Origin of the sequence: Streptomyces sp. NPDC021562 (assembly GCF_040640875.1) — a bacterium.
In the GTDB taxonomy this organism is placed as follows: Bacteria; Actinomycetota; Actinomycetes; order Streptomycetales; family Streptomycetaceae; genus Streptomyces.
The window spans coordinates 229,488-285,222 of the sequence record NZ_JBFACN010000011.1; the positions used below are offsets into that span (position 1 = coordinate 229,488).

General features: G+C 72.5%; 53 protein-coding genes and 1 pseudogene (1 of these 54 running past the window's edge). 23 read left to right on the forward strand and 31 right to left on the reverse strand.

Annotated features, from left to right (window positions below):
* Positions 1-127 precede the first annotated feature (127 nt).
* Positions 128-1,138, forward strand: coding sequence for a Gfo/Idh/MocA family oxidoreductase (locus AB0G52_RS19310; protein ID WP_132891441.1), 1,011 nt, complete (start codon positions 128-130; stop codon positions 1,136-1,138).
* A gap of 10 nt (positions 1,139-1,148) precedes the next feature.
* On the opposite strand, the gene AB0G52_RS19315 is transcribed toward AB0G52_RS19310, so the two are convergent.
* The 7 genes from AB0G52_RS19315 to allB all read right to left on the reverse strand — a co-directional run bounded on the left by AB0G52_RS19315 (position 1,149) and on the right by allB (position 8,482).
* Positions 1,149-2,333, reverse strand: a complete 1,185-nt coding sequence (locus tag AB0G52_RS19315; protein ID WP_207921848.1) for a cytochrome P450 — start codon at positions 2,331-2,333, stop codon at positions 1,149-1,151.
* Positions 2,334-2,426: 93 nt separating this feature from the next.
* Entirely contained in the window at positions 2,427-3,089 is a 663-nt protein-coding gene (locus AB0G52_RS19320) for a response regulator transcription factor (RefSeq protein WP_132891442.1), read from the reverse strand.
* A gap of 39 nt (positions 3,090-3,128) precedes the next feature.
* Positions 3,129-4,391: a histidine kinase gene (locus AB0G52_RS19325; RefSeq protein WP_361337458.1), complete on the reverse strand. Its 1,263-nt coding sequence runs from the start codon at positions 4,389-4,391 to the stop codon at positions 3,129-3,131.
* Between the two features lie 192 nt (positions 4,392-4,583).
* Positions 4,584-4,979, reverse strand: a complete 396-nt coding sequence (locus AB0G52_RS19330; protein ID WP_132891444.1) for a ribonuclease domain-containing protein — start codon at positions 4,977-4,979, stop codon at positions 4,584-4,586.
* Between the two features lie 114 nt (positions 4,980-5,093).
* Entirely contained in the window at positions 5,094-5,906 is an 813-nt protein-coding gene (locus AB0G52_RS19335) for an AIM24 family protein (RefSeq protein WP_361337460.1), read from the reverse strand.
* Between the two features lie 44 nt (positions 5,907-5,950).
* Entirely contained in the window at positions 5,951-7,063 is a 1,113-nt protein-coding gene (alc, locus tag AB0G52_RS19340; RefSeq protein ID WP_361337462.1) for an allantoicase, read from the reverse strand.
* A 78-nt stretch (positions 7,064-7,141) separates the two neighbouring features.
* On the reverse strand, positions 7,142-8,482 hold the full coding sequence (allB, locus tag AB0G52_RS19345; RefSeq protein WP_361337464.1) for an allantoinase AllB: 1,341 nt from the start codon (positions 8,480-8,482) through the stop codon (positions 7,142-7,144).
* A gap of 276 nt (positions 8,483-8,758) precedes the next feature.
* On the opposite strand from allB, the gene AB0G52_RS19350 reads away from it, so the two are divergent.
* Entirely contained in the window at positions 8,759-9,550 is a 792-nt protein-coding gene (locus tag AB0G52_RS19350) for an IclR family transcriptional regulator (RefSeq protein WP_132891448.1), read from the forward strand.
* 63 nt (positions 9,551-9,613) lie between these two features.
* On the opposite strand, the gene AB0G52_RS19355 is transcribed toward AB0G52_RS19350, so the two are convergent.
* Entirely contained in the window at positions 9,614-9,928 is a 315-nt protein-coding gene (locus AB0G52_RS19355) for a DUF5955 family protein (protein WP_132891449.1), read from the reverse strand.
* 153 nt (positions 9,929-10,081) lie between these two features.
* Between AB0G52_RS19355 and AB0G52_RS19360 the strand changes: the two genes are divergently transcribed.
* Together AB0G52_RS19360 and aceB are read left to right on the forward strand one after the other, a co-directional pair.
* Entirely contained in the window at positions 10,082-10,681 is a 600-nt protein-coding gene (locus AB0G52_RS19360; protein ID WP_361337467.1) for a nucleotidyltransferase family protein, read from the forward strand.
* A 184-nt stretch (positions 10,682-10,865) separates the two neighbouring features.
* The gene (aceB, locus tag AB0G52_RS19365) at positions 10,866-12,488 is read left to right on the forward strand and encodes a malate synthase A (RefSeq protein WP_132891451.1); all 1,623 of its coding nucleotides are present in this window, start codon (positions 10,866-10,868) and stop codon (positions 12,486-12,488) included.
* Positions 12,489-12,502: 14 nt separating this feature from the next.
* Here aceB and AB0G52_RS19370 read toward each other — a convergent pair whose 3' ends face one another.
* The 3 genes from AB0G52_RS19370 to AB0G52_RS19380 all read right to left on the reverse strand — a co-directional run bounded on the left by AB0G52_RS19370 (position 12,503) and on the right by AB0G52_RS19380 (position 14,429).
* Entirely contained in the window at positions 12,503-12,784 is a 282-nt protein-coding gene (locus AB0G52_RS19370) for a SelT/SelW/SelH family protein (RefSeq protein ID WP_132891452.1), read from the reverse strand.
* Positions 12,781-13,686 (reverse strand): HipA family kinase, encoded by a 906-nt coding sequence (locus AB0G52_RS19375; RefSeq protein ID WP_132891453.1) that lies wholly within the window; start codon positions 13,684-13,686, stop codon positions 12,781-12,783. The genes AB0G52_RS19370 and AB0G52_RS19375 overlap by 4 nt, the downstream gene beginning before the upstream one ends.
* Positions 13,687-13,820: 134 nt before the next feature.
* A complete protein-coding gene (locus AB0G52_RS19380; protein ID WP_132891454.1) occupies positions 13,821-14,429 on the reverse strand; it encodes a TetR/AcrR family transcriptional regulator in 609 nt (202 codons plus the stop codon).
* A 112-nt stretch (positions 14,430-14,541) separates the two neighbouring features.
* Between AB0G52_RS19380 and AB0G52_RS19385 the strand changes: the two genes are divergently transcribed.
* Positions 14,542-15,309: an SDR family oxidoreductase gene (locus tag AB0G52_RS19385; protein ID WP_361337470.1), complete on the forward strand. Its 768-nt coding sequence runs from the start codon at positions 14,542-14,544 to the stop codon at positions 15,307-15,309.
* A gap of 57 nt (positions 15,310-15,366) precedes the next feature.
* On the opposite strand, the gene AB0G52_RS19390 is transcribed toward AB0G52_RS19385, so the two are convergent.
* Positions 15,367-16,881: an IucA/IucC family protein gene (locus tag AB0G52_RS19390; protein ID WP_361337472.1), complete on the reverse strand. Its 1,515-nt coding sequence runs from the start codon at positions 16,879-16,881 to the stop codon at positions 15,367-15,369.
* Between the two features lie 94 nt (positions 16,882-16,975).
* On the opposite strand from AB0G52_RS19390, the gene AB0G52_RS19395 reads away from it, so the two are divergent.
* From AB0G52_RS19395 to AB0G52_RS19405, 3 genes are all read left to right on the forward strand, one after another.
* Positions 16,976-18,478 (forward strand): IucA/IucC family siderophore biosynthesis protein, encoded by a 1,503-nt coding sequence (locus AB0G52_RS19395; RefSeq protein WP_361337474.1) that lies wholly within the window; start codon positions 16,976-16,978, stop codon positions 18,476-18,478.
* 103 nt (positions 18,479-18,581) lie between these two features.
* Positions 18,582-19,844 (forward strand): VWA domain-containing protein, encoded by a 1,263-nt coding sequence (locus tag AB0G52_RS19400; protein WP_132891458.1) that lies wholly within the window; start codon positions 18,582-18,584, stop codon positions 19,842-19,844.
* On the forward strand, positions 19,844-20,644 hold the full coding sequence (locus tag AB0G52_RS19405) for a hypothetical protein (RefSeq protein ID WP_361337477.1): 801 nt from the start codon (positions 19,844-19,846) through the stop codon (positions 20,642-20,644). The genes AB0G52_RS19400 and AB0G52_RS19405 overlap by 1 nt, the downstream gene beginning before the upstream one ends.
* A gap of 56 nt (positions 20,645-20,700) precedes the next feature.
* Here the strand turns inward: AB0G52_RS19405 and AB0G52_RS19410 are convergent, their stop codons facing one another.
* Complete coding sequence (locus AB0G52_RS19410; protein WP_132891460.1) at positions 20,701-21,327, reverse strand: transcriptional regulator; 627 nt, start codon at positions 21,325-21,327, stop codon at positions 20,701-20,703.
* 81 nt (positions 21,328-21,408) lie between these two features.
* Between AB0G52_RS19410 and AB0G52_RS19415 the strand changes: the two genes are divergently transcribed.
* From AB0G52_RS19415 to AB0G52_RS19430, 4 genes are all read left to right on the forward strand, one after another.
* Entirely contained in the window at positions 21,409-22,617 is a 1,209-nt protein-coding gene (locus tag AB0G52_RS19415) for a pyridoxal phosphate-dependent aminotransferase (protein ID WP_132891461.1), read from the forward strand.
* A 126-nt stretch (positions 22,618-22,743) separates the two neighbouring features.
* On the forward strand, positions 22,744-23,343 hold the full coding sequence (locus AB0G52_RS19420; protein WP_361337479.1) for a histidine phosphatase family protein: 600 nt from the start codon (positions 22,744-22,746) through the stop codon (positions 23,341-23,343).
* An 87-nt stretch (positions 23,344-23,430) separates the two neighbouring features.
* Positions 23,431-24,054, forward strand: coding sequence for a hypothetical protein (locus AB0G52_RS19425; protein WP_361337481.1), 624 nt, complete (start codon positions 23,431-23,433; stop codon positions 24,052-24,054).
* Positions 24,055-24,108: 54 nt separating this feature from the next.
* Positions 24,109-24,531 carry an acyl-CoA thioesterase gene (locus AB0G52_RS19430; RefSeq protein ID WP_132891464.1) on the forward strand — a complete coding sequence of 141 codons (423 nt, stop codon included), beginning with the start codon at positions 24,109-24,111 and terminating at the stop codon, positions 24,529-24,531.
* A 24-nt stretch (positions 24,532-24,555) separates the two neighbouring features.
* Here the strand turns inward: AB0G52_RS19430 and AB0G52_RS19435 are convergent, their stop codons facing one another.
* Positions 24,556-24,957: a helix-turn-helix domain-containing protein gene (locus AB0G52_RS19435; protein ID WP_207921849.1), complete on the reverse strand. Its 402-nt coding sequence runs from the start codon at positions 24,955-24,957 to the stop codon at positions 24,556-24,558.
* Positions 24,958-25,114: 157 nt separating this feature from the next.
* Here AB0G52_RS19435 and AB0G52_RS19440 point away from each other — a divergent pair.
* Positions 25,115-26,385, forward strand: a pseudogene (locus AB0G52_RS19440) (MFS transporter).
* Between the two features lie 3 nt (positions 26,386-26,388).
* Here AB0G52_RS19440 and AB0G52_RS19445 read toward each other — a convergent pair.
* Entirely contained in the window at positions 26,389-27,252 is an 864-nt protein-coding gene (locus AB0G52_RS19445; protein ID WP_361337483.1) for an NAD(P)H-binding protein, read from the reverse strand.
* Positions 27,253-27,345: 93 nt separating this feature from the next.
* On the opposite strand from AB0G52_RS19445, the gene AB0G52_RS19450 reads away from it, so the two are divergent.
* A complete protein-coding gene (locus AB0G52_RS19450; RefSeq protein WP_132891466.1) occupies positions 27,346-28,161 on the forward strand; it encodes a helix-turn-helix domain-containing protein in 816 nt (271 codons plus the stop codon).
* Here the strand turns inward: AB0G52_RS19450 and AB0G52_RS19455 are convergent.
* The 8 genes from AB0G52_RS19455 to polX all read right to left on the reverse strand — a co-directional run bounded on the left by AB0G52_RS19455 (position 28,136) and on the right by polX (position 35,483).
* On the reverse strand, positions 28,136-29,479 hold the full coding sequence (locus AB0G52_RS19455) for a nucleobase:cation symporter-2 family protein (RefSeq protein ID WP_361337537.1): 1,344 nt from the start codon (positions 29,477-29,479) through the stop codon (positions 28,136-28,138). The two genes, AB0G52_RS19450 and AB0G52_RS19455, sit on opposite strands and share 26 nt — an antisense overlap.
* A 273-nt stretch (positions 29,480-29,752) precedes the next feature.
* Entirely contained in the window at positions 29,753-31,132 is a 1,380-nt protein-coding gene (locus AB0G52_RS19460) for an 8-oxoguanine deaminase (protein ID WP_132891467.1), read from the reverse strand.
* Between the two features lie 12 nt (positions 31,133-31,144).
* A complete protein-coding gene (gene pucL / locus AB0G52_RS19465) occupies positions 31,145-32,038 on the reverse strand; it encodes a factor-independent urate hydroxylase (protein WP_132891468.1) in 894 nt (297 codons plus the stop codon).
* 7 nt (positions 32,039-32,045) lie between these two features.
* A complete protein-coding gene (gene uraH, locus AB0G52_RS19470) occupies positions 32,046-32,456 on the reverse strand; it encodes a hydroxyisourate hydrolase (protein WP_361337486.1) in 411 nt (136 codons plus the stop codon).
* A 4-nt stretch (positions 32,457-32,460) separates the two neighbouring features.
* Positions 32,461-32,973, reverse strand: coding sequence for a 2-oxo-4-hydroxy-4-carboxy-5-ureidoimidazoline decarboxylase (uraD, locus tag AB0G52_RS19475; RefSeq protein WP_361337488.1), 513 nt, complete (start codon positions 32,971-32,973; stop codon positions 32,461-32,463).
* 103 nt (positions 32,974-33,076) lie between these two features.
* The gene (locus AB0G52_RS19480; RefSeq protein WP_132891471.1) at positions 33,077-33,445 is read right to left on the reverse strand and encodes a helix-turn-helix domain-containing protein; all 369 of its coding nucleotides are present in this window, start codon (positions 33,443-33,445) and stop codon (positions 33,077-33,079) included.
* A complete protein-coding gene (locus AB0G52_RS19485; RefSeq protein ID WP_132891472.1) occupies positions 33,442-33,696 on the reverse strand; it encodes a hypothetical protein in 255 nt (84 codons plus the stop codon). The genes AB0G52_RS19480 and AB0G52_RS19485 overlap by 4 nt, the downstream gene beginning before the upstream one ends.
* Before the next feature lie 47 nt (positions 33,697-33,743).
* Positions 33,744-35,483, reverse strand: coding sequence for a DNA polymerase/3'-5' exonuclease PolX (gene polX / locus AB0G52_RS19490; RefSeq protein ID WP_361337491.1), 1,740 nt, complete (start codon positions 35,481-35,483; stop codon positions 33,744-33,746).
* Positions 35,484-35,615: 132 nt separating this feature from the next.
* Here polX and AB0G52_RS19495 point away from each other — a divergent pair, with 132 nt between their 5' ends.
* The 3 genes from AB0G52_RS19495 to AB0G52_RS19505 all read left to right on the forward strand — a co-directional run bounded on the left by AB0G52_RS19495 (position 35,616) and on the right by AB0G52_RS19505 (position 38,032).
* A complete protein-coding gene (locus AB0G52_RS19495) occupies positions 35,616-36,464 on the forward strand; it encodes a TIM barrel protein (protein WP_132891474.1) in 849 nt (282 codons plus the stop codon).
* Positions 36,465-36,503: 39 nt separating this feature from the next.
* Positions 36,504-37,397 carry a 2-hydroxy-3-oxopropionate reductase gene (locus tag AB0G52_RS19500; protein ID WP_132891475.1) on the forward strand — a complete coding sequence of 298 codons (894 nt, stop codon included), beginning with the start codon at positions 36,504-36,506 and terminating at the stop codon, positions 37,395-37,397.
* 392 nt (positions 37,398-37,789) lie between these two features.
* Positions 37,790-38,032, forward strand: a complete 243-nt coding sequence (locus AB0G52_RS19505) for a hypothetical protein (protein ID WP_132891476.1) — start codon at positions 37,790-37,792, stop codon at positions 38,030-38,032.
* Between the two features lie 165 nt (positions 38,033-38,197).
* Here AB0G52_RS19505 and gcl read toward each other — a convergent pair whose 3' ends face one another.
* Positions 38,198-39,982, reverse strand: coding sequence for a glyoxylate carboligase (gcl, locus tag AB0G52_RS19510; protein WP_361337494.1), 1,785 nt, complete (start codon positions 39,980-39,982; stop codon positions 38,198-38,200).
* Positions 39,983-40,181: 199 nt separating this feature from the next.
* On the opposite strand from gcl, the gene AB0G52_RS19515 reads away from it, so the two are divergent.
* A complete protein-coding gene (locus AB0G52_RS19515) occupies positions 40,182-40,853 on the forward strand; it encodes a hypothetical protein (protein WP_132891478.1) in 672 nt (223 codons plus the stop codon).
* A 66-nt stretch (positions 40,854-40,919) separates the two neighbouring features.
* Here the strand turns inward: AB0G52_RS19515 and AB0G52_RS19520 are convergent, their stop codons facing one another.
* Positions 40,920-42,536 (reverse strand): AMP-binding protein, encoded by a 1,617-nt coding sequence (locus AB0G52_RS19520; RefSeq protein ID WP_361337497.1) that lies wholly within the window; start codon positions 42,534-42,536, stop codon positions 40,920-40,922.
* A complete protein-coding gene (locus AB0G52_RS19525) occupies positions 42,533-44,206 on the reverse strand; it encodes an AMP-binding protein (RefSeq protein WP_361337498.1) in 1,674 nt (557 codons plus the stop codon). Before AB0G52_RS19525 ends, AB0G52_RS19520 begins: the two co-directional genes overlap by 4 nt.
* Before the next feature lie 128 nt (positions 44,207-44,334).
* On the opposite strand from AB0G52_RS19525, the gene AB0G52_RS19530 reads away from it, so the two are divergent.
* The 3 genes from AB0G52_RS19530 (at position 44,335) to AB0G52_RS19540 (ending at position 49,128) form a co-directional block, all read left to right on the forward strand.
* Positions 44,335-45,168, forward strand: coding sequence for a LuxR C-terminal-related transcriptional regulator (locus tag AB0G52_RS19530; protein ID WP_132891481.1), 834 nt, complete (start codon positions 44,335-44,337; stop codon positions 45,166-45,168).
* Between the two features lie 156 nt (positions 45,169-45,324).
* The gene (locus tag AB0G52_RS19535; protein ID WP_132891482.1) at positions 45,325-48,132 is read left to right on the forward strand and encodes a helix-turn-helix transcriptional regulator; all 2,808 of its coding nucleotides are present in this window, start codon (positions 45,325-45,327) and stop codon (positions 48,130-48,132) included.
* A gap of 204 nt (positions 48,133-48,336) precedes the next feature.
* A complete protein-coding gene (locus AB0G52_RS19540; RefSeq protein ID WP_361337500.1) occupies positions 48,337-49,128 on the forward strand; it encodes a serine protease in 792 nt (263 codons plus the stop codon).
* Positions 49,129-49,206: 78 nt separating this feature from the next.
* Here AB0G52_RS19540 and AB0G52_RS19545 read toward each other — a convergent pair whose 3' ends face one another.
* Entirely contained in the window at positions 49,207-50,313 is a 1,107-nt protein-coding gene (locus AB0G52_RS19545) for a winged helix DNA-binding domain-containing protein (protein ID WP_361337502.1), read from the reverse strand.
* Between the two features lie 132 nt (positions 50,314-50,445).
* Here AB0G52_RS19545 and AB0G52_RS19550 point away from each other — a divergent pair, with 132 nt between their 5' ends.
* Positions 50,446-51,630 carry a magnesium and cobalt transport protein CorA gene (locus AB0G52_RS19550; protein WP_361337504.1) on the forward strand — a complete coding sequence of 395 codons (1,185 nt, stop codon included), beginning with the start codon at positions 50,446-50,448 and terminating at the stop codon, positions 51,628-51,630.
* A 242-nt stretch (positions 51,631-51,872) separates the two neighbouring features.
* Here the strand turns inward: AB0G52_RS19550 and AB0G52_RS19555 are convergent, their stop codons facing one another.
* The 3 genes from AB0G52_RS19555 to AB0G52_RS19565 form a co-directional block, all read right to left on the reverse strand.
* Positions 51,873-52,412, reverse strand: coding sequence for a DUF1707 domain-containing protein (locus AB0G52_RS19555; RefSeq protein WP_132891485.1), 540 nt, complete (start codon positions 52,410-52,412; stop codon positions 51,873-51,875).
* Positions 52,413-52,573: 161 nt separating this feature from the next.
* Positions 52,574-53,917 carry a diaminopimelate decarboxylase gene (gene lysA / locus AB0G52_RS19560; protein ID WP_361337507.1) on the reverse strand — a complete coding sequence of 448 codons (1,344 nt, stop codon included), beginning with the start codon at positions 53,915-53,917 and terminating at the stop codon, positions 52,574-52,576.
* A 14-nt stretch (positions 53,918-53,931) separates the two neighbouring features.
* Positions 53,932-54,267 (reverse strand): SAV_915 family protein, encoded by a 336-nt coding sequence (locus AB0G52_RS19565; RefSeq protein ID WP_361337509.1) that lies wholly within the window; start codon positions 54,265-54,267, stop codon positions 53,932-53,934.
* A gap of 278 nt (positions 54,268-54,545) precedes the next feature.
* Here AB0G52_RS19565 and AB0G52_RS19570 point away from each other — a divergent pair, with 278 nt between their 5' ends.
* Positions 54,546-55,112: a universal stress protein gene (locus AB0G52_RS19570; protein ID WP_361337511.1), complete on the forward strand. Its 567-nt coding sequence runs from the start codon at positions 54,546-54,548 to the stop codon at positions 55,110-55,112.
* Between the two features lie 5 nt (positions 55,113-55,117).
* On the opposite strand, the gene AB0G52_RS19575 is transcribed toward AB0G52_RS19570, so the two are convergent.
* Positions 55,118-55,735, reverse strand: partial view of a sensor histidine kinase KdpD gene (locus AB0G52_RS19575; RefSeq protein WP_361337513.1) — the final stretch only. The gene runs 1,926 nt beyond the window's last position; 618 of the gene's 2,544 nt are visible here — the last part of the coding sequence; the start codon falls outside the window, past its right edge; it ends in the stop codon at positions 55,118-55,120.

The window sequence follows — 55,735 nt, forward strand, 5'->3', positions numbered from 1 at the left end:
CGGGTCCACATCTGGTTTCGGCACGGGCCCGAGCGTATCCCCGTGACGGGTTGACGGGAAGTTGTGTAGTTCGATTGTCCGGACATATGGATTGACAGCGTGCGGGGTGCACCAGCACCTTGTTCCCATGCGCATCGGGGTCATCGGTACGGGCCGCCTAGGCACCATCCACGCGAACACGCTCAGCCGCAATCGCGAGGTCGGGTCGCTGATCCTCACGGACGTGGATCCGGCGCGGGCCCAGGATCTGGCGCTCCGCCTGGGGGAGACGGCGGCGCCCGGCACCGACGAGATCTTCAAGTGGGGCGTGGACGCCGTGGTGATCACCACGGCGACCTCGGCCCACGCCGAACTGATCGGTCGGGCAGCACGCTCCGGGCTCCCGGTCTTCTGCGAGAAGCCGATCGCCCTCGACCTGCCGGGCACCCTGCACGCCCTCGCCGAGGTGGAGCGGGCCGGCACGGTCCTGCAGATGGGCTTCCAGCGGCGCTTCGACGCCGGGTACGCGGGCGCCCGGGAGGCGGTGCGCTCGGGGCGGCTCGGGCGGCTGCACACGGTACGGGCCCTGACCTCCGACCAGTCGCCGCCGCCGCCAGAGTGGCTGCCGCTGTCGGGCGGGCTGTTCCGGGACACGCTGATCCACGACTTCGACATGCTGCGCTGGGTGACCGGCCGGGAGGTCGTCGACGTGTACGCGACCGGCTCGGACGCGGGACCGGCGATGTTCCGCGAGGCCGGTGACGTGGACACCGGCTCGGCGCTGCTCACCCTGGACGACGGCACGCTGGCCACGGCCACCGCGACCCGGCTGAACGGCGCCGGGTACGACGTGCGGATGGAGCTGGCCGGGGAGCGGGACACCGTGGTGGTCGGGCTGGACGACCGTACGCCGGTGGCCTCGACCGAGCCGACCGGGCCGCCGCCCGCGGACAAGCCCTGGCCGGGTTTCCTGGAGCGGTTCGGGCCCGCCTACGAGGCCGAGCTGTGCGCCTTCGTCGACGTGGTGCGCGGCACGCGGGACAACCCCTGCGACGGGCGCGAGGCGCTCCAGGCGCTGCGGGTCGCGGAGGCCTGCGAGGTGTCCCGGCGCGAGCGCAGGCCGGTGGCGCTCGCGGAGATCCCGGACCGGCTCGGCTGACCGGCGTCGCCTACCAGCGGACGGGCAGCCGCCGCACCCCTCTCATCAGCGTCCCGGGCAGCCACTCCCCCGGCTGCCCGTCCAGCGCCAGGTCCGGGGCCCGCTCCAGCAGGGAGCGCAGGGCGATGCGGCCCTCCAGGCGGGCCAGGGGCGCGCCCAGGCAGTAGTGGATGCCGTGGCCGAAGGCGAGGTGGCCGCGGCTGTCCCGGCGGATGTCGAAGCGGTCCGGCTCGGCGTACCGGGCGCCGTCGCGGTCGGCGGCGGTCAGGCCGATCATCACCGGGTCGCCCGGGGCGATGGCGGTGCCGGCGATCTCCAGGGGCTCGGCGGCGTACCGGTACGTCGCGTTCTCCACCGGCCCCTCCCAGCGCAGGATCTCCTCGACCGCGCCGTCCAGGAGGGTCATGTCGGCGCGCAGGGCGGCGAGTTGGTCCGGGTGGGTGAGCAGGGCGAGGACGCCGTTGCCGATGAGGTTGACGGTGGTCTCGTGGCCGGCGATCAGCAGCACGAAGGCCATGCCGCGCAGTTCGCCGACGGAGAGCCGGTCGCCGTCCTCGGCGGTGGTGCGCAGCAGGTCGCTGAGCAGGTCCCCGCTCGGGCCCGCGCACCGCTTGTCCTCGATCAGCTCCGCCAGGTAGTCGGCGAGCGCGCTGAACGCGTCGTACTCGCTGCCCGGACGGCTGGACGTGACCGCCTCGTTGGAGAGCTTGCGGAAGCGGGCGCGGTCCAGTTCGGGGACGCCGAGCAGCTCGCTGATCACCGTGATGGGCAACGGATAGGCGAGGGCGTCGAGGAGGTCGGCGCGGCCGCGCGGCAGCATCTCGTCCAGCAGCCGGTCGGTGATCTCCTGGATCCTCGGCTCCAGTCCCGCCACCCGGCGGGCGGTGAACGCGCGGGTGACGAGGGAGCGCAGCCGGGTGTGCTGCGGCGGGTCCGCGGCCAGCAGGTGCTTGCCGATCAGTTCCTCGTCGAGGAACGTGAAGCCGGTCTTCGCGGTGTCCTTGGCCAGTCCCGGGTCGGCGAGCGCGGCGCGCGCCTCCTCGTACCCCACGACCAGCCAGGTCTCGTGGTACTGCCCTTCGGGCAGCGGCCACCGCACCCGGTGCACCGGGCCGCGTTCGCGCAGCCGCGCGTACACGGTGTGCGGGTCCGTGCGCAGTGTCTCGCCGTACTGACCGAGGTCGGTCACCTGCATGTCGTCGCTCCCCCTTCAGGCGGTCCCCGAGGCCGTCCCGTACCGGGAGAACGCGCGGGGCTCCCGGTTGGTGCCCCCTGTCCCCCTGTTCCTCTACTCCTCCAGCAGCCCCGCGTCGTACGCCAGCAGGGCGATCTGGACGCGGTTGTTCAGACCGAGCTTGGCCAGGATGCGGGAGACGTGGGTCTTGACGGTCGCGACGCTCATGAAGAGACCGGTGGCGATCTCGGCGTTGGCGAGGCCCCGGCCCACCGAGACGGCGACCTCGCGCTCGCGGTCGTTGAGGACGGCGAGCCTGGCACGCGCGCGTGCCTGCCGGGTGTCGGCCCGGGAGGCGGCCGCGTGCCGCATCAGCTGCCGGGTGACGGCGGGCGACAGCACGGGGTCGCCGGCCGCCACCCGGCGCACCGCGTCGACGATCAGGGCGGGCGGGGTGTCCTTGAGGACGAACCCGGCGGCTCCGGCGCGCAGCGCGTGCAGCACCTGTGCGTCGGCGTGGAAGGTGGTCAGGACGACGACCTGCGGGGCGTCGGCACGCGCGCGCAGCCGCTCGGTGGCGGTGAGCCCGTCCACGCCCGGCATCCGGATGTCCATCAGGACGACGTCGGGCCGGGTGCGGTCGACGAGCGCCTCGACCTCGTCGCCGTCGGCACCCTCTCCGACGATCTCGATGTCCTCGGCCCCGCCGATCATGAGGGCCAGCCCCGCCCGCACCAGCGGGTCGTCGTCGACGAGCAGCAGTCTGATGACGGTCATGGTTCCCAAGTAATCACGCGGCGCCCCGCCACCGGGCCGTCATGCCGTGGTCCGGGCGGCGGCCCAGGGCAGCCAGGCCCGTAGCTCGAAGCCGCCGGCGCCGGTGGTCCGGTGCTCCAGCCGGCCGCCGGCCAGCACCGCGCGTTCGGTCAGGCCGATCAGGCCCTGGCCGGAGCCGGGCACCGGCGGCGCCTCGGCCTCGGGGGCGGGGTTGTGCACGGTGATGTCCAGGCCGTCGCCGGGGGCGCCGGTGACCCGGACGGTGACCTCGGCGCCGGGAGCGTGCTTGCGGGCGTTGGTGAGGCCCTCCTGGGCGATGCGGTAGGCGGTGCGGCCGACGGCTGCCGGAACGGCCGCCGGTTCGCCGACCCGGTTGTCCAGGGTGACCTTCATGCCGGCCCGGCGGGACTCGGCGACGAGCGCGTCCAGAGCGGCGAGCGTCGGCTGCGGGCGGCCGCCGGCCTCGTCGCCGTCCGCCGCGCGCAGCACACCGATGATCTCGCGCAAATCCTGGAGGGCCTCGTGGGAGCTCTCGCGGATGACACCGGCCGCGCGGGCGATCTCCTCCCGGGGCGCGTCGGGCCGGAACTCCAGGGCGCCCGCGTGCACGCTGAGCAGGGTCAGCCGGTGGGCGAGCACGTCGTGCATCTCGCGGGCGATGGCCTCCCGGGCCAGCCGCTGGGCCCGCTCGACCCGCAGCCCTGCCTCGGTCTCGGCGCGCCGGGCCCGGTCCCGCAGGGTCAGCATCAGCTGCCGTTTGGTGCGGACGAACAGGCCGAGGCAGGCCACCAGGAGGGTCAGCAGCGCGGCGAGCACCACGACCACGAGGTAGGGCAGGTCGGGATCGGGGCGAAACCAGTAGAAGAGCGGGACCAGGGCCAGGTTGACGACGGTGATCCAGGCCAGGTGCCGGAAGGGGCGGTGCACGGCCAGGGTGAACAGGGCGACCATGGAGGCACCGCCCGCGGTGGCCGAGACGAAGCTGACCGGGACCATCGCCAGGGCCAGGCCGAGCGGCCGTCGGCGGCGCAGCCAGACGGCGCAGCAGGCGAGGCCGCCGATCAGCTGGTCGGCGACGGCGAAGGCGTGCGGGAGGTCCGTCTCGTGCCGGACCGTCTGCGCGCCGGCCGCGCCCACGAGGACGGCCAGCAGGAAGCAGCTGGAGTCGACGAGCCAGTCCCGCGCGGTACGGCGGGGGCGCCGTCCGGCGGCGTCGGGGTCGGGGTCGAGTTCGTGCAGCACGGAGGACGGGAAGAGCCACCGCCTGCCCTCGAACGTCCGTACTGGGTTGTCACCGCTCACGGTCGGCAAATCTACGCAGGACCGGCCGGCGGGGCCGCCCCGGGCGCGGGATCGTCGACCGAAGTCGAACGCGCGTGGACTTTCGGTGCGTCACGCGCGCGTGCGGGTGGCCTTGTGGCGGACGCGGCTCGCCCCGCGGCCGATGACATGGGGGAGGCCGCGGGGCGAGGGTGGTGCCGGGTGAGGAGGGACTCAGCAGTCGAAGTCGATCAGGTCGAACGTGGCGTAGTGGTCCGCCGTGTAGTAGTCCTCCTGGCTCTCCTCACCGGTCACGATGCGTCGTGCGCCGCGCGTGGAGGAGCCGGGGGTCTTCACCGTGTACTCGTGGTAGTAGCCGCTCGGCTCACTGGGCAGCACGTGCTCCGAGTTGCGGAAGACGACCCCGTCCTGGGAGTACGGGAACGGGCCGTCCGACGCGATCAGGTCCAGCGTGTCGTACGCCTGCGAGGGCAGGTCGCCGTAGCAGATGCTGCCGACCGAGGTGGCGGCGGCGTCCGCCGTGGTGGCGGTGACCGTACCGCCGACGAGGAGGGCGGACAGCAGGGCGCCTGCGGCGCCGACGCGGGTGATGCGTGGGGGGAATCTCATGGCCCCATGATGACGCGCGTAGACGATGGCATGTCAATGACAACTCCGCAGAATTTCCCCTCAAGTCCCTTTCGTTTTCACGGAGTTAACCTGACCCGCGCCGCCGTCAGGCCCTCACCCCGCGTGCGTGGAGAACAGCCCGCCGGTCGGGCCCTGCTTGTCACCGCCCTGGGCCTTCTTCAGCGCGTTGGCGAGGCTCTCGATGGTCAGGGACTGGAGGATCACCCGGCCGTTGCCCTCCAGGGTGGCCAGGGAGAGACCCTCGCCGCCGAAGACGGCGTTCATGAGGCCCTGGCGGTTGAGTCCGCCGACGCGCTGGACGCCGTAGTGGATGCCCTCCTCGAAGGCGACGACGCAGCCCGTGTCGACCTCGATGCGGCCGCCGAAGTCGGCGGGGTTGAGGTCGATGAAGTTCCCGGCGCCGGCGATGATCACCGTGCCGCGGCCGGTGAACTTCTCCAGGACGAAGCCCTCGCCACCGCTCATGCCGGTGCGGCCGCCGGCGAAGGCGATGCCGAACTCCACGGTGGACTCGGCGGCGACGAAGGCGTCCTTCTCCGCGAACCACGCGCGCGTGCCGTCGAGTTCCAGGGCGCGCATCTCGCCGGGGAGCACGCCCGCGAAGCCGACGGTGCCCTCGCCGCCCTGGGACGTGAAGTACTGGAACGCCAGTGACTCGCCGGCCAGCATGCGCTGGCCGACCTGCATGGCGGTGCCCATGGCCTGGCGCAGCATGCCGCCCATGCCGCCGCCACCGCCCTGCGGTTGGCCGCCGTTGCCCGACGGGCCGCTGAGCCGCGTCTCCATGGTCACGTTCGTCGTCTTGAACAGGAACTTGCCGGCCTCGCAGTAGACGGTCTGGCCGGGATGCAGGTTGACGACCGCCATCTGCATGGCGTTGCCGACGATCTCTTGCTGAAGGGTCACGGGAGAAGAACGTAGCCGAGGGACCCCCGGTTCCCTCCGGCCGGTCAGGAAAGTTCGCGGTACCTCACGGAGAGCGCCGCCGCTCCGGCCTCCGTCGGGGACCCGAACAACCGCAGCCGCGAGATGCCGCCGTCCGGGAAGATGTCCACGCGCGCGTGCGTGCCGACGGCGGGCGAACCCAGGACGAACCGGTGGTTGGTGTCGGGCTGGAGGCGGGTGCGCGGGAGGACCTCCGCCCACTCACCGTCCTCGCCGTCCTTCACCGACACCGACGCCCAGCCCGCGCTGTTGCCCTTCAGGTACGCCGTGTCGATCTCCAGGGCGCGGATCTGGGACTGGGCCACCAGCCGGTAGCGGATCCAGTCGTGGCCCCGGTCGCGGCGGCGGCGCGTCTCCCAGCCGTCGTCCATCTTGCGGGAACGGCCCGGCTGGATGGTGTTGGTGGCCGGCGAGTAGAAGAGGTTCGAGGCGTCCTCGACCCGGCCGCCGTTCTCCAGGGCCACCACGTCGAAGGTGCCCAGCGCCGCCAGCCAGAGCGGGTCGGGTACGACCTCGCCGTACACGCGCAGGCGTGCGATACCGCCGTCGGGGTGCTGGTTGACTCGCAGGTGCGTGAAGCGCTGCTCCAGGGACACCGTGAAGCCGTTCGCCGCGTGGCCGCCCACCGGCGTACGGGGCACCAGTGTGGTCCACTTCACGTCGGCGCCGAGGAGTTCGTCCGGTGCCGGCGAGCCGGCGGCCGACGTGCCCTCGACGGACACCGCCTGCGGGTAGTTCCCGCGGAAGTGGGCCGTGTCGACGACGATCCCGCGGACGACACCGGGGGCCCCGAGGCGCACCAGCGCCCAGTCGTGGTCCTCGTCCGCCGGCCAGGGGTGCTCGGCCGAGACACCGCGGCGGCGGCGCGTCTCCCAGCCGTCCATGATCTTGCCTTTGTGCCCGAAGTGCTCGGGGTCGAACTCGGCGCGCCCGGCCACCAGCAGGTTCTCCCGCTGGGCGAAGAACTCGTCGTTGGCGGCGACCACCCCGGCGCCGAGCTGCCGTCCGGCGAGGTTGACGTACTGGGTGAAGGGGAAGTCGGCGGTGCGATAGTCCGCGTACGGGTCGCCGCCGGAGTAGGGGTGCGCGTCGCCGGTGAAGGTCGGGATCGCCGTCAAAGAAGGTCTTCCTTTCGGGGTCGGCCGGTGCGGGTGCGGGAGGGGGCGGAAGGGCGTAGGGCCGGAGCGGGCGGAAGGTCAGGGAGTGCGGGTGAGGAGCCGGCCCCGCGGGGCCGTGAACGCGCCGTCCGCGACGATGCGTTCGCCGCGCAGCCAGGTGGACTTCACGACCCCGAACAGGGTCTTGCCCGCGTACGCGGTGACGCGGTTGCGGTGCTGGAGTCCGGCCGGGTCCACGGTGAAGGTCCGGTCGGGCGCGAGGACCGCGAAGTCGGCGTCCCGGCCCACCGCGATGGCGCCCTTGCGGCCGTCGAGTCCGACGAGCGCCGCCGTACGCGCGGACATCCAGCGGACCACGTCCTCAAGACCGTGGCCGCGCCCGCGGGCCTCGGTCCACACCGCGGCGAGGCTGAGCTGGAGGCCGGAGATGCCGCCCCAGGCGGTCGCGAAGTCGGCGGTCTTCAGGTCGGCCGTGGACGGTGAGTGGTCGGTGACCACGCAGTCGATCGTGCCGTCGGCGAGCGCCTGCCAGAGCAGGTCCTGGTTGGCCGCCTCCCGGATCGGCGGGCAGCACTTGAACTCGCTGGCGCCGTCCGGGACCTCCTCCGCGGTGAGGGTGAGGTAGTGCGGGCAGGTCTCGACGGTGATCCGTACGCCGCCCCGCTTGGCCTCGGCGATCAGCGGCAGGGCGTCGGAGGAGGACAGGTGCAGGACGTGCACGCGCGCGTCCAGCCGTCCCGCCTGCGCGATCAGCTGGGCGATCGCCGTGTCCTCCGCGTCGCGCGGGCGGGAGGCCAGGAAGTCGGCGTACTTCGGGCCGCCGTGCTGCGGGGCGGCCGCCAGGTGGTGCGGGTCCTCCGCGTGCACGATCAGCAGTCCGCCGAACGAGGTGATCTCCGCCAGTGACCGGGCGAGCCGCTCCTGGTCGAGGTGCGGGAACTCGTCGACACCGGAGGGTGACAGGAACGCCTTGAAGCCGAAGACGCCGGCCTCGTGGAGCGGACGCAGGTCCTTGACGTTGTCCGGCAGCGCGCCGCCCCAGAAGCCGACGTCGACGTGTGCCTTGTCGGCCGCGACCGCCCGCTTGACCCGGAGGTGGTCGACCGTGGTGGTCGGCGGGAGGGAGTTGAGCGGCATGTCGACCAGGGTGGTGACGCCGCCGGCCGCCGCCGCGCGCGTGGCCGTCCAGAAGCCCTCCCACTCGGTGCGGCCCGGGTCGTTGACGTGGACGTGGGTGTCGACCAGACCGGGCAGCAGGACGTCGTCGCCGAGGTCCTCCAGGCGGGCGCCCCGCGGGAGCGGAGCGTCGTACGGCAGTACGGCGGTGATCGTCCCGGCGGACACCGCGACCGCGGCGGGCCGTGTCCCCTCCGGGGTGATGACGCGCGTCGAGCGCAGCACCAGTTCAGCCTCGGACACCCGGACCCCTCTCTCTGCCGCCGCCGTTTTACTTCCGGGAAACGGGATTTACACCCACGTAACGGAATTCAACGTTCTGTTGAAGGAGTCTTCACTCCCGCTCCCCCGCCGTCAAGGGTCCACCGTTCTCCGGCGCTCCCCGCACGCCCGCTCTGGACCTTTCCACAAAGCGGAATTAGAATTTCAACAGGCAGAACGTAGCTACGTACGACCGGGGAGTCAACCGGCCGCCGGGTAGGCTTCAGCTCTCCCGGTCAGCCTCGAAAGGAACGCGCCGTGCCGACGTCCAGCGCCAGCGCCCACGACTCCGCCAAGTCCAATGGCGGCGGGGTCCAGTCCCTCGAGCGCGCCTTCGATCTGCTGGAGCGGATGGCGGACGCGGGCGGCGAGGTCGGCCTGAGCGAGCTGTCCGCGAGCAGCGGGCTGCCCTTGCCGACGATCCACCGGCTGATGCGGACGCTGGTCGCCTGCGGGTACGTACGGCAGCAGCCGAACCGGCGGTACGCGCTCGGCCCCCGGCTGATCCGGCTCGGCGAGTCGGCGTCGCGACTGCTGGGCACGTGGGCGCGGCCGTACCTCGCGCGACTGGTCGAGGAGACCGGGGAGACGGCGAACATGGCGCTGCTCGACGGGGACGAGATCGTGTACGTCGCTCAGGTGCCGTCCAAGCACTCGATGAGGATGTTCACGGAGGTGGGGCGGCGGGTGCTGCCGCACTCGACCGGGGTGGGCAAGGCGCTGCTCGCGGGGGTGCCGGACGCGGAGGTGCGGGCGCTGCTCGCGCGCACCGGGATGCCGGCGGCGACCGAGAGGACGATCACCACCGCGGAGGGGTTCCTGACGGCCCTGGCCGAGGTGCGGCGGCTCGGGTACGCCGTGGACGACAACGAGCAGGAGGTCGGGGTGCGGTGCCTGGCGGTGTCGGTGCCCGACTCGCCGACGGCCGCGGCGATCTCGATCTCCGGGCCCGCGGGGCGGGTGACCGAGGCGGCCACCGAGAAGATCGTGCCGGTGCTGCAGCAGGTGGCCGTCGAACTGTCCCGGGCGCTGGCGAGTTCGGGCGCCTGAGGGCCGGGGACCGGCTCACCGTCCGCGGGCGCGGGTCGGGCGGGACCGCCCCCGACGGGACGCTCAGGTGCGCGGCGTCTCGCCGAACAGGTCCACCGCCCGGCGGACGCCCGACAGGCCCGGCGACAACGCGCTCACCGAGCCGATCGCACCGGCGATCAGTAACAGGGAACGGCGCAGGCGCGGGATCTCCGGGATGCCGCCCGTGGCCATCGCGGCCAGCGCCGCCAGTTCGTCCTCGGCTATCGCGCGGTCCGGGAACTCGGCCGGGTGCGCGGCCAGTTCGCGGCGCAGCCTGGACACCGCCGTGCGTAGTTCCGTGATCCTCGGATCCTCGTCGCTGCCGGTCACCGGCCTCTGCCCCAAGCTCCGCAACACAGCTCCCCCCTCGCCAGGTGCCCCGCGGCGCTGATCGAGCGCCTCGGGACGCGGGTCAGTAAACGCCCTCCCGCCGGGAAAGCGCTACAGCGCGGACCGAAATTCAGCCCTGCGGAACCCGCTCGGCGAGCCGTCGTCGGGTATGCAGGACCCATGACCGACACGCATCGACGGATCGCCGCACTGCTGCTCGCCGCCGGCGGTGGCAGACGGCTCGGCGGGCGGCCCAAGGCGCTCCTGACGCACCGGGGACGGCCACTGGTGGAGTACGCGGCCGGGGAGCTGCGGGCGGGCGGCTGCGGGCCCGTGCACGTGGTGCTGGGGGCCGGCGCGCACGAGGTACGGGAGCGCGCGGCGCTCGACGGGTGCGTGGTCGTGGCGAACCCCCGCTGGGCCGAGGGCATGGGGTCCTCGCTGCGGGTGGGGCTGGAGTCGCTCGCGGGAACCGGGGCGCCGGCCGTCCTGGTGGCGCTGGTGGACCAGCCCGGGATCGGGGCGGCGGCGGTGGCACGGGTCGTCGCCGGCTTCCGGGACGAGTCGTCGCTGGTGTCGGCCGCCTACGACGGGGTGCGCGGGCATCCCGTGCTGCTCGGCGCCCGGCACTGGGCGGGGATCGCGGCGAGCGCGACCGGGGACCGGGGCGCCCGCGGCTATCTCCGGGCACACCAGGCGGCGATCACGCTCGTCGAGTGCGGGGACGTCGCCGAGCCGTACGACATCGACACCGAGGCCGACCTGGTCCACCTGGAGTGAACGGGACGGCACCGAGCGCCACCCTCCCTCGACGCAGAGAATCTCGACGTCAACAAACCATTGAACTTCCACGATGAGGAAACTAGTATCCACTGCTCAGAAGCTCCCGTGCCACTGCGCGGGCGTGCTTCGCTCCACCGGAACGACTGGCACCCGGTGCCACCGCTGAAGGAAGTGACAGCTCATGTCCGCACCAGCGCCGTCTGGGCCGGCCATCGTCGACGCCGAGCCCCTGCCCCGGCAGGAGGAGGTCCTCACCGACGCGGCGCTCGCCTTCGTGGCCGAACTGCACCGGCGGTTCTCGCCGCGCCGCGCCGAACTCCTCGCCCGCCGCGCCGAGCGCCGCGCCGAGATCGCCCGCACCTCGACCCTCGACTTCCTCCCCGAGACCGCGGCGATCCGCGCCGACGACTCCTGGCGGGTGGCCCCCGCCCCCGCGGCCCTCGACGACCGACGGGTGGAGATCACCGGTCCCACCGACCGCAAGATGACCATCAACGCCCTCAACTCGGGCGCCCGGATCTGGCTCGCGGACTTCGAGGACGCCTCCGCGCCCACCTGGGAGAACGTCGTCCTGGGGCAGCTGAACCTGATCGACGCCTACACCCGGAACATCGACTTCACGGACCCGGCGAGCGGCAAGTCGTACGCCCTGCGGCCGAACGAGGAGCTGGCGACGGTCGTCATGCGGCCGCGCGGCTGGCACCTGAACGAGCGGCACGTCGAGGTCGACGGCGAGCAGGTGCCCGGCGCCTTCGTCGACTTCGGGCTCTACTTCTTCCACAACGCGCGGCGGCTGCTCGACCTCGGCAAGGGACCCTACTTCTACCTCCCGAAGACCGAGTCGCACCTCGAAGCCCGGCTGTGGAACGACGTGTTCGTGTTCGCCCAGGACCACCTCGGCATCCCGCAGGGCACCGTCCGCGCCACCGTGCTCATCGAGACGATCACGGCCGCGTACGAGATGGAGGAGATCCTCTACGAACTGCGCGACCACGCCTCGGGGTTGAACGCGGGCCGCTGGGACTACCTGTTCTCCATCATCAAGAACTTCCGTGACGGCGGGCCGAAGTTCGTCCTGCCGGACCGCAACGCGGTGACGATGACCGCCCCCTTCATGCGGGCGTACACCGAACTCCTCGTCCGCACCTGCCACAAGCGCGGTGCGCACGCGATCGGCGGCATGGCGGCGTTCATCCCGTCCCGCCGCGACGCCGAGGTCAACAAGGTGGCCTTCGAGAAGGTCCGCGCCGACAAGGACCGCGAGGCGAACGACGGCTTCGACGGCTCCTGGGTCGCCCACCCCGACCTGGTCCCCATCGCCATGGAGTCCTTCGACCGGGTCCTCGGCGACCGGCCGAACCAGAAGGACCGGCTGCGCGAGGACGTCCAGGTGACGGCGGCCGACCTGATCGCCGTCGACTCGCTGGAGGCCAGGCCGACCTACGCCGGTCTGGTCAACGCCGTGCAGGTGGGCATCCGTTACATCGAGGCGTGGCTGCGCGGCCTGGGCGCGGTGGCCATCTTCAACCTCATGGAGGACGCGGCCACCGCCGAGATCTCCCGCTCGCAGATCTGGCAGTGGATCAACGCCGGCGTCGAGTTCGAGAACGGCGAGCGGGCCACCGCCGAGCTGGCCCGCAAGGTCGCCGCCGAGGAACTCGCCGCCGTCCGAGAGGAGATCGGCGAGGAGGCCTTCGCGGCCGGACACTGGCAGCAGGCCCACGACCTGCTGCTCCAGGTCTCGCTCGACGAGGACTACGCGGACTTCCTGACCCTGCCCGCCTACCAGCAGCTCCGCGGCTAGGACGTGTCGCGGTCCTAGGCAGGTGTGTCCGAGTGGCCCAGAGACCTTCCCGGGGCCACTCGGTCGCGTACCGCCTGCTTCACCGCCGTGGGCTCGGGGAAGCCCTGTTCGCGCCGGTCCCACACCACCTCGTCCCCGACGCGGACGACGAAGACCCCGCCCTTGCCGGGCCGGAGCACCAGCTCGGTCAGCTCGGTCTCGAAGGTGGTCAGCAGCTCCTGCGCCAGCCAGGCCGCCCGGGGCAGCCAGCGGCACTGGGTGCAGTACTCGATCTCGACGCGTGCGTGGTCGCTCATCCGAGGTGCACCGACCAATCCTGTTCCGCCGCGGGTTTCCCGTGCAGGTCGGGCACCTGCTTCAGCCAGGCCGGGCGCCCTTGCCTGGTCCTGGCCGCTCGGGCCGCCTCCTCGGAGGCGAGCTGGTCGCGGCCCGGGAAGTCGGTGGGAAGCCACCGGGCCGAGCTCCGTGCCCGCGCCAGCAGGTAACCGGCATAGGCCTCGCGCATCTCGTCCGGGGTGCCGAAGTCGGTGAGCCAGGCGTCCGGGACCTCGGCGAGGATGTCCCCGAGCAGCTGTTCGGTCACCTTGGGCGCGAGTTCGGCGTCCGCCGCCCGGGTGTCGGGGCCGTACCGGCCGAGGGCGTGGTGACGGAAGTCGTAGGCCTTGTCGGGCGTCGAGGTGTCCCAGCGGTGGTGGAAGACGAGGGCGGCGCCGTGGTCGATGAGCCACAGGCGCGGCCGCGCGATGCCAAGGGCCGGCCAGACCATGAGGTTGGAGCTGTGCACCGTACGGTCGACATTGACGGTGAGCGCGTCCAGCCAGACGATCCGGCCCGCCTCCAGCGGGTCCACCGGGAAGACCTCGGCGATCTCCGGGGTGAAGTCCCTGGCACCCGGCAGGAAGTCCATCCCCAGGTTCACCCCCGCGCTGGCCGCGTGCAGCTCGCGCACCTCCTGGTGCGGCTCGTGGGCGGCGATGGCGGGGTCGAAGCGCACCGTCACCAGCTCGGGGAATCGCAGCCCGAGCGCCCGCGCCAGCTCCCCCACGATCACCTCGGCGACCAGTGCCTTGTGCCCCTGCGCCGAGCCGGTGAACTTCACCACGTACGTGCCCAGGTCGTCGGCCTCGACGACTCCCGGGACGGACCCCCCGGAGTGGAGCGGCGCGAGATAGCGGGTGGCCGTGACCTCTCTGAGCATGTCCGCCCCTCCTGTCCGGCCTGCGGCGTGAAGTGACCATGGTAGTCGCGCCTGGCTGTCGCCCGCCGCCCCGCGGCCAGCGCCCGGGCGGGTCCGCGGGGCGGCGGGCGACAGGCGGCGGGGCGGCCCTCGCCTCAGGAGGACGGTTCGGGCCAGACCGCCATGGCGTACGCGGCCACGCGGCGCAGCTCTTCGGTGGTCGCCCCGTCCCGGGCCTGCTGGGACAGGCCCTGCACGACCGCGGCGAAATAGACGGCCAAGGCCCGGGTGTCGGTCCCCGCGGGGAGCGAGCCCAGGGCCTTGGCCTCGTTCAGACGCTCCTCGAAGGACCCGGTGTTCGCCGCCCTGCGGGCGCGCAGGTCCCGCTCGACGTCGGCGGTGCCCGGCGAGTAGTTGGTCGCCGCGGAGATGACCAGACAGCCCGCCGGGTGCGTGGGGTCGGTGTAGGACACCGCCGCCTCGTCCAGCATCCGGGCGAAACCCGTGCGGGCGTCGCTCTCCTCGGCCAGCGCGTTCCCCATGAACGCGCCGAAGGTGCTGCCGTACCGGTCGACGACCTCGGTGAACAGGGCGCGCTTGTCGCCGAAGGCCGCGTACAGGCTCGGCGGCGAGATGCCCATGGCGGCGGTCAGGTCGGCGACGGACGTGCCCTCGTAGCCGTGCTGCCAGAACAGCAGTGTGGCCTGGACGAGTGCGACGTCGCGGTCGAAACTCCGCGGCCTGCCGCGCTTGGTCGTCGTCATGCCGGGATTTTACAGCGATCGCTAAAGAATGCGCGTAGGCTCATTACGTAGTCATCGCTACAGAAGTTCACCGCAGAAGTTCGCGACAGAAGTCCGGGACGAAGGGCAGACCATGGGCACGCTCACGGGGAAGACGGCACTGGTGACGGGCGGCAGCCGCGGGATCGGGCGGGCGATCGCCGAGCGGCTCGGCGCCGAGGGAGCGCTGGTGGCCGTGCACTACGGGCGCAACGCGGCGGCCGCCGAGGAAGTCGTCGAGGCCGTCCGGGCCAAGGGCGGCAGTGCCTTCGCGGTCCGGGCCGAACTGGGCACCCCCGGCGACGTGGCGACCCTCTGGGAGGGCTACGACCGCCGGGCCCTTGAGCACTCGGGCCGCACCGACCTCGACGTGCTGGTCAACAACGCGGGCGTCACCCCGCGCGGCGAGATCGAGGACACCACGCCCGAGACGTTCGACGAGGCGGTCGCCGTCAACATGCGCGCGCCGTTCTTCCTCGCCCAGCAGGGGCTCAAGCGGCTCCGGGACGGCGGACGGATCGTCAACATCTCGTCGGGCGCGACCCGGATCGCCCTCACCGACATCATCGCGTACGCCATGACCAAGGGCGCGATCGACGCCTTCACGCTCACCCTCGCCAAGGCGGTCGGCGGCCGTGGGATCACCGTCAACTCGGTGGCCCCCGGCATCGTCGACACCGACATCAACGCGTCCTGGCTGCGGGGCGACGAGGCGGCGCAGCAGTCCGCCGCGGAGCTCTCGGCGCTCGGCCGGGTGGGCCGCCCCGAGGACATCGCCGACGTGGTCGCCTTCCTCGCCTCCGACGACGCGCGCTGGGTGACCGGACAGGTCGTCGACGCCACCGGTGGCTCCCAGCTCTGACCTGCGGCCGGAGGCGGCGCAGGCCGGGCCGGGCCGGGGCGGTCGGGCGACGTGGTCTCAGGCCAGCGGGTTGGGCAGCGGCAGGTACCTCGCGTCGGCGCCGTCCGCCCCGGTCCAGCGCAGCAGCAGGTTCGTCTTGCCCGGCAGGGCGGGCGACGCCAGCAGTTCGGTGACCTCCGGGATCCGGTGCCGGGCCAGCTCCCGCCTCGCCGCGGGCCACGGGTCGAACCCGGCGTGGCGCTCGGCGAGCGCCGCGGCGACCTCGGTGAGGTGGTTGACGACCAGGCAGTACACCAGCCGCTCCCACCCGGCGGCCCGGTCCACGTCGGTGAGCAGCTTGACCCCTTCGGCGTCCCGGAACAGCGCCTGCACCGGCGTGCCGTCCGCGTCCACGGCGACCAGGGTGTTCTGCAGGTGCGCCTCCAGTACGACGCCGTGCCCGTCGAAGGCCCTGAGGACGGGGGGTACGACCACCCGGAGGTACGCCTCCCACCAGGCCCGCGGATCGGCCGCCGTGGTCAGCGGGTCGCCGTCGAAGCCCTCCACCAGACCGGCGGCGAGCAGCGGGGTCGCCCCGGGCAGCAGTGGTCCGCGCAGCCCGTCCCGGACGATGACCGCGAGTTCCTCGAAGGCGAACCGGGCGGTGCGGTAGCCGCGGTCGCCGAGCCAGCCCGCCGGGTCCCGCGACGCGCCGAAGGCGGCGGTCACCGCGGTGTCCGTGCGGCGCAGCCGGCGCAGGTCGTGCGCCCACAGCCGGCGGATGTCGTTGGTGATGCGGACGTCCAGGCTGAACTTCAGGAAGAGATCGCGCACCGGCTCGTACACCGTGCGGATCGCCGCCGTCGGCCAGGCCGTGAAGTCGCTCTCGCCGAGGCGCAGCAGCCGGCCGTCCGCGAAGGCGGGGGCCAGGTCACGGGCGACCAGGTCGAGCTGCCAGGGGTGGGCGGGCAGCAGCCGGTAGCCGGGCGGTACGGCGGCCAGCCGGTCCAGCGCCCCCGTGTCACCCTCCTCGGCCACCTCGTCCTCGCGCACCCCGAGCAGCACCAGCGGGAACCGGGCGTGCGCCTCGGGGGCGTACGGCAACCAGGCGGTGACCGGGCCGCCGCCGCGTGCCTTGGGGGCGGGGTGGTAGGGATGGCCGGTGATGAGGGACTGCTCGGAGCGCAGGTACGGGTCGTCGGGCGCCGTCGCCCGGGCGCGTGCCGTGAGCAGCGCGGCGACCGCGTCCCGGCTGTCGATCATCTCGGCGGGCAGGTCGCCGTTGGAGAGCCCGGTGTGCCGGCGCAGCTCCTCGCTGACGAGTTTCACCAGTTCGGCGTGGCCGAGGCGGCGCCAGGCGCCGTCCGCGTACACCTCGGGGGCGGCGGGCCTGCGCTCGCCGCGCACGCGCAGCAGCCGCCCGCCGCCGGGCAGCCGGTAGACCCGCGGCCGCCCGTCCGCGGCGCCCGCAGCGGTGTCCGGGAGCGGCTGGGCCACCTCCCGCAGCAGGCAGTTCAGCAAGGGGGCGGCGGCGTACGCGTCGGCGCGCTCCGCGACGGCGTCGCTGGGGGGCATGAGGTCCACGCGTTCCATTCGTTCGCTACGTCCACACAGTCCGATCACGATCAGTATGTCTGTCGACGACGGCCATCATGACCGTCGTACCCGTCCCCCGAGGAGTCCCCCCGTGCACCGTCCCTCCCCCATCGAGAACCGGCTCGCCGCCGAGCTGGCCGAGGCGCGGCCGGATCTCGTCGACCGGTACTGGGCCGAGCTGCCGGGTGCGCGGGCGGCGGTGCTGACCCGGCTGTGGCGGGCGCTGGCGCACGAGCCGCTGCCGTGGGTGGAGCGCCGGGTGCGCGGGGCGCACGGTCTGGCCGTGCGGCTGGCCGACGGGCGGGCGCTGCACGGCCCGCACGCGGATCCGTTCGCCACCGGCGCGTACGTGACGACGGTCCGTCTGGACTCGGTGGCCTACGACGATCCGGCGCGGTTGACGACCGACCTGGGGTGGCCGCACGCGGCGGGCCTCGCGGCCGAACTCGGGCACAGCGCGGCCTCGCTCGCGCTCTCGCGGGCCGGTCAGCAGGCCGGTTCCCGGGAGTGGCCCGCACGGGACTGGCAGTGGGAGCAACGCGTCGTCGACGGGCACCCCTTTCACCCCAACTGCCGTTCGCGGCCCGGCTTCTCGGCGGCGGAGCAGCTCGCGTACGGGCCGGAGCACCGGCCCGTGGTGCGGCTGGAGGCGGTCCCGGTCCCGGCCGGGGACTGTCTGCTGACCGGTGACTGGCCGGAGGAACTGCGGGACGGCGGGCGGCTGCTGATTCCCGTGCATCCCTGGCAGGCCGCCCATGTCCTCAAGGGCGGCGCGGAGCCCTGGCGTACCGCGCACCCGCTGATGTCCCTGCGCACGCTGGCGCTTCCGGACGGGCCGCACGTCAAGACGGCGCTCAGCGCCCGGCTGACCTCGTCCGTGCGGGACATCTCCACGTACTCGATCGGCGCGGCGGTGACGCTGTCGTCGTTCGCGACGGATCTGGCGGCCCGCACCGACGGGCTCCTGCACGTCACCCGCACGCTGGGCGCGGCGACCGCCGACTCGCCGGATCTGGCGGCCGTGCTGCGCGAGTCGCCGCAGGCCTGTGCGGCGCCGGGCGAACGGGTGCTGCCGGTGGCGGCCCTGGCCACCACCGCCCTCCCCGCATCACCCTCCTGGCTGGCCGAGTTCACCCGCCTCACGCTGACGGTGGGGCTGCGGCTGCTGGACCTGGGGGTGGCCCTGGAGGCACACGGCCAGAACCTCCTCGTGGTGCTCTCGGGGACCGGCGCGCCGCTGCGCCTGGTCTACCGCGACCTGGCCGACATCCGGCTCAGCCCCGCCCGGCTGACCCGGCACGGCATCACCCCCCCGGAGCTGACGGGCCGCCAGGTCACGGACGACGAGACGGCGTTGCGCCGCAAGCTGTTCGGCTCGCTGGTCGCGGGCGCGCTGGCGGGCACGGCGGGTTCCGGTCCGGCCCTGGCGAACGCCCTGGCCACCGCCGCGGCACAGCTGCCCGGCACCCCCGATCTGACGGCGCTGCTCGAAGACCCCCTGCCGGCGAAGGCGTTGACCCTGATGCGGCTGTCGCCACAGGTGCCGGGGGACCAGTGGGCGGCGCTGCCGAACCCGCTCACGGGCGCCTGCTGACCGATGGGCCTCCCGCTGCCCGGAGTTGGCCTTCCGGCCACCCGCGCGTCGGCGCCGGGACCTCGTTTTGGAGCCCGGCACCCTGGATCAATAAGATCCGCCGATGATCAGAACACAACGGCCGGTGGCAGGAGTCTGCGCGCTGCTCGCCGCCCTGGCCGCCGGGATCGCGTTCCCCGGCCCGGCGGCCGCCGACGAGACCGACCAGGCGGCTCCCAAGGTGGAGCTCGTGCTCGACGTCAGCGGGTCCATGCGGACGGCGGACATAGACGGCGGGACGCGGATGGCCGCGGCCAAGCAGGCGTTCGACGAGGTGCTGGACGCGACGCCCGAGGCGGTCCAGCTCGGCATCCGCACCCTCGGTGCCAACTACCGCGGCAACGACCGCAAGGAGGGCTGCAAGGACACCGCGCAGCTCTACCCGGTCAGCACCCTCGACCGCACCGAGGCGAAGACCGCCGTCGCCACCCTCCAGCCGACCGGATGGACGCCGATCGGCCCGGCACTGCTCAAGGCCGCCGACGATCTGCAAGGCGGCTCCGGCACCCGCCGTATCGTCCTGATCAGCGACGGCGAGGACACCTGCCAGCCGCTGGACCCCTGTGAGGTGGCCCGGGAGATCGCCGCCAAGGGCATCGGACTGACCATCGACACCCTCGGCCTGGTGCCGGACGCCAAGACCCGCGACCAGCTCAGCTGCATCGCGGACGCCACCGGCGGCACCTACACGTCGGTCGAGCACAAGAAGGAACTGACCAACAGGGTCGGCCAGTTGGTGGACCGGGCCGCCGATCCGGTGGTGACGCCGGTGGCCACCGAGGGGACGGCCCAGTGCTCGTCCGCCCCCTCGCTGAAGTCCGGCCTGTACACCGACCGCGAGGAGTTCGGTCAGCAGCGCTGGTACAAGGTGGACGTCGAGCCCGGCCAGGAGCTGCGGACGTCGGTGAGCGTCGCGGCCGACCGGGCCGTCAACGCCGACTACGGGGTGCTGCTGCGCGCGGTGACCGCGAGCGGGCGCGAGATCGTGCGCGGTGAGGCCTCGGGGACGGGCCGTACGGACGTCATCTCGACCGGGTTGCGGTACCCGAAGGCGAAGAGCGACGACGAGGGCGCCACCGCGGAGACCGTCTGCCTCCAGGTGACCAACTCCTTCTCGGCCGCGGCCGGGGTGAAGACCAGTCCCGGTCTGCCCCTTGAGCTGACGGTCGACGTGGTGGACGGCCCCTCGAAGGCGAGCGACGTCGCCTCCTTCGGTCTCGGCCGCGGCTGGTGGCTGCTCGGCGCCCTGGTGCTGACCGGTTTCCTCGCGGGTCTGGTGTGGGGCTGGGTGTCGCGCTGGCGGATCGCGGTCTGGAGGACCAACTGATGCGGATCACACGAGTGCTGAGTGCGGCCCTGCTGGCGGTGGGCCTGGCGGCGGGTCCGGCGGTCGCCGACTCCTCCCCCTCCCCCAGCGCCTCCGAGGACAGCGGCGCGCCGACCCGGGCGGGCACCTCCTTCCGTACGGCGACGGAACTCGAACAGGGCCAGCGGGCCACGGCCGGCGGCTCCACGGGCGACTACCTGTACTGGTCGTTCCCTGCGGACGTCGGCCAGCGCCCCGACGTCACGGCGACGGTGAAACTGCCCGCCTCGCACGCGGCGCAGACCTGGGGGATCGACGTGTACGACGGTCTGCGGCGCCGGCAGTCCTGCCAGTACGGCGCCGCGACCCGCACGGCTCCGCAGGACGCCTCCTCCGTGGAGCTGGCCTGCGTGCTGCGCACGGTACGCGCCTGGTCCGAGCCGTGGGCGAACGACCCGCTGCCCGGCACGTACTACATCAGGCTGACGGTGCTGAACCTGAGCGCGGCCGACCTCGGCCAGCCGGTCAGCGCCGAGGTGCGGGCGGACTCGAAGGACATCGGCGGCTCGGCGGCGGTGGACGGTTCGCTGGCGAAGCCGCTGGTGCCGGGCATCGCCGTCCAGTCCGAGTCCGGTGACGGGGACAAGAAGGCCGCCGTGCTGTCCAGCTTCGGCTCGAACGACGGCTGGTCGTCCGGCTGGTGGACGGACCGCTGGGTGTGGACCGCGGTCGGCGGGGTGCTGGCCGCGCTCGCCGGCATCGGCGGGTACGCGCTGACGCGGGGGGCGGGCCGCCCGTCGCGGGTGCCGCCGGGCGCCTGATCCTGGACGAACGGTGTCGACCGGGCCCTCCGTTCGCGGTGGGCCCGGTCGCCGTCTCAGGCCTCGCGCAGCGCCTTGGCCAGTGCGCCGTCGCCCGTCACCGTCACCCGCCCGCCGCGTACCGCGTCCGGCAGCGCCAACTCCCCCCGGGCCAGGGCCGTACAGGTCTCCGTGTCCAGCAGGAGCCGGGCGTCGGGGTCCGCGGGGGCCGGGCCGTCGCCGTACACCGGGCCGTCCTCCGCGCCGACGCGCAGATGGAACTCGCCCTCCTCCAGACGCACTTCGACCAGCCCCTCGCCTTCCAGGAACCGCAGCAGCGGCAGCGCGAACCAGTGGGCGCGGGCCGCGTCCGTGGGGCGCCGCTCGCCCAGCTCCGGCTCGCCCCACGTGCCCAGCGCCTGGAGCACCGGCAGCAACGCCCTTCCGCGCGCCGTGAGTTCGTAGACGTAGGCCGCACCGGGCGGGGGCAGCCGCCGCCTGGTCGTGAGTCCGTCCCGCTCCATGTCCTTCAGCCGGGAGGCGAGGACGTCCGTGCTGACGCCCGGCAGATCCGCGTGCAGGTCGGTGTAGCGGCGGGGACCGGCGAGCAGCTCCCGGACGATCAGCAGGGTCCAGCGGTCGCCGACGACGTCGAGGGCGCGGGCCGCGGAACAGTACTGGTCGTAGCTTCGGCGAGGTGACATGCGACGCAGTCTAGACAAGGTGTTGGACTTTCCAAGCTCCCACTTGGTAAAACCAAGCAACACGAGTTCCCGGAGGGGCGCATGGAGTTCCGGCAGTCCAACAAGCTCAGCGAGGTCTGTTACGAGATCCGCGGGCCGGTGATCGAGCACGCCAACGCGCTGGAGGAGGCGGGCCACAGCGTGCTGCGCCTCAACACCGGCAACCCCGCGCTGTTCGGCTTCGAGGCGCCGGAGGAGATCCTCCAGGACATGATCCGGATGCTCCCGCAGGCGCACGGCTACACGGACTCGCGGGGCATCCTCTCCGCCCGCCGGGCGGTGGCGCAGCGCTACCAGACGCTGGGCCTGGAGGTCGGCGTCGACGACGTGTTCCTCGGCAACGGCGTCTCGGAGCTGGTCTCCATGGCCGTACAGGCGCTGGTCGAGGACGGCGACGAGATCCTCATCCCGGCCCCCGACTTCCCGCTCTGGACGGCGGTGACCACCCTCGCCGGCGGCAAGGCGGTGCACTACCTCTGCGACGAACAGGCCGACTGGTACCCGGACCTGGCCGACATGGAGGCGAAGATCACGGACCGCACGAAGGCCGTGGTCGTCATCAACCCGAACAACCCGACCGGCGCCGTGTACCCCAGGGAGATCCTGGAGGGCATCCTCGACCTGGCCCGCCGGCACGGCCTGATGGTCTTCGCGGACGAGATCTACGACCAGATCCTCTACGACGACGCCGTCCACCACTCGACCGCGGCCCTCGCCCCCGACCTGGTGGTCCTCACCTTCTGCGGGCTGTCCAAGACCTACCGGGTGGCGGGTTTCCGCTCCGGCTGGCTGGTCGTCACCGGCCCCAGGCAGCACGCGAAGGACTACCTGGAGGGCCTCACCATGCTGGCCTCCATGCGGCTGTGCGCCAACGCGCCCGCGCAGTACGCCATCCAGGCCGCGCTCGGCGGCCGGCAGTCCATCCGCGAACTCACCGCCCCCGGCGGACGGCTGCACGAGCAGCGCACGGTGGCGTGGGAGAAGCTCAACGAGATCCCCGGGGTCTCCTGCGTCAAACCGAAGGGCGCCCTCTACGCCTTCCCGCGCATCGACCCCAAGGTCCACCCCATCCACGACGACGAGAAGTTCGTCCTCGACCTCCTCCTCCAGGAGAAGATCCAGGTCGTCCAGGGCACCGGTTTCAACTGGCCCGCCACCGACCACTTCCGCATCCTCACCCTCCCCCACGCGGAGGACCTGGAGACGGCGATCGGCCGGATCGGACGGTTCCTGAGCGGGTACCGGCAGTAGGAGCCCGCGGAGCTGCCCGAGCCGAGCGCCACCGGCCCCGTACTGCTCCTTCCGGTGGACCCGCGGTACCGCCTGCGGGCGCGTGACGCCGCCGAACCGGAGCGCCGGGCTCTTAGCCTCTGACGCATGGCTGATGTCTTTCTCGTCCGGCACGGTGAGACCGAGTGGTCGCGGTCCGGACGGCATACCGGGTGGACCGACGTGCCGCTCACCGAGCACGGCAGGGACGAGGCACGGCGGCTGGAGCCGCTGATCCGCTCCCACCGCATCGGTGCCGCCTTCGTCAGCCCGCTCCGGCGGGCCCGCGAGACCGCCGAGCTGATCGGGGTGGACGACGCCCGGGTCGACCCCGACCTGCGGGAGTGGGACTACGGCGGCTACGAGGGCGTGACCACCGTGGAGATCCAGCGCACCCGGCCCGGCTGGTTCCTGTTCACCGACGGGGTGGCGCCCGGCCCGCCGGACCGTCCCGGGGAGACGCCGGAGCAGGTCGGCGAGCGGGCCGACCGGATGCTGGCCAAGGTCGACGCGGCCCTCGCCGACACGGAGGGGGTCGTGCTGCTGGTGGCCCACGGCCACTTCCTGCGCGTCCTGACCGCCCGCCGCCTCGGCCTGCCCGCGTCCGCCGGGGCCCTCTTCCAACTGGCGACCGGGACGCTGTGCCGGCTGGGCACGGAGCACGACCGGCCGGTGATCACGGGCTGGAACATCCGGCCCGGCGGGTAGCGGAACCCCGTTGTCAGTGCCCGGTCGTACGCTGCGAAGTGGCCGCTCAGCAGACGGCCGCGGACGCGGACCACCGGGAGGAGCACCGTGACCCGACCGCCCACCGCCGCACAGCGGCGTGTCATCGACGCCGCCGACCCGGTCACCGGGCGGCTGCGGGGTACTGAGGCGCAGCTCGCGGCGCTGGTGAAGCGCGGGCTCGCCTTCCGGCACCCGCGCCCGCCGCACGACCACTTCCTGACGCCGGCCGGACACCGGACACGGGAGAGTCCGGAGCCGCCGGCCGCGGCGGAGCCCGAGCCCGCCCCTGCCCACGGCTTCGCCGCGCGGGTCGGCGGGGAGGAGCGGGCCGACGACGGGCCCGCCCGGGCACGGGAGGTGCACAGCGCCTGGCAGGGACTCCTCGAACTGCGCCGGATGACCAATCCCGACGGCGCCACGGACCGCCCCTGCGGCTGGGAGCGGACCCATCTGGTGCGGGCCGCCGCGCTCGCCCTGGAGGCGGCCGGACACCCGCCGGAGGGACCGCAAGGGCCCGGCTACCGCGTCCGGGCCACCGTGCAGCCGGAGGCGGTCGCCGTGTACGCGCCCGACGGGGAGGGCCTGCGGGCGTGCGCGGGCACTCTGGAGGGGGCGGGCTGGCAGACCGGCGAGTACACCGAACCGCGGACCAGGAGGCGCTATCTGCTGGCATCGCCACGCCGAGTGTGAGCCCGTGCCAGGATGCCGACGAAGGATCAGCGTCGTACCCGAGAAGGGGAAGTCGTGAGCGAACCGTATTCCGTCCGCGTCACGGTCCGTGGCTACGAGACCGACGTCCAGGGCCACCTGAACCAGGCGGTGTACATCAACTACGCCGAGCACGCCCGCTGGTCGCTGCTCCAGGCCGCCGGGATCACCCAGGCCCGGCTGATCGGCCGGGGGGTGGGGCCGGTGGCCCTGGAGACCACCATCCGGTACGAACGCGAGCTGGTCGCGGGGGACGAGGTCGATGTGACCTGCGCGTTCGAGTGGGGCGGCGGCAAGACGTTCCGGATTCTCCAGAAGATCACCAAGGCGGACGGCACGCTCGCCGCCGAGGTCGACGCGGTCGGCGGGCTGCTGGACCTGAAGGCCCGCAAGCTGGTGGCCGACCCGCGCGAGATCTTCAAGGAACTCACCTCGTCCCTGGAGCTGTTCGGGCTCTGAGACACTCCGCGCCCGCCGCACCGGCTAGACGTCGAGCAGCTCCGGACGGTGTTCGGCGTCGTAGGCCGCCCGGGCCTCGGCCACGTATCCGCGGTTGCGCTCGGCCCAGTCGGTCAGCCGCAGCAGGGTCTCGTGCAACTCCACGGCCACCGGGGTGAGTTCGTACTCGACCTTCGGCGGCACCGTCGGATGGACGGTGCGGGTCACCAGCCCGTCGCGCTCCAGGTTGCGCAGGGTGAGGGCCAGCATCCGGCGGCTGATGCCCTCGATGCCGCGCTCCAGTTCGGTGAACCGGATGGGGCCGTGCGCGGCCGCGACCAGGATCTGCACGCTCCATTTGCCGGCCACCCTGTCAAGAACCTCGCGGACCGGGCACGCGTGGGCGTTCACGACCTGGGTGGTGACAGTGGTGTTCCTCCGGGACATCGAGCTGCCTCCCTACGTCGTCACCCTGACGACTTCGACGGCGATTGCGGAGGCCAGAAGGTCATGTCGACCACGACCGGCACACCGGCCGCACCGGTGACTCTTCCGAACATACCCGCGCCGGGCGTCCCTCGCCCTGCTGTGCGCGGGTGCGCTGATGACGATCCTGGACGGCAACATCGTCACGGTGGCGATGCCGGCCGTCCAACGCGACCTGGACTTCAGCGGTCCCGGGCCGGCCTGGGTGGTGAACGCCTAGCTGATCCCGTTCGGCGCTCTGCTGTTGCTGTTCGGCCGTCTGGGTGACCTGCTGGGCCGCAAGCGGATGTTCTCGGCCGGGCTCGCCGTGCTCACCGCGGCCTCCGTGGCCTGCGGGCCGGCCACGAGCCAGGGCGCGCTGATCGCCGCGCGGGCCGTGCAGGGCGTCGGTGGGGCGATGTCCTCGGCGGTGGTCCTCGGCATGCTGGTCGCGCTCTACCCCGAGCCGCGTGGACAGGCGCGCGCCATCGCGGTGTTCAGTGCGGTCGGGTCGGTGGGCGCCATCCTCGGCACGTTCCTCGGCGGGGCGCTGACGCAGGCGCCGAGCTGGCCCGCGACTCCGGCACCGGACCGGTCGGCGGCGCGGACTGGCCGGGCGCCGCCCTGGTCACCGGCGCGCTGTCGCTCACCGTGTACGTGATCGTCGGCGCCGGCCGCGCTCGCCGCGCTCGCCCTCGCGCTGCTCGTGGCGTTCGCCGTCCGCCAGGCCAGGGCCGACCGCCCCCTGCTGCGGCTGCGCATCCTGCGCTCCCGGTCGTCGAGCGGCGCGAACGGCGTACAGGTCCTGATGGTCGCCACCATGTACGGCTTCCAGTTCCTCGGCGCGCTCTACCTCCAACACGTCCTGGGCTTCGCTGAGTTGCACACCGGCCGGGCCTTCCTGCCGGCGCCGCTCGCGATCGGCGTGCTGATGCTCGGGCTGTCGGCGCGCCTCACCGGCAGGTTCGGGGGTACCGGGTGCTGCTCGCCGGGCTGGTGCTCATCACCGTCGGGACGGCCCTGCTGAGCCGGGCGCCCGCCGACGGCTCGTACGCGGCCGACGTGCTGCCGCCGATGCTGCTGATGGCGGCCGGGTTCGCCGCGGCCATGCCCCCGCTCACCGGCCTCGCCATGTCCGGCGCCCGCCCACAGGACGCCGGACTGGCCTCCGGTCTCTTCAACTCCACTCAGGTGGTGGGCGGTTCGCTCGGACTGGCCGTCCTGTCCACGCTCGCGGCGAGCCACACCGGCGGGCTGCTGCACCGGGGTGCCGAGCTGGTGCCGGCCACGGCGGAGGGCTACCGGCCGGCGTTCCGGGTGGCGGCGGTGATCGCGGCGGCGGCCCTGGTGCCGGCGGCGGTCACGCTCCGGCCGGACGGGGCGGTCACGGTCCGGCCGGACGAGGAATGAGCCTCAGTCCGTCTCGAACAGGCTCCGGTTGTCCTCGGCCCAGGTCCGGAAGGGCCGGGCCGGGCGGCCCAGCACCTCGGGTACGTCCCCGGTGACCACCGCGTTGCCGCCGGCCCGCACGAACGCCACCCCCGTCAGCACACCGTCGGCGCGGGGACCGTCCATGCCCCAGGCGGTGCGCAGGAAGTCGCGCGTCCCGTCCTCGGACAGGTCCCGGGTCGGGACCGGGCGGCCCAGCACCTCGGCGAGTACGGCGGCCTGGCCGGGGACGCTGATCGCCTCGGGACCGGTCAGGGTGTACGTCCGCCCCGCGTGCCCGGCCTCCAGCAGGGTCCGCACCGCCACCTCGGCGATGTCCCGCGGGTCGATCACGCCCGACGCGCCGTCCCCGGTCATGTTGGGCACCGGCTCGCCCGCCCGCAGCGCCTGGATCCAGGTCAGTGTGTTGGAGGCGAACGAGGAGGGCCGCAGCACCGTCCACTCGGCCCCGCTCTCCCGCAGCGCCCGCTCGCCCGCCACGTGCCAGAGCCCGGAGGGGCCGACGGCTCGGTCGCCGGTGCCGATGGCGGAGAGCTTCACGAGTCGCTCCACGCCCGCGGCCCGGGCCTGCGCGACCAGCGCCGCGTCCTCCCCCGCGTCGGGGCCGGGCGGCCTGAGCAGGAAGGCGGCCGTCGCCCCGGTGAACGCGGCGGCCACGGAGGCCGGGTCCGTGTAGTCCCCGCGGACCACCTCCACCCCGGCCGGCACCCGCGCGCTCGCGGGGTCGCGGGTGAGCGCCCGCACCTTCGCCCCGCGCTCGGCCAGCTGTCGTACGAGTTCACTCCCGATGGTGCCCGTGGCACCCGTCACCAGAATCATGCCGTCCACGGTGGGGCCGCCGGGGCGAGCGGCTCTTGGAAATTCCGGCACGGCAGGACCGCCCGGACGACCGTGCCGGGCGCCTACGGTGGAGAGGTGCCGATGACCACGACCGAGCCGCTTCCCCTCGCACCCGAGGTACTGCGCCCCTGGATCGCCGGGGTGCGGACCATGTCCTTCACCGAACCGCCCGACGGCACGTTCGTCCAGCTGCCCGACGCGGTGACCAAGGTGGTGCTGCGGGTGACGGGTGACGGGCGGCGTGACGTGCTGGCGATCGGGCCGCGGGTGCGCGCCACCTACCACGAGGGGAAGGGGCACATCGCCTGCGTGGAGCTGCGCCTCGCGCCGGGAACGGCCCGGCCCCTGCTGGGAGTCGCGGCCGCCGGGCTGGTCGGCCGGGTGGTGCCGCTGGACCGCCTGCCGGGCGCTGCGGCGCACCGGTTCGCGCGTGAGGTGCGGTGGCTGGACCCTCCGGCGGCGCTGCCGCGGATCGCCGAGGTGCTGTCCGGCCTGCTCGCCGAGCAGGCGGATCCGGCCCGGACGGCGCTGCTGCGGGCGGGGGTGGCCGCGCTGTCGGTGCGGATGGACCGGGCGCCCGCACGGGTGCGCGAGGTGGCCCACGAACTGGCTGTCAGCGAGCGCCAGTTGCGGAACCTGTTCGCCGATGGGGTGGGCGTCTCGCCGAAGCACTACGCCCGTATCGACCGCGTCCGCACGGTGGCCACCCGGGCGGGCAGTACCCGCTGGTCCGAACTGGCTGCCGCCACCGGCTACTTCGACCAGTCCCACATGACGACCGACTTCCGCACCCTGATGGGCGTCCCGCCCCGCTCCTACTTCAGCGGCCGGCTGCCGGCCACCACGCCGTGCCAGGCGGTCCGCCGTACGGTCATGGGATCGACTGCGGGGACGTGAGGGGCACCGCCGTCGCCGCCGGCTCCCTCGCCTCCGCCTCGCTCGCCGCCGCGCGGCGCCCGCCCAGGTGGTTGAAGACCAGGTTCAGCAGTACGGCCGTCACGCACCCGGTGGAGATGCCCGAGTCGAGGACGATCCGGGCGGTCCCCGGGAACGCGTGGTAGAAGTCCGGCGCGGTGATCGGGACGATGCCGACGGCCAGCGTGACGGCGACGACCAGGATGTTGTCGCCCTTGTCCAGACCGGCCCCGACCAGGGTCTGGATGCCACTGGCCGCCACCGAACCGAACAGGACCACGCCCGCGCCGCCCAGCACCGGACGGGGTACGACGGCGATCAGGGCGGCGGCGGCCGGGCACAGGCCCATCAGCACCAGGAAGCCGCCGCCGGCCGCGACCACGAAGCGGCTGCGGATCCGGGTCATCGCGACCAGGCCGATGTTCTGGGCGAAGGCGCTGCACATGAAACCGTTGAAGAGCGGGCTGAGGGCCGAGCCGAGGGTGTCGGCGCGCAGCCCCGCCGTGATGGTCCGTTCGTCGGCGGGGCGTCCCACGATCTCGCCCAGCGCCAGCATGTCCGCGGTCGACTCGGTCATCGAGACCACCATCACCACGCACAAGGAGAGGATGGCGGCGAGCTGGAACTGCGGGGCGCCGAAGTGGAAGGGGGTGGGGAAGCCGACCAGGTCGGCGTCCGCGACCGGGGAGAAGTCCGTGACGCCGCACGGGATCGCGACCAGGGTGCCCGCGACCAGGCCGATCAGCACGGCGATCTGCTGGACGAAACCGCGCGTGACCCGCCGCAGGAGCAGGACCAGGGCCAGGGTCGCGGCGGCCAGGCCGAGGTACTTCGCCGAACCGTAGTCGGCCGCCGCGGGGTCGGGTCCCTGGGCCCAGCCGAAGGCGACCGGGAGCAGCGAGACGCCGATGAGGGTGATGACCGAGCCGGTGACGACCGGCGGGAAGAAGCGGACCGCCTTGCTGAAGAAGGGGGCGGCCAGGAAGCCGAGGAGGCCGGCGACGATCACCGCACCGAAGATCACCGGCAGGGCGTCGGACCTGTCGTGGGTGGTGGCGGCGATCGCGGTCATGGGGGCGACCCCGGCGAAGGTGACGCCGTTGACGAAGGGCAGCCGGGCGCCGATCTTCCAGACGCCGAGGGTCTGCAGGAAGGTGGCGAGGCCCGCGGTGAAGAGGCAGGCGCCGGTGAGGAAGGTCAGTTCGGTGCCGGTGAGTCCGACGGCGGCGCCGACGATCAGGGGCGGGGCGACGACTCCCGCGTACATGGCGGCGACGTGCTGCAGACCGGTGGTCGCCATTTTCAGCGGCGGGAGTTTCTCGTCGACGGGATGCACTTCTTGCACAGCGGCTCTCCTCCGGTCGGTTGCGCGGCGGCTCTGGCGCGGGGTCAGGGAGGTGGTGCGTGTTCCAGGTCGTGCGGGACCCGAGAGGAGGACGGTGACCGGTCCCGGGCGCGCGCGAGGAAGCACGCGCCCGGGGGGCGGCCGCCACCGGACCCGTACGGGTCCAGGGCTGCCGGCCGGGAGCCGTCCCTCCCAGCCGGTGCTCAAGTGCCTTACGAAGGCGAGGGGTTACCGTGCTGCGAGCTGGGCGAGGCGCTGGGCCTCGGCCCGGGTGGAGCGGGCGATCGCGTCCTCGTCCACGTGCAGCAGGCGGTTGTCCGCGACGATCTGACGGCCGTTCACGAAGGAGGCGGTGACCGGGGCCGCCGCGCCGAACACCAGGGCGGTCACGGGGTCGGCGATGGAGGCGTGGGCGAGGGTGTCCAGCTTCCAGAGCACCAGGTCGGCGAGCTTGCCGGGTTCGAGGGAACCGATCTGGTCCCCGCGGCCCAGGACCCGGGCGCCGCCGTGGGTGCCGAGGCGCAGGGCCTGACGGGCGTTCAGCGCGGCCTCGCGGTGCGCGCCCAGCCGGTTGATGAGCAGCGCGTTGCGCAGCTCGGTGTGGAGTTCGCCCGACTCGTTGGACGCGGTGCCGTCGACCCCGAGCCCGACCGGGACTCCGGCCGCGAGCATGTCCGGGACCCGGGCGATGCCGGCGGCGAGCCGGGCGTTGGAGGAGGGGCAGTGCGCGACGCCGGTCCCCGTACGGGCGAAGGCGGCGATGTCGGAGTCGTTCATGTGGACGCAGTGCGCCATCCACACGTCCTCGCCGAGCCAGCCGGTGGACTCGAAGTAGTCGGTGGGGCCCATGCCGAACAGCTCGTGGCAGAACTTCTCCTCCTCGACCGTCTCCGAACCGTGGGTGTGCAGCCGCACCCCGAGGCGGCGGGCCAACTCGGCTCCCTTTCGGAGGAGTTCGGTGGAGACGGAGAACGGGGAGCAGGGCGCGACGGCCACCTGGGTCATCGCGTCGAAGGAGTCGTCGTGGTGTTCCTTGACGGTCGCCTCGGTGGCCGCGAGAGCCCCTTCGAGGGTCTCGACGGCGAAGTCCGGGGGCAGGCCGCCGTCCTTCTCACTGCGGTCCATGGAGCCGCGGGCCAGGGTGAAGCGGACGCCCGTCTCGCGGGCGGCGCGGATGATCGCGCCGGACAGGTCGCCGGAGCCCTTCGGATAGACGTAGTGGTGGTCCATCGCGGTGGTGACACCGCCGCGGGCCATCATGGCGAGGGAGCCCTGCGCGGCCGCGTACACCATGGGCTCGTCGATACGGGCCCAGGTGGGGTAGAGCGCGACCAGCCAGTTGAAGAGGTTGTGGTCGGTGGCGAGACCCCTGGTGATCCATTGGTAGTAGTGGTGGTGGGTGTTGACCAGACCGGGGGTGACCAGGTGGCCCGTGGCGTCGATCCGGCGTTCGACGTCCGCCAGGTCTTCGGGGGCCGGGCCCGCGCCGAGGGACTCGATGCGGTTGCCGGCGATCACGACGTGCCCGTCGGCGTACTCGGTGTCGTGGGCGTCGACGGTCGCGATCGAGCAGTTCTCGATGACGGTGCGCTGCGCTTCTGCTGCCATGGCTCGTCCCAATCAGAGGGTGGTGAGGTCCGCCGGGATCCGCGCCGTGCTGCCGTCGCGCAGCACGGTCGCCTCGATCAGCCCGTAGGGGCGGTCGGCCGCGTAGTACACCTCGTTGTCGTTCTTGAGGCCGAACGGCTCCAGGTCCACCAGGAAGTGGTGCTTGTTCGGGAGCGAGAAGCGGATCTCGTCGATCTCGCCACGGTTGTCGATGACGCGCGAGCCCATCTGGTAGAGGGTCTGCTGCAGCGAGAGCGAGTAGGTCTCGGCGAAGGCCTGGAGCAGGTGCCGGCGGGTCTCCCCGTAGGACTGCTCCCAGTCGGGTGTCTCCTGCTCGTCGTCGGTCCAGTTGAACCGCCAGCGGGCGGAGACCTCGGTGGCCAGGATGCGGTCGTACGCCTCGGGCAGGGTCGTGTACTTGTCCTTGACGAAGCCCCAGAACTCCGAGTCGGTCGAGTTCATCACCACGAGGTCCTTGAGTCCGGAGACGACCTCCCACGACTCGCCGTCGTAGGCGACCTGGGTGACCCGGGTCTCCTGGCCCTTGCGGACGAAGGAGTGCGCGCCCTTGCCGGCGTGCTCGATCCGCTCCCAGCCGTACTCCTCGACGCGGATGCGGGCCCGGTGGATCGGCTCCTGCGAGGTCACGAAGTGCCGGGCGAGATGGATCCCGAACTGCTCGGGCGACTCGACGCCGTGCTCCTTGGCGAACGCGTACACCGTGTTCTTGGTGGTGTCGGTCGGCAGGACGCTGGCGTTGGAGCCGGAGTAGTGGACCTCGTCCATGTCGCCGGAGAGCGACACGGAGACGTTCAGGTCCCTGATGTGGTGGGTGGCGCCGTCCCGTGTGATCTTCACGACCCGGTTCTCGGCCTTGCCGTACTGGTTCTGTCCCAGGATGGGCATCTGTCTGCTAGCTCCCTCGGTAAACGGAGTAGCCGAACGGGTTGAGCAGCAGCGGTACGTGGTAGTGCTCGCCCGGTACGACGGCGAACGTGATCGCCACCTCCGGGAAGAACACGGCCGGTCCGCTGTCCCGATTCGCGGGGGCGTCCTGCTGCGCATCGGCTTGCTTCTTCGCGGACTTCTCGAAGTACGGCTCGACGGCGAAGTCGAGCCGTACGTGTGTCGTGCCCTCCGGCGGTTCCGGAAGGTCCTTGCACCGGCCGTCCGCGTCGGTCGCGGAGCCGCCGAGCGCCTGCCAGGGGGCGTCCGGGCCGCCGCGGGCGGCGAGCCGGACGGCGATCCCGGCCGCGGGACGGCCGACGCTGGTGTCCAGGACGTGGGTGGACACGGAGGCGCTGGTGCTGGTGCTGGTGGTCATGGTGTCAGGCGTCCTCTTCGACGAGTCGGGCCAGCCGGATGCGGTTGATCTTCCCCAGCTCGGTGCGGACGATCTCCCGTTCCTGCTCCGGCGAGTTGCCGATCCGCGCCCTGACCGCGTCCCGCATCTCCTCGGCGCCGCGACCGGTGGCGCAGATCAGGAAGACGTGGCCGAACCGCTCCTGGTAGGCCAGGTTGAGTTCGAGCATCTCCGCGCGGAGCGCGTCGGGGGCGCCGGCCATGCCGGACTGCTCCCGGGCCGAGGTCGGATCACCCGGTTTCGGGCGGCCGATGGGCGGGTGTCCGGCCATGGCCTCGGCCAGGTCCGCCGCGGTCAGCTCGGCCGTGGCGGCGTCGCTGGCGGCGCCCAGGGCCTCGGGGGTGGCGTAGGGGCGGCCGGCGAGCAGGCGCCGCACCCATGCCGTGGAGGCACACGCCTCGTGGAGGGCGGCGGCGGCCGCGTGCTCCTCGAGAACGTTGAACCGGGCCAGACCCGGGGGCGTGGAAGTCGACGTCACGGGAGCCTCCGTGGCCGCGGGCGGCCTTCGTGCTGAACGGACTGCGGTCAGCTAACGCCCTCCGGAACACCGAGTCAACACTTTGTTGAAAATTCGGCGTCCCTCAGCTCTCCTTGTCCCGGTTCAGGTAGTTGTACACGGTGAAGCGGCTCACGCCGAGGGCGCTCGCCACGGTCTCCACGCCGTGCCGTACCGAGAAGGCGCCCCGTGCCTCCAGTGTGCGCACGACCTCCTGCTTCGCCTTGCGGTCGAGGTCGGCGAGCGGCTTGCCCTGCTTGCGCTCCATGGCGGCCAGGATGTGGTCGAGGGAGTCGGCGAGCTGCGGCAGCCGTACGGCGACCGCGTCGACGCCCTCCCAGGCGAGCACGACGTCGTCGGGACCGGCCTCGTCGGGCGGGAGCAGTTCCCCGCCCATGGCGTCGACCAGGGGCTTCACGGCCGTGATGAAGGGCTCGTCGCCGTTTCCGGTCATTGCCGGCCGCCCTCTCCCACCACGTTGACCTGGAGCGAGATCCGGGTGGCCCCGGCCTGCAGGGCCCTGCGCAGCAGCGTGTCCACGGCGGTGAGCACGGCGTCCGAGCCGCCCTCCGCCGTGTTCCCGAACGGGCCGACGTCCACCGCGTCCAACTGCGCGCCCTCGATGACCTCCCGGGCGACCAGCGCGTGCGCGGGGGCCTCGTCGAGGTCGAAGGGCTCGGTCGTGAACTCCACTCTCAATCGCACGGGCACAACCTAACGCGCGGCAGGGTTCTTCGGGCAGTCCTCCCGGGTCACCGGCCCTTGCGCAGGAAACTCCGCAGCCGCCGCTCGGGCCAGGTGTTGATCACGTCGTCCGCGGTGAGCCAGCCGCGCTGGGCGGTGCCGATGCCGTAGCGCATGGTGTCGAGGTGCGGGACGGCGTGCGCGTCGCTGTTCACGGCGAACCGCACGCCGTGCCTGCGGGCCCGCAGGATGTCCTCGTCGCGCAGGTCGAGGCGGTCCGGGTGGGCGTTGATCTCCAGGGCGGTACCGGTGCGGGCGCAGGCGGCGAAGACCGCGTCGAGGTCGGCGTCGACGGGAGGCCGCCTGCCGATGAGGCGGGTGGTGGGGTGCCCGATGATGTTCACGTACGGGTTGTCGCAGGCCCGCAGCAGGCGCCGGGTCAGGGCTTCGCGGCTCTGGTTGAAGTGGGAGTGGACCGAGGCCACGCACAGGTCGAACCCGGCGAGGAAGTCGTCGGGCCAGTCCACCTCGCCCCCGGGGCCGATGTTCAGCTCGGTGCCGTGCAGCAGCCGCAGGCCGCCGCGCCGGCCCCGGGTCGGGCAGGTACCGTCGAGGGCGCGGACCTGCTCGCGCTGGGCGAGCATCCGCTCGTCGGTCATGCGCTGCATGGCCATGTCGGGTGCGTGGTCGGTGATCGCGTAGTAGGCGTAGCCGCGCCGGGCGGCGGCCTCGACCATCTCCGTGAGCGGGGCGAGGCCGTCGGTGAGGTCGGTGTGGGTGTGCAGGTCGCCCCGCAGGTCCGCCTCGGTCACCAGGTCGGGCAGTTCGCCGCGCAGGCCGGCCTCGATCTCCCCCCGGTCCTCGCGCAGGGTGGGCGGGATCCACGGCAGGCCGAGGCGGTCGTACACCTCCTCCTCGGTCCGGGAGACGGTCCTCGCGCCGCTCTCGACGTCGAACAGGCCGTACTCGGAGAGCTTGAGCCGGTGGTGCACGGCCCGTTCCCGGGTGCGGATGTTGTGGGCCTTCGAGCCGGTGAAGTACTGGAGCGCGGCGCCCCAGGAGTCCGGCGGTACGACCCGCAGGTCGACGGCGAGTCCCCGGTCGGTGCGCACGGACGTCTTCTTCTCGCCCTGCCCGATGACCTCCGTGACGTACGGCAGCGCGGTGAAGGCCCGCATGACGGGGGCCGGCCGCCGCGCCGCCACGAGGACGTCGATGTCGCCGATCGTCTCGCGCATCCGGCGCAGCGATCCGGCGTAGGCGCAGCGCTCGCAGCCGGGCACGGCGGACAGCGCGGCGACGACGTCCTCGGCCAGGCCCATGGCCACGTCGAGCCGCGCCCGGCCGCCGGCCGACCTGAGCAGTTCGATGCCGTGCAGGATGTTCTGCTCGGTCTTCGGCCCGAAGCCCTTGAGGTCGCGCAGCCGTTCCTGGTGGATGGCGTCAGCGAGTTCGTCGACCGAGCGGACGCCCAGCTCCTCGTAGAGGGCCAGCGCCTTCCGGGGCCCGAGGGTGGGGACGGCGGTCAGCCGCCGGACGCCCGCCGGGATCTTCGCGCGCAGGTCCTCCACGGCCGCCACCCGGCCGTCGGCGAGGAACTCCAGGATCTTGTGCGCGAGGGACTTTCCGACGTTCGGGATCTCCTGGAGTCCCTTGAGGTCGAGCGTGGCGACGTCGGCGTGGTGGCCGCCGACCGAACGGGCGGCCTTCTCGTAGACGCGCGCCTTGAACGCGTCTCCGCCGGTGATCGAGATGAGGTCCGCGTACTCCTGGAACAGCGCGGCGACCTCGTCGTTGGACCGGGCCATGCCTTCAGGGTAGGGCGCGGTCGCGCGCGGACGCTCTTGACATCCTTCCCCGACCACAGGCAGTCTTCCATTAAGCAGAAACGAACTTCCGCAATACGGAAACTCGAACAACGGAAGGGAGCATCGGCCCCCATGCCGGGTTTCGCACGGAGCACAGCCGCAGAGCAGCGCTTCACCGTCAACCTGTCGATCCTCTTCACGGAACTCCCGCTGCTCGAACGCCCCGCGGCCGCCGCCGCGGCCGGCTTCACCGCGGTCGAGCTGTGGTGGCCCTGGGTCGACTCCCCCACACCCGCACGCTCCGAACTCGACGCGCTGCGCGGCGCGATCACGGACGCGGGCGTCCGGCTCACCGGCCTGAACTTCTACGCCGGACAGCTGCCGGGACCGGACCGCGGCGCCCTGTCGGTCCCGGGCGAGGAGTCGGAGCGGTTCCGCGCCAACCTCGACGTGGCGGCCGGTTTCGCCCACTCCCTCGGCTGCCGGTCGCTCAACGCCCTGTACGGCAACCGCGTGGCCGGCACGGACCCGGCCGAGCAGGACGCGCTGGCGCTGGAGAACCTGGTCCGCGCGGCAGCGGCTGCCGACCGCGTCGGCGCGGTCCTGCTGATCGAGGCGCTCAACGCACCGGAGTCGCCGCGGTACCCGCTGGTGTCGGCGCCGGCCGCGGTCGCGGTCGTCGACCGGGTGAACGAGGCGTCGGGACTCGGCAACGCGCGCTTCCTGATGGACCTCTACCACCTGTCCGTGAACGGCGAGGACCTCCCGTCGGTGATCGAGCGGTACGCCTCGAAGACCGGCCATGTGCAGATCGCCGACAACCCGGGCCGCGGCGCCCCCGGCACCGGCTCCCTCCCCCTGGAGGAACTCCTCGGCCGGCTGCGGAAGGCCGGTTACGACGGCTGGGTGGGCCTGGAGTACAAGGCGGGCGACCGCCCGAGCTCCGAGGCCTTCGACTGGCTCCCCCGCGAAGCGCGCTGAACTCCCCCATTGCCAGAGCAGTCAGAGAGGCACCCCGATATGACCGACACCCTGCCGAAGATCGCCTGGATAGGCCTCGGCATCATGGGCTCACCGATGTCCGAGAACCTCCTCAAGGCGGGTTACGACGTCACCGGGTACACCCTGGAGCAGGACAAGCTGGACCGGCTGGCCGCCGCGGGCGGCACCGCCGCGGCCTCGATCGCCGACGCGGTGCGCGACGCCGACGTGGTCATCACGATGGTGCCCGCGTCACCGCAGGTCGAGGCCGTCGCCTACGGCCCGGACGGCATCCTGGCGAACGCCCGCCCCGGCACCCTGCTCATCGACATGTCGTCCATCACCCCGGAGACCTCCGTCGACCTCGCGAAGGCCGCCGCGGACCAGGGTCTGCACGTCCTGGACGCGCCCGTGTCGGGCGGCGAGGCGGGCGCCGTGGAGGCCGTGCTGTCCATCATGGTCGGCGGCGAGCAGGCCGACTTCGACCGCGCGAAGCCCGTCTTCGAGGCGCTCGGCAGGACCGTCGTGCTGTGCGGTCCGCACGGCGCGGGCCAGACCGTGAAGGCGGCGAACCAGCTCATCGTCGCCGTCAACATCCAGGCGTGCGCCGAGGCCGTCGTCTTCCTGGAGAAGTCCGGCGTGGACCTGACGGCCGCGCTCGACGTCCTGGGCGGCGGCCTGGCCGGCTCGACCGTGCTGGCACGCAAGCGGGACAACTTCCTGAACCGCGACTTCGAGCCGGGCTTCCGCATCGACCTGCACCACAAGGACATGGGCATCGTGACCGACGCGGCCCGCCGTGTCGGCGCGGCCCTGCCGGTGGGCGCCGTGGTGGCGCAGCTGGTCGCCTCCCTGCGCGCGCAGGGCGACGGCGGCCTGGACCACTCCGCGCTGCTGCGCGCGGTCGAGCGCCTGTCCGGCGCGCGGGTCTGAGCCCCACCCCGAGACTTCCGGGCGGCGCCGCCGCCGACATCTGTCCTGTCGCGCCCAGGCGTCGGCGCCGCCCGGAAACCCCCGTCGACGAAGCGTCGACGCCCCTGCCCGGCAGCGGCCGGGCGGGGCCCACGAACGGCCCGCGACCACCGGGCGGCCCGGATGAGGGGTTGCCGTCCGGACCGGTGCGCGGGCGGGGCGAGGACCGCGGCGGCGTGCGAGCCAGTGCGGTGGTGAAGGAACCGGGGGCCCTTCCCGACCAGAGGGAAGGCCGCTCCGGCTCCGTCGCACCCGCCGCGGTCCCAGCCTTCCGGTCACGCGCCGGACGCGGACACCACCCGCGTCCGGCGCTTCGGCGTGCGTCCGTGCCCCCGCCGCAGGAGCCTTGAGGCATGACAGCACACCCACCGACGGAGTTCCCCCGCATCGTCGTGCACGCGCCCGCCCTGGACGGGTCCCGGCGGGTCACCGAGGGGGACGTCACCCTCGGCATCGCCTCGCACCTGGACGACGTCATCGAGATCCTGCGGATGGCCGACCTGGACCGCATCGAGGTCGAGGAGAGCGACCTCATCGAGTGGCAGGGCGGCGGCCCCGACGACTGGCCGGGACTGACCGAGCACCCCGAACCCTGACGTAGCGGCACGAATGCGGCGGCCGATTCTCAAATTATCCTCTGAACGTCGTTCAGCATGCTTCAACAGCCCGAGGCGTCGGGCATATTCAGCGCACAGGGAGCCCGCCGGCACGGGGGCGGCGGGCTCCTCTTCGGACTTCTCCTCGCAGGTGACGCGAGCGGGTCAGACCCGCAGGGCCCTGATGGACGTCGGCGCGTGTCCCGGCTCGGTCGCGAGTTCCTCGAACTCGACCACGTCGGAGATGTCGTTGGTGGCCGACATGGAGATGTCGGTGACCCGCTCCAGGATCGCCTCCACCACGACCGGCACCCGGTGCTCGGCGGCCAGCTTCTTGGCCTGCTCGAAGGCCGTGCCCAGGTCCGCCGGGTCGAGGACCCGGATCGCCTTGCACCCGAGGCCCTCGGCCACCTTGACGTGGTCGACGCCGTAGACGCCCAGCTCGGGCGAGTTGATGTTCTCGAACTCCAGCTTGACCTGGAAGTCCATCTCGAACGCCCGCTGCGCCTGCCGGATCAGGCCCAGATAGGAGTTGTTGACCAGCACATGGATGTACGGGATCTTGTGCTGCGCGCCGACCGCGAGCTCCTCCAGCATGAACTGGAAGTCGTAGTCCCCGGAGAGGGCCACCACGGGCGCCTCGGGGTCGGCCTTCGCCACGCCGAGGGCCGCCGGGATCGTCCAGCCCAGCGGCCCCGCCTGACCGCAGTTGATCCAGTGCCGGGGCCGGAAGACGTGCAGCATCTGGGCGCCGGCGATCTGCGAGAGGCCGATCGTGGAGACGTACCGGGTCTCCGGTCCGAAGGCCCTGTTCATCTCCTCGTAGACCCGCTGCGGCTTGATCGGGATGTCGTCGAAGTGGGTACGGCGCTGGAGGGTGGCCTTCTTCCGCTGCGCGCGGGCGGCCCAGGCGGTCCGGTCGGGCAGCTCGCCCGCCGCCTTCAACTCCCTGGCCACCGCGACGAACAGCTCCAGCGCCGCCTTCGCGTCGGAGGCGATGCCGAAGTCCGGGGCGAAGATCCGGCCGATCTGGGTCGGCTCGACGTCGACGTGGACGAACGTCCGGCCGGCCGTGTAGACGTCCAGCCTGCCGGTGTGCCGGTTGGCCCAGCGGTTGCCGATGCCGAGGACGAAGTCGGACTCCAGGAACGTCGCGTTGCCGTAGCGGTGCGAGGTCTGCAGGCCCACCATGCCGGCGTTCAGCTCGTGGTCGTCGGGGAGCACGCCCCAGCCCATCAGGGTCGGGACGACCGGAATCCCCGTCAACTCGGCGAACTCGACGAGGAGTTCCGCGGCATCGGCGTTGATGACCCCGCCGCCCGCGACGATCAGCGGACGCTCGGCCGCGTTCAGCATCCCGGTCGCCTTCTCGATCTGGGCGCGGGTGGCGGCGGGCTTGTAGACGGGCAGCGGCTCGTACGTGTCGGGGTCGAACTCGATCTCGGTGAGCTGGACGTCGATCGGCAGGTCGACGAGGACGGGACCGGGACGGCCGGAGCGCATCAGGTGGAAGGCCTGCTGGAAGACGCCCGGCACCTGGGCCGCCTCCAGCACGGTGACCGCCATCTTCGTCACCGGCCTGGCGATGGCGGTGATGTCGACGGCCTGGAAGTCCTCCTTGTGGATCACCGCGGTGGGGGCCTGGCCGGTGATGCAGAGGATGGGGACGGAGTCCCCGGTGGCCGAGTACAGGCCGGTGATCATGTCGGTGCCGGCGGGGCCCGACGTGCCGATGCAGACCCCGATGTTGCCGGGCCGGGTGCGGGTGTAGCCCTCGGCCATGTGCGAGGCGCCCTCGACATGGCGGGCGAGGGTGTGGGAGATGGCGCCGGAGGCCTTCAGCGCCGCGTAGAAGGGGTTGATCGCCGCGCCGGGCACCCCGAACGCATCGGTGACGCCCTCGCGCCGGAGGATTTCGACTGCCGCGCGGGCAGCGGTCATACGAGCCATCGAGAACTCCTGCTTTCGGCTGTCGGATGCCTGCTCCCGTCGCGCCCCGCGGTGAGCGGAATTCCGCATTATGGAAAGTAACTTCTGCTATCTGGAATCAATGTAGGTGGGGGTGCGAACGTCGTCAAGAGACGGACAACCCGGCCCCGGCAGGGGCACCATGGGACGGCTGAACCGACGCGACGCCTGAGGTGGGGCCATGTCCGAGAGCGTGCCGGTGCGCTGTCCGGCCTGCCGGCGCGAGCACGTCTACACCGCGCCCTCCTATCCGTGCGCGTGTGGCGCGCCGGTCACCCCGAGCCTCGACGGCACTGCCGACGTGACGGCGGTGGCGCACCGCGCGTGGGACGAGGACTGGGTGACGGTGAGCTGCGGTTCCTGCGGCCGCCGGGACCAGTGGCCGCAGCCGGAGGTGGGCTGCCCGTGCGGGGCGGTGCTGCGCGTCCCGGTGGCCGGCACCGTGTCCGCGCCGGCCCCCGGACCCGAACCCCGGGGCGCGTTCCGTCCCGTGACGATCCGCACCGCCCGGGACGCGGTCACGGCCGCCGCGCTCTACCTGCGCTGGCTCGGCTACCGGGACGTCCGCCGCGCCGACCAGCGGCCGCCGTCCGGGGTCGGGCTGGCCGCACGGGGGCTGGTGGCGCAGGTGGAGCCGGCCCTGCGGGCGGCCTCGCGACGTGACGTGGAGTGCCTGTGGCTGACGGCGATGACGGAGGGGGTCGGCTGCGCGTACTTCTCCCTCGCGGGGTACGCCGAGGACGCGCGGGAACGGGCCGACGCTCTGGTGGTGCCGTTGTTCGTGCTGGACTTCACGGGGACGCCTCAGCCGGTGAACGGGCACGCCGAGGAGCTGCGTGGCGCAGGCGGGTGATCACCTGCGGGCCGGTGCGGGCTTGTCGCGACGTTCCGCGCCCCGGCCGAAGGCTGACGGGGCGCTTCAACCGGTGGCGTATCTCTCCCTCAGTTCGATCTTGCGGACCTTGCCCGAGACCGTCATCGGGAAGTCGTCGAGGATCTGGAGGCGGCTCGGCACCTTGTAGTGGGCCAGGCGGCCCGCGCAGAAGGCGCGGAGTTCGTCCACGGTGGGCGGGGCCGCCGGGTCGTGCGGGATGACGCAGGCCAGGACCTCCTCGCCGTACGTCTCGTGCGGTACCCCGACCACCTGGACGTCGCGGACCGCGGGGTGGCCGTAGAGGAACTCCTCGATCTCGCGCGGGTAGATGTTCTCCCCGCCCCGGATGATCATGTCCTTGATCCGGCCGACGATCTCGACGTACCCGTCCTCGCGCATCGTCGCCAGGTCGCCGGTGTGCATCCAGCGCCCGGGGTCGACGGCCTCCGCCGTCCGCTCGGGCTCGTTCCAGTAGCCGAGCATCACGCTGTAGCCGCGGGTGCACAGCTCACCGGCGGTGCCGCGGGGCCGGGTGATCCCGGTGGCCGGGTCGACGACCTTGACCTCCAGGTGCGGCAGGACCCGGCCGACCGTGCCGGTGCGGTGTTCGAGGTCGTCGTCGATCCGGGTCCCCAGCGAGACCGGGCTGGTCTCCGTCATGCCGTAGCAGATGGAGACCTCCGCCATGTGCATCTCGGCGACCACCCGCTTCATCACCTCGACCGGACAGGGCGAGCCCGCCATGATGCCGGTGCGCAGCGTGGAGAGGTCGTAGGAGGCGAAGCCGGGGAGGTTCAGCTCCGCGATGAACATGGTCGGCACGCCGTACAGGGAGGTGCAGCGCTCCTGCTGGACCGCCTCCAGGGTGGCCTTCGGGTCGAAGGACGGGGCCGGGATCACCATGCAGGCGCCGTGCGAGGTGGCCGCGAGGTTGCCCATCACCATGCCGAAGCAGTGGTAGAAGGGGACGGGGATGCAGATCCGGTCCTGCTCCGTGTAGGAGATCAGTTCCCCGACGAAGTAGCCGTTGTTGAGGATGTTGTGGTGGGAGAGCGTGGCGCCCTTCGGGAAGCCGGTGGTGCCCGAGGTGTACTGGATGTTGATGGGGTCGTCGCAGGACAACTCCGCGGCACGGGAGCGCAGTTCCTCCCCGCTGCCGGACGTCCCGCGCGACACCAGCGCGTCCCAGCTGCGGTCCCCGACGTACACGGTCTCGCGCAACTGCGGACACCGGCCGCGCACTTCCTCGACCATCGCCCGGTAGTCGCTGCTCTTGTGGCTCAGCGAGGCGAACAGCAGGCGGATCCCCGCCTGGTTGAGGACGTACTCGACCTCGTGGGTGCGGTAGGCCGGGTTGATGTTGACCATGATCGCGCCGATCCGGGCGGTGGCGTACTGCACCAGCACCCACTCGGCGCAGTTGACCGCCCAGATGCCCACCCGGTCGCCCTTGGCGATCCCGCTCGCGAGCAGCGCCTGCGCCAACCGGTCCACGTCGGCGGTGAGTTCGGCGTACGTCCAGCGGCGCCCGGAGGCCACCTCCACCAGCGCCTCACGGTCGGGCCAGCCGGCCGCCGTGCGGTCGAGGTTGGCGCCGATGGTGTCGCCGAGCAGGGCGGTGCCATCGGTGCCGTGGGTGTACGACGGTTCCTGGGAGGTCACCGGAAGTCCTCCTCGCGGTACTCCTCGGCCGAGCCCGCCGCGGTGGCCTCGCGCAGCTCGATCCGGCGGATCTTGCCGGACACCGTCTTGGGCAGCGGGGCGAACTCCAGCCTGCGGATGCGCTTGTACGGCGCCAGGACCTGCCGGGAGTGCTCGAAGAGCACCTTCGCGGTGTCCGGGCCGGGCTCCCAGCCCGCGGCCAGCACGATGTACGCCTTGGGCACGGCGAGCCGCAGCTCGTCCGGCGCCGGCACGACGGCCGCCTCGGCCACCGCCTCGTGTTCGAGCAGGGCGCTCTCCAGCTCGAACGGGCTGATCTTGTAGTCCGACGCCTTGAACACGTCGTCCGCGCGGCCGACGTAGGTGATGTAGCCGTCCTCGTCCCGGGAGCCGATGTCGCCGGTGCGGTAGTAGCCGCCGGCCATCGCCTCCGCCGTGCGGTCGGCGTCGCCGTGGTACCCGGTCATCAGGCCCACCGGCCGCGCCGACAGGTCGAGGGCGATCTCGCCCTCCGCCGCACCCGGCGCGCCCGACACCGGGTCGAGCAGTTCCACGCGGTACCCGGGGCTCGGGCGGCCCATCGAGCCGGTCTTCAGCGGCTGCCCCGGGCTGTTGGAGACCTGTACGGCCGTCTCCGTCTGGCCGAACCCGTCCCGGATGGTGACGTTCCAGGCCCGCCGGACCTGCTCGATCACCTCGGGGTTGAGCGGCTCACCGGCCGCCACGACCTCCCTGGGCGGGGTGGCCAGCTGGGTGAGGTCGGCCTGGATCAGCATCCGCCACACGGTCGGCGGGGCGCAGAAGGAGGTCACCCCGTGCCGGTCCATCTCGGCCATCAGCCGGCCCGCGTCGAAGCGCGTGTAGTTGTGGATGAAGACGGTGGCCTCGGCGTTCCAGGGTGCGAACAGGTTCGACCAGGCGTGCTTGGCCCAGCCCGGCGAGGAGATGTTCAGGTGCACGTCGCCGGGCTTGAGGCCGATCCAGTACATGGTGGCCAGGTGCCCGATGGGGTACGAGGTGTGGGTGTGCTCGACCAGCTTGGGATGGGCGGTGGTACCCGAGGTGAAGTAGAGCATCAGCGGGTCGTCGGCGAGGGTCGGGCCGTCCGGCACGAAGTCGGGGGCGGCGACGTATGCGTCCTCGTACGGCTCCCAGCCCGCCACCGGCACCCCGCCCACCGCGATCCGGGTGTAGGCCCCCGGCACCTCGTCGAACTTGGCCGCGTCCTCGGCGCGTACGAGCACGTGCTTCACCCGGCCCCGGTCCACCCGGTCGCGCAGGTCGGCCGGGCCGAGCAGCGGGGTCGCCGGGATGACGACGGCACGCAGCTTCATCGCGGCGAGCGCGGTCTCCCACAGCTCGGCCTGGTTGCCGAGCATGACGAGGATGCGGTCCTCGGGCTCGACACCCCGGGCGCGCAGGTGGTTCGCGACCCGGTCGGAGCGCTCGGCCAGCTCGGCGAAGGACAGCTTCGTCTCGGAGCCGTCCTCCTCCACGATGTGCAGGGCGGTGCGGTCGTTGCCCTCGGCGATGACGTCGAACCAGTCGAGCGCCCAGTTGAAGTGGTCCGGACGCGGCCACTCGAAACCCTCGTAGGCGGTGGCGTAGTCCGTCCGGTGTTCCAGCAGGAAGTCCCGTGCCCTGCGGAAGTCCTCCGTCGCACTCGTCATACGCGTCTCCTTCGGTACCGGACCATTGCCGGGCGGCTCTCTGGCATCGTGTAATCCGTGATGCAGGTCTCACTACCCCCGAACGGGGGTGTGGACCGCACGAGGCCGGGGTCGAAGGGGCAACACAGGTGGCAGCAGAGGTCGCGGGGGCGGTCGAGATACGCGGTGCGCTGGCCAGGCTCCGGCGTGTCACCGGGCTCCCCATCGCCTTCGGCGGACTGGTCGAGGCGGGCCGGACGCAGATGCGGATCAGCGAGCTGAGCGGCACCCACACGATGTCCCTGCGCTCGCTCGCGGTGACCTCGGGCAACGGCCTGGGCGGCAAGGCGGTGGCGCTGGCCCGGCCGTGCGCGGTCACCGACTACTCCGTCTCCCGGCAGATCAGCCACGAGTACGACATCCCGGTGGCGGCCGAGGGCATCCGCTCGGTCCTCGCCGTACCGGTGGTGGTGCGCCGCCGGGTGCGGGGCGTGCTGTACGGGGCGCTGCGCACGGCCCAGCCGCTCGGCGACCGGACGCTGGGCGCGGCGGTGGCGGCGGCCCGGGACGTGGAACAGGCGCTGGTCGTGCAGGACGAGGCCCGGGGGCTGCTGGCCGCGGCGCGGCCGGAACCCGCCGTCGTGGCGGAGCCCGGAGCCGCGTGGGAGCAGGTGCGGGAGGCGCATGCGGCGCTGCGGGCGCTGGCGCCGCGGATCACCGACCCCGAACTGCGCGCCGAACTCCTGGCCGCCTGCGGTCTGCTGACCACCTCGGCCCCGGGCACCGGAGCCACCCTGGCCCCCCGTGAGCTGGACGTCCTCGCCTTGGTGGCGGCGGGCGCGACCAACGCGGCGGTGGCCCAACGGCTGGGGCTGCGGCCCGAGACGGTCAAGGGCTATCTGCGTTCGGCGATGCGGAAGCTGGGCGCGCACACCCGGGGGGAGGCGGTGTCGACGGCTCGTCGCACGGGGTTGCTGCCATAGCCCGGACGGGACGCATTCCAGTCATGTTCCAGTCCTGCGGACGCGCTGTGCATGCACATCCGTCGGGGCGCTGTTATGTCCCTCACCACGCCGTCCGGCCGGATTTCCGCGTTCCTTGCCTAGTATTTGGCTGGGACACGACACAGGAGGGGAGCGGTGACCGTGCGACGGGACTTCCAGGAGCCTGCCAGATGCCGCCCCGACCTGGTCATCGGCCGCTCGGAGCTGGTCGCGGCGGCCCGGGACCAGCTCGCCTCGGGCGGCAGTGTGCTCCTGCACGGACCCGCCGGAATCGGGAAATCGACCGTCCTGCGGGCATTGGACGCGGAATACGCCCCGTCCGCGAGAACCGTGTTGCGCTGCTCGGCCACCGAGTCGGAATCCCATCTTCCCTTCCTCGCCCTCGCTGACCTCTTCGGACTGGTCCTCGACGAGGTCTCCGGCCGGCTGCCCGCCGCCCAGCGCACCGCCCTGGAGTCGGCACTGACCGGGCGCGGCGAGTCCACCCTCCAGCGCGACGGACTGGCACTGCGTCTCGCGGTGCTGTCCACGTTGCGCGCGCTGGCCGCCGAGGGACCGGTGCTGATCGTCGCGGACGACCTCCAGTGGCTGGATCCGGCCAGCTCCGAACTCCTCGGCTTCGCCGCCCGGCGGCTCGGCGGCACCCCGGTCCAACTGCTGAGCGCGGTCCGCACGGAGGGCCAGGAGTACGACCGCCACCTGCGCGCGTCGCCGCCGGACACCGTCGCCGTGCGCCTCGGGCCGCTCAACCGCACACAGGTCTCGGAGCTCCTCGACCACCGCGGGCACGCCGGGCTGACGCGGGCGACGGTCCGGGAGATCCACCGCACCAGCGGCGGCAACCCGCTGTTCGCCCTGGAGCTCGGCCGCGCCCTCGCCGAGAACCCGACCCCGCCCCGCCCCGGCGAGCCGCTGCCGGTGCCCACCTCGCTGCGCGCCCTGGTGCTCAGCCGTCTCGACATGCTCTCCGTGGAGGCCCGCCGGACCCTCCTGGTGGCCAGCGCCGGCGCCCGCCCCACCCAGGCGCTGCTGCGCGCGGCCGGCCGGGAGAACGCCGAGGCCGAGTGCGCCCAGGCGGCCGAACTGGGGTTGCTGGCCACCGAGCCGGAGGGTCCGGCCGTACGCTTCGCGCACCCGCTCATCTCCGCCGCGCTGTACGCGGAGGCGCCCGCGCAGGAGCGCCGGGCCGCGCACGCGGCCCTGTCCACGGCCGCCTCCGACCCGATCGAGCGGGCCCGGCACCTGGCCCTGGCCACCACCGGCACCGATCCCGAGGTGGCCGCGCGGCTCGCCGAGGCCGCCGCCCAGGCCCGGGACCGGGGCGCGCCCTCGGTGGCCGCGCAGATCGGGCTGCTCGCCGCCCGGCACACCCCGGGCGACAACACGCCCGGTCCCGACGAACGGCGGCTGCTGGCCGCCGAGGACGCCACCAGCGCGGGCGAGATCGACCTCGCCCAGGACATCGCCCGCGAGGTGCTCACCCGGGCCACCCGTCCGGCGGACCGGGTGCGGGCCTGGATCATCGTGATCGACTCCGCGGGCCACACCATGACCGAGGTGGACGCGGCCTTCCCGCACGCCCTCGCCGACGCCGGTGACGACCCGCGGCTGCTGGGCCTGGTCCACTACCAGCTGGCATGGCGCTCCCTGATCGTGGAGGGCGACTTCACCGCGGCCCGGCAGGCGGCCGCGCACTCGGCCGGCCTGGCGGCCCAGGGCGGCGACCGGCGCACCGAACTCCTCGCGCTGTCCCTGCAGGCGCAGGTGGAGACCCTGATGGGCCATCCGGACGCGCCGGCCACCATCAAACGCGCCCTGAAGGAGCCGCAGGACCCGAACGTGGCCTGCCACCACAACGGGGCGGGCAGCGCCCGGTTCCGCTGGCTGGTGATGAGCGACCAACTGGCCGAGGCCCGGACCACGGTCACCGCGCTGCTGCGCGAGGTGCGCCGGCGCGGCCAGGTGGAGAGCGAGGTGCACTTCCTGCGCGGGCTCGCCGAGACCGAACTGCGCTCGGGGCACTGCGGCCGCGCCCTGGACCTGGCCCGCGAGGGACTGGGCCTGGCCCATGACTCCGGGATCGGCGAGACCGCCTCCGCGATGCTCACCTCACTGGCCGAGGCGTCCGGCGGCGACGTCGACCGGGGGCTGGCGCTGGCCCGGGAGGCGGTGGAGCACGCCGAACAGGACGGCGACACGATGTACCTGTCCCGGGCCCTGGGCGCGCTCGGCTACGCCCAGTTGGTGGCGGGCGACCCGGCGGGGACCGTGCGCTCGCTGCGCCGGGTGCGGGAACTGGAGCAGAGCCTCGGCATCACCGACCCGGCCCGCGGCCGCTGGCAGGGGGACCTCGCCGAGGCACTCGTCCGGGTGGGTGAAACCGCCGAGGCGCAGGACGTCATCGACGTCACCCGGGAGCACGCGCTCAGGCTCGGCCGGGAGAGCGTCCTCGCCGCCCTCGACCGGGCCGAGGCGCTGGTCCGCGCCGCGCACGGCGACCACGAGACGGCCGCCACCCAGCTGACCTCGGCTCAGGACCGGTTCGCCAAACTGGGCCACGGCCTGGAGGAGGCACGGGCCGCGTTCGCGCTGGCCTCGCTGCGCGGGCGGCGCTCCCCGGCGGCGTACGACGAGGCCACCCGGTTGTTCCGGCGGTGCCGGGCGCTGCCCTGGCTGCGTCAGGTGGACGAGGCCGTCTCGGCGCCGGACCCCGAGCCCGCGGCGGTCCCGCCCGCCGAGCCGGCCGCGCTGGAGGGTCTGGCCGCGATGGAGCGTCAGGTCGCCGCGCTGGTCATGGAGGGGGCCACCAACCGGGAGATCGCCGCCCGGCTGTTCATCAGCGTCAAGACGGTCGAGGCCACCCTGACCCGGGTCTACCGCAAGCTGGGCATCCGATCGCGGGTCGACATAGTCCGTTTGGCCGCAGGGCGACGCGCGCGCTGAGCGCCGCTCTTGTTAACTGAGGCGGACCGAGGGTTTTCCCTCCCCCATCCCCCTAGGGGGTTCCCTCATTGGGAGGGTGGGGTTCCGGGTCCTAGCTTATGGATGTGCCGCTCGCCCGGGCATACGGGGGTCGGTCCCGCGACCCTCGTGCTGCACCCCCCACACCCGCGCGACCCCCACCGGCAACCCCCACTGAGGAGACTCATGTTCGGGCACCACCGCGCAAGAAGGACCGCCGCAGTGCTGGCAGCCACCGCTGCCGCCGCGGCGACCGCGCTGATCGCGTCCCCCACCGCGTCAGCCGCCCCCCAGCCGATCGTCGGCGGCACCACGACCACCACGACCGCGTACCCGTTCATGATGCAGATCACGGACGCGTCCGGCAGCCAGTTCTGCGGCGGCACCCTGGTGTCGGCCACCAAGGTGGTGACCGCCGCGCACTGCATGGAGGGCGAGTCCACCAGCAGCGTCCGGGTGGTCGGCGGCCGTACGAACCTGAACGGCACCGACGGCACGGTCAGCAAGGTCGGCAAGATCTGGATCAACCCGGACTACACGGACGCCACCAACGGCGACGACGTGGCCGTGCTGACCCTGTCGACGTCGATGCCGTACACCCCGGCGTCGTACGTCAGCTCCTCCCAGACCGGGGTGTACGCGGCCGGCACCACGGCCCGCATCCTGGGCTGGGGCACCACCTCGGAGAACGGCAGCTCCTCCAACCAGCTGCGGACCGCGACCGTCCCGATCGTGTCCGACTCCAGCTGCAAGAGCGCCTACGGTTCGGACTTCGTCCAGACCGACATGGTTTGCGCCGGATACACCGCCGGCGGCACAGACACCTGCCAGGGCGACAGCGGCGGTCCCCTGCTCATCGGGGGCGTCCTGGCAGGGATCACTTCCTGGGGAGAGGGGTGCGCGGAGGCCGGTTACCCGGGTGTCTACACCCGGCTGACCACCTTCTCGAACCTGGTGACCGCGCAGGTCGACTCGTAACCAGAAGGTCTCCTGAGTATCCCTCAGGTGAGTGACCGGGGGGCGTTGCGGGCTACCACGAGCAGCCCGCAGCGCCCCCTATCCATGGACGACCGTCCCGAACCGGATGTCGTACGAGGTCCCCGGGTGCATCACGGCCAGCATGCGCTCGGCCTCCTCGGTGACGTCGGCGCGCTCGGCCCGGCCCAGGCGACCGAAGGTCTCGATGACCAGGGCGCTGTCCTCCTCCCACTGCCACACCCCCGCCAGGAAACCGTCCACGAGCAGGGTGCGGAACGCCTGGTTGCCCTGCCAGGCCCGGCCGCGGTACTCGGACGGGACGACCCGGGTGCGGTCGGCATGGGAGAGCAGGAGGTTGTCGAACTCGGGGAGGAAGCGCGGCGGGGCCGGGGTGTCGGGGTCGGGTCGGGGCGCGTCGGGCAGGTCGAAGAGTTCCGTCCCGTGCTCGTCCCGGAAGGTGAGGAGATCGGGGCGCAGCCGTTCGAACGCCGCGCGGAGCCGGGTCAGTCCGGCCCAGGCCTGCATGTCCTTGACGGAGGCGGGACCGAAGGCGGCGAGGTAGCGCAGGACCGTGGCGTCGGGGGCGGGTGCCGGTTCGGCGGGGCGGCCCAGCCAGTGCTCGACGGTGGTGAGGGCGACCTGCCCGCGGTGCCCCCACACGCCGCGCGGGGTGACCTGGACGAGCGGCAGCCGGCACCGCGCGGCGACGGCGAGGGCCCGCGGGTCGGCGCCCGGCCACTCGGCGCTCAGGGCCGTACGCAGCTCGGCCATGGTGCGCGGCCGGGCCTCCACCAGTTCCCGGGCGAGCAGGGCGAGGCGGTCCAGGTCCACACCGGCCAGGCCCGCGCGGAAGTGGGTCAGCTCCCGGTCGCGGGCCGCCTGGACGAGCGGCCGCAGGGTGAGGGCGTCGTCGGCGGTGTGGGTGTGGATGGTCGACCGCAGGGTGACGATCCGGACCACCTCCCGGCCGGCCATGGGCTCGGCGAGGTGCGCGGGGACGAAGTCGTGGAGACGGGCGGCGAGGGCGTAGTACGGCGGCTTGACGTTCTGCGCCTGGAGGCCGACGAGGTGTGCCACGGCCTCCTGCGCCGACCGCGCCGAGCGGCGCAGGAGGAGCTGGCGGTCGAGGGTGGCGCGGTTGAGGGCGCGGGTGCCGAGGACCGGGCCGGACGGCTGCTTCGTCATGCGGGCAGGCTAGCGCCGGACTAGGACAGGAACCGTCCTGCACCGCCCCCGCTCCCCCGCGTACGCCCCCGTATATCCTGCACCGAGACGTACTGGTCACGCCGATGCAGGCGCCATCGAGAGGCGGCCGTGATGTCCGAGCGACGCCCGGGTCCGGTCCCGAGGAACTCCTCCGGGAACGGCAGGAACGGCCGGAGCGCCAGGAGGTCCGTCTGGCGGCGCGCGCTGCCGCCGGAGCCGGACACGGCCGAGCAGCCGCGGCCGGAGTACGCGGCGGACGCGGCGCCCGGGGAGCAACCGAGCGTCGTGGAGGCGGCGCTGTACCGGGACGGCGTGCGCGTGTCCACGCCGGCCACCCTCGCGGAGACCTACCGCGAGCTGCGCGAGCACCCAGCGGGCATGGCATGGATCGGTCTGGCCCGCCCGACCTCCGACGAACTCCTCTCACTGGCGGCCGAGTTCGGCCTGCATCCGCTCGCGGTGGAGGACGCGATGGAGGCGCACCAGCGGCCGAAGCTGGAACGGTACGGCGACACCCTGTTCGTCGTCCTGCGGGCGGCCCGCTACCTGGACGCGCCGGAGGAGGTCGACTTCGCCGAGCTGCACGTCTTCGTAGGCCCCGACTTCGTGATCACGGTCCGCCATGGCGCGGCCCCCGATCTCTCCGCGGTCCGCCGCCGCATGGAGGACTCCCCCGACCTCCTCAAGCTCGGCCCGGAGGCGGTTCTCTACGCCATACTCGACGCGGTGGTCGACGGCTACGCCCCGGTCGTCGCGGGCGTGCAGAACGACATCGACGAGATCGAGACGGAGGTCTTCCGGGGCGACCCGGAAGTCTCCCGCCGTATCTACGAACTCTCCCGCGAGACGGTCGAGTTCCAGCGCGCGACCCGCCCCCTGGTGGGCATGCTGCACGGCCTGATGGCGGGCTTCACGAAGTACGAGACCGACGAGGAACTCCAGCGCTACCTACGGGACGTGGCCGACCACGTCACCCACACCAGCGAACGCGTCGACGGCTTCCGCCAGGCCCTCACCGAGATCCTCACGGTCAACGCGACCCTGGTCACCCAGCAGCAGAACGCGGAGATGCGGGCACTGGCGGAGGCAGGCTTCGAACAGAACGAGGAGATCAAGAAGATCTCGAGCTGGGCCGCGATTCTGTTCGCTCCCACACTCGTCGGCACGATCTACGGCATGAACTTCCGGGAGATGCCGGAGCTGCACTGGGCGCTGGGATACCCCTTCGCGATCGTCCTGATGGGGGTTGTATGCGCCAGTTTGTACGTTATTTTCAAGCGCCGGGACTGGCTTTAGGGATGAGCACCCACCCATGCGGAGCTTCCGCTGTTTGCTCTCGCACCTGGCGCAATTGGGGCACATACGGGCTCTGGGGAGTCTCTGGGAAGTAGTGATGTGGATGATCTTGAGGGCTCGTCAGCGCCGGGGAGAATCCGGGGAGAATCAAATGGCACCCCTCACCTTCCGCCCGGCGCAACAAGCTGACACATCTCAGACAGAACACACCGCTTGACGGAACCCATCAGGACACGCCCGCGTTACGCCCGCCGCTCGATGACCTTCGCATGCACGAGCTTTCCGACGAGTTCGATGCGCACGCGGGCATCGGCGGCGGTGTTCTTGGGGCGGAGTTTGACCTTGGAGTAGGTGAGGTTGAGCCCGTCCGTGCCGATCACGATGTCCGGCGAGCCGGCGAAGAACAGCTTGCCGTGCACCATGTCGGTCTCGATGCGCAGGGCGTCCGACGTGAACACCGCGTGGGTGAAGTCGAAGGTGACCCGGCACTCGCGCGTGCGAAGCTCGATGCGCGCGGGTACCACCCAGCGTCCCTCCCGTACGTACTTGCCGCCGTGCTGCTCAACCACGAGTAGGTCTTTGTCCCTGTCCGCCCGCGCGGTCGGCAGGTCGCCGGTGAGGTCGGCCAACTCGCCGAGTGTCCGCGCCGAAAGCGCGCTCTCCAGCCGCATGTCGAGTTCCTCGGCGTCGAGTCGGCCGTCACCGGCGGCGACCCGCAGCACTTCCACGACGCGCTCGCGATCCTCGTGCGACGCTCGTAGGCCGGGCAGGTCATTCGACATGGCAACACCGTAGCGGCACGGTGCCCCGGCCACCAGGCGCGACCAAGTCGCCGTCCGCAACGCCGCCGTGCGGGACAAGGTGCGCGAGCGCTGGTACGACCAGATCCGTCCGGGACAGGCTGTTCGGTGACTGGTCCCGCGTGTTCCCCACGCCGGGCCGGCTACAGGCCCACGTCGCGGCTGCGGATGTCCTCCAGGGACTCGCGGCGGACCAGGAGGCGGGCGATGCCGTCGCGTACGGCGGCCACGGGCGGGCGTCCGACCACGTTGTAGCCCGAGGCCATGGACACGTGATAGGCGCCGGCCACGGGTACGGCGAGCAGGTCGCCGGGGCCTACGTCGGCGGGGAGTTGGGCGTCGGCGGCGACGATGTCGCCCGCCTCACAGTGGCGGCCGACCACGGTCACCCGTGCCGGGGCCCCAGTGCTGTGCCTGCCGATCAGCCGAGGGGCGTAGCGGGCGCCGTACAGGGCCGGGCGCGGGTTGTCGCTCATGCCGCCGTCCACGGCGACGTAGGTGTGCGAGCCGGTGCGCTTGACGGACAGGACGCGATACAGAGCGATGCCCGCGGGGCCCACGATCGCCCGTCCCGGTTCGATGATCAGCCGGGGGACGGGGAGTCCGGCCGCGACGCAGGCGTCGGTGAGCTCGGAACGGACCTTGCGGGCCAGGGCCGTCAGGTCGAGGGCTTCCTCACCGGGGCGGTAGGCGATGCCGTGGCCGCCGCCGAGGTCGAGTTCGGGGAGCATCACTTCGTGCTGCTCGTCCAGCCGGGTCATGAGACCGACCATGCGGCGCACGGCGGCGAGGTACGGCTTGACGCTGGTGATCTGGGAGCCCAGGTGGCAGTGCAGGCCGGTGAGTTGGAGCTGCGGCTGGTCCAGGATCCGGGTGATGGCGTGCTGGGCGTAGCCGTCGGCGATGGGCAGGCCGAACTTCTGGTCGTCCGTGCCGGTGCGGATCTTCTCGTGGCCGCCGGCGCTGATGCCGGGCACGACCCGGACCATGACCTTCTGGTGTCCGTCAGGTCCGACCGCCGCGGCGAGCCGGGCGATCTCCGACGGACTGTCGATGACGATACGGCCGACTCCCAGGCGCAGGGCGGTGTCCAGGTCGCGGGGCGACTTCGCGTTGCCGTGCAGCGTGATCCGCTCGGGCGGGAAGCCGGTGGTGACGGCGAGTTCGAGTTCGCCGGTCGAGCAGACGTCGAGGCCGAGGCCCTCCTCGTCGACCCAGTGGGCCATGGCCCGGCACAGGAACGCCTTGGCGGCGTAGAGGACTTCGGCGTCGGGGAAGGCGTGCCGGTAGGTGCGGCAGCGCTCGCGGACCTCGTTCTCGTCGAGGACGTAGACGGGGGTGCCGAAGCGGTCGGCGATCTCCGCGAGCGACACGCCGCCCACGGCGAGGTCGCCGCGCCGGGGCTCGGTGGCCGAGGCGGGCCACACCGACAGTTCGGTAGACGTGGCGGTGGTGGTGGCGGCGGTGGGTTCGTGGACTGTGGTCATCGTGGCTGCCCCTCTCAGGCGATCCGCAGCGCGGGAACAGGAGTGGCGGGCTCGACCGGTGCGGGAGCCGGCGCCGAGAACTGCGGGTCCACCGTGACGGTGGCGATGCCGAGCGGGGCGGTCAGCGCGCGCAGGGCAGGCTCGGCAAGGCGGATCCACGCCTGGTCGGCGCCGAGCGTCGCGGTCAGTCGCTGTACGGACGTGAAACCGACGGCCGTACGGTCGCCGAGCGGGGTGCGGAAGAGCCGGGCCGCACACCCGGAGGGGCCCGGCTGGACCGGGACGTAGAGGGGCCCGGCCGGAAACCGATGGGCGGGGTCGGGGTCGTCGTCGTGGAGCAGCTTTGCCATGGGGTGCCTCCCGGAGGGCAAGGAGCGAGTGATCTCTGGTCCGCCCCGGACGCGGGGAGGCGGACCGGGGCTCGCCTTCGACGTTATGCCCGATGACAGGGGCGACCGGACGTTCCCTGACGGGACGCTGACGTCCGTCCGGACGACCTTGACGGAGTGCTGACGCCGCTGGTGAGAGGGCGTGGAAGGAGCCGTCAGAAGGTCGCCAAGAACTGGCGCGAGGGGTGTTCGGAAGCCGCGGAACAGAGGTGAGATGGAGACGTTCCGAGGAGGATCAGATGTCCGAGTCCTACCCGTCCTCGACCGCTCGCCTCGTAGTAGGAGTGAGTGGTTCACCGGGCAGTCTCACCGCCCTGGTGAGGGCCGCCGACGAGGCGCGGCGCCGCGGGGCGGAGCTGTGGCCGGTACTCGCCTGGGTGCCGCCCGGCGGCGAGCTCGCGGCCCGCAGGTCCCCGGCAGCGGCCGTCATGGTCCCGGAGTGGGAGCGGCTGGCACGGGAGAGGCTGCTCGATGCGCTGCGTGACGTGTGCGGCGACACGGGCTCCTGGCTGCCCGGGCAGGCACTCGTGGCCCGGGGCACCCCGGGGCCGGCGCTGGTGCAGATCGCCGACCGGGAGGACGACGTCATCGTGGTCGGCGCCGGACGGCGAGGGCTGCTGCACCGCGGGCTGGGGCCATCGGTCGGCCGCTACTGCCTCGCCCACGCCGGGTGCCCGGTTCTCGCGGTGCCGCCGTCCCCGCTTCAGGCCGTGCTGGAGGCAGCGCACCGCCGGAACGTGCTGCGGCTGCGGCTGGACACCAGGCGTCTTCAGCGGGAGTTCGACACCGTGCCGCCCGGCACCTGAGCGCCTCAGGACGTGGTCGCGGCGGGCAGCTCCGTCTGCTGTGGCAGCCGCTCGGGAGCCGTCGGCAGGGCGAGCACCATGGTGAGGCCGCCCCCGGGCGTGTCCTCGGCGTGGATCGTGCCGCCGACGGCCTCGGTGAAGCCGCGCGCGACCGCGAGACCGAGGCCGACTCCCGCGCCGCGGGGTGAGTCGCCGTAGCGCTGGAAGGGTTCGAAGATGCGGTCCTTGGCCTCGTCCGGGACGCCGGGTCCGCGGTCGACGACCCGTACCTCGACCCGGTCGGCGATGGCGCTCGCCGACACCAGGACCTTCTCGCCGGGCGGGCTGTACTTGACGGCGTTCTCGACGACGTTGGCGACGGCCCGTTCCAGCAGTCCCCGGTCGACGTCGACCATGGGCAGCGTCTCGGGGATGTCCAGTTCCACGCTGTCCTCCGGCACCCCGTCGAGCGCCATGGGCACGACCTCGTCGAGGTCGGTCTCGCGGATGATGGGGGTGACGGTGCCGGTCTGGAGGCGCGACATGTCGAGCAGGTTGCCGACCAGGAGGTCGAGCCGGTCGGCGCCTTCCTCTATGGCCTGGAGCAGTTCCGTCTGGTCCTCTTCTGACCATTCGACGTCGTC

Bases quoted from the DNA above. Each gene is read 5' to 3' on its own strand.
- AB0G52_RS19505 (WP_132891476.1), top strand. From the start codon at position 37,790: ATGACAGCACACCCACCGACGGAGTTCCCCCGCATCGTCGTGCACGCG.
- AB0G52_RS19380 (WP_132891454.1), bottom strand. From the start codon at position 14,429: ATGACGACGACCAAGCGCGGCAGGCCGCGGAGTTTCGACCGCGACGTC.
- AB0G52_RS19570 (WP_361337511.1), top strand. From the start codon at position 54,546: ATGTCCGAGTCCTACCCGTCCTCGACCGCTCGCCTCGTAGTAGGAGTG.
- AB0G52_RS19385 (WP_361337470.1), top strand. From the start codon at position 14,542: ATGGGCACGCTCACGGGGAAGACGGCACTGGTGACGGGCGGCAGCCGC.
- AB0G52_RS19550 (WP_361337504.1), top strand. From the start codon at position 50,446: ATGTCCGAGCGACGCCCGGGTCCGGTCCCGAGGAACTCCTCCGGGAAC.
- aceB (WP_132891451.1), top strand. From the start codon at position 10,866: ATGTCCGCACCAGCGCCGTCTGGGCCGGCCATCGTCGACGCCGAGCCC.
- AB0G52_RS19370 (WP_132891452.1), bottom strand. From the start codon at position 12,784: ATGAGCGACCACGCACGCGTCGAGATCGAGTACTGCACCCAGTGCCGC.
- AB0G52_RS19315 (WP_207921848.1), bottom strand. From the start codon at position 2,333: ATGCAGGTGACCGACCTCGGTCAGTACGGCGAGACACTGCGCACGGAC.
- AB0G52_RS19500 (WP_132891475.1), top strand. From the start codon at position 36,504: ATGACCGACACCCTGCCGAAGATCGCCTGGATAGGCCTCGGCATCATG.
- AB0G52_RS19420 (WP_361337479.1), top strand. From the start codon at position 22,744: ATGGCTGATGTCTTTCTCGTCCGGCACGGTGAGACCGAGTGGTCGCGG.
- pucL (WP_132891468.1), bottom strand. From the start codon at position 32,038: ATGCCCATCCTGGGACAGAACCAGTACGGCAAGGCCGAGAACCGGGTC.
- AB0G52_RS19435 (WP_207921849.1), bottom strand. From the start codon at position 24,957: ATGTCCCGGAGGAACACCACTGTCACCACCCAGGTCGTGAACGCCCAC.
- AB0G52_RS19565 (WP_361337509.1), bottom strand. From the start codon at position 54,267: ATGGCAAAGCTGCTCCACGACGACGACCCCGACCCCGCCCATCGGTTT.
- AB0G52_RS19450 (WP_132891466.1), top strand. From the start codon at position 27,346: ATGACCACGACCGAGCCGCTTCCCCTCGCACCCGAGGTACTGCGCCCC.
- AB0G52_RS19375 (WP_132891453.1), bottom strand. From the start codon at position 13,686: ATGCTCAGAGAGGTCACGGCCACCCGCTATCTCGCGCCGCTCCACTCC.
- AB0G52_RS19400 (WP_132891458.1), top strand. From the start codon at position 18,582: ATGATCAGAACACAACGGCCGGTGGCAGGAGTCTGCGCGCTGCTCGCC.
- AB0G52_RS19390 (WP_361337472.1), bottom strand. From the start codon at position 16,881: ATGGAACGCGTGGACCTCATGCCCCCCAGCGACGCCGTCGCGGAGCGC.
- AB0G52_RS19540 (WP_361337500.1), top strand. From the start codon at position 48,337: ATGTTCGGGCACCACCGCGCAAGAAGGACCGCCGCAGTGCTGGCAGCC.
- AB0G52_RS19415 (WP_132891461.1), top strand. From the start codon at position 21,409: ATGGAGTTCCGGCAGTCCAACAAGCTCAGCGAGGTCTGTTACGAGATC.
- AB0G52_RS19330 (WP_132891444.1), bottom strand. From the start codon at position 4,979: ATGAGATTCCCCCCACGCATCACCCGCGTCGGCGCCGCAGGCGCCCTG.
- AB0G52_RS19310 (WP_132891441.1), top strand. From the start codon at position 128: ATGCGCATCGGGGTCATCGGTACGGGCCGCCTAGGCACCATCCACGCG.
- AB0G52_RS19360 (WP_361337467.1), top strand. From the start codon at position 10,082: ATGACCGACACGCATCGACGGATCGCCGCACTGCTGCTCGCCGCCGGC.
- AB0G52_RS19555 (WP_132891485.1), bottom strand. From the start codon at position 52,412: ATGTCGAATGACCTGCCCGGCCTACGAGCGTCGCACGAGGATCGCGAG.
- AB0G52_RS19515 (WP_132891478.1), top strand. From the start codon at position 40,182: ATGTCCGAGAGCGTGCCGGTGCGCTGTCCGGCCTGCCGGCGCGAGCAC.
- AB0G52_RS19455 (WP_361337537.1), bottom strand. From the start codon at position 29,479: ATGGCGACCACCGGTCTGCAGCACGTCGCCGCCATGTACGCGGGAGTC.
- gcl (WP_361337494.1), bottom strand. From the start codon at position 39,982: ATGGCTCGTATGACCGCTGCCCGCGCGGCAGTCGAAATCCTCCGGCGC.
- AB0G52_RS19320 (WP_132891442.1), bottom strand. From the start codon at position 3,089: ATGACCGTCATCAGACTGCTGCTCGTCGACGACGACCCGCTGGTGCGG.
- AB0G52_RS19545 (WP_361337502.1), bottom strand. From the start codon at position 50,313: ATGACGAAGCAGCCGTCCGGCCCGGTCCTCGGCACCCGCGCCCTCAAC.
- AB0G52_RS19405 (WP_361337477.1), top strand. From the start codon at position 19,844: ATGCGGATCACACGAGTGCTGAGTGCGGCCCTGCTGGCGGTGGGCCTG.
- AB0G52_RS19410 (WP_132891460.1), bottom strand. From the start codon at position 21,327: ATGTCACCTCGCCGAAGCTACGACCAGTACTGTTCCGCGGCCCGCGCC.
- AB0G52_RS19495 (WP_132891474.1), top strand. From the start codon at position 35,616: ATGCCGGGTTTCGCACGGAGCACAGCCGCAGAGCAGCGCTTCACCGTC.
- lysA (WP_361337507.1), bottom strand. From the start codon at position 53,917: ATGACCACAGTCCACGAACCCACCGCCGCCACCACCACCGCCACGTCT.
- polX (WP_361337491.1), bottom strand. From the start codon at position 35,483: ATGGCCCGGTCCAACGACGAGGTCGCCGCGCTGTTCCAGGAGTACGCG.
- AB0G52_RS19525 (WP_361337498.1), bottom strand. From the start codon at position 44,206: ATGACGAGTGCGACGGAGGACTTCCGCAGGGCACGGGACTTCCTGCTG.
- AB0G52_RS19480 (WP_132891471.1), bottom strand. From the start codon at position 33,445: ATGACCGGAAACGGCGACGAGCCCTTCATCACGGCCGTGAAGCCCCTG.
- uraH (WP_361337486.1), bottom strand. From the start codon at position 32,456: ATGACCACCAGCACCAGCACCAGCGCCTCCGTGTCCACCCACGTCCTG.
- AB0G52_RS19460 (WP_132891467.1), bottom strand. From the start codon at position 31,132: ATGGCAGCAGAAGCGCAGCGCACCGTCATCGAGAACTGCTCGATCGCG.